Raw genomic sequence first — 49954 nt, forward strand, 5'->3', positions numbered from 1 at the left:
GGTGTATTTAGGCCCTCTCGTCAGTTTTGGGCCAATTTTGGGCCAATTCGACTCGGGGCGGCAGCTTCTCCAGCTCCCTCCAATCCGAGGAGGAGCTGATCCATTTCGCGTAGGTAGAAAGCAACATCTCGACGCTGTGGCCAAGCTGGTTCGCAATGAACGCAGGGTTCATCCCAGACATGAGGCACATGGTTGCGTAGGTGTGGCGGGTGTCGTACTGACGGCGTTCACGGATGTTCAGCGCCTCGAGCGCTGATTTGAAGTGGCGGATTGTAACACTTGGCTCGTTGATCCACAGCCCACCTTTGCTCGGTTGGAACACAAAAGGGCTTACTGGATGGGCCGATTTGGACGCCATGCGTCGAAGAGTCGCCATTCGCTGGGCCTGGGTGATGGCGTTAAGCGCGCGCTCGTTGAGCAGCACCACCCGGTGGTGCTTGGTCTTCGTGCGCTCTTCAGGCACTCGGTTGACGATGATCCGGCGAATCGTTGCCGATCGCTGATCCAAGTCGACATCCTCCCACTTCAGGCCCATGGCTTCGCCAGGCCGAACCCCGGTGAAGAAGCAGAACTCGAAGAACGCCGCGTAGATCTGGGAGTATTTGCGGAGGGTCGCATAGAGGTGCGAGATAATTGTCTCGGCCTCCGTGCGGGTGTAGGGGTCTACGACCTTCTTCACCGGCCTCGGCTTATCGAGTGAGGCGGTCGGGTTCTTGGTGATCAATCCGTCGAACACAGCCGTCTTGAATACGCTCGACAGCTTGATGATCGCGTTGCGTTTCACCCCAGCGGATGTCCATTGAATCTGCGAAATCACCCCGCGCAGCATGGTAGGGGTGATCATATCCAGCCGGCGCAATCCGAGGTATGGCATCCAGTAGATGTTGAAGATGCTCTTGTAGTTGTTCCGGGTGCCCTGAACGATGTCCCGGCTGTCCAGCCACATCTGGGTGTAGTCGCCCAGGCTGGGCATTGCGTCTGCAACTTGTCGCGCTGCCTCCGAGCCCGGGAAGAGCTCCGCGTATTTCTCGTCATCGAGCAGGTTGTGTCGGATCAGGTTGACTACTTGATCACGTAAACGGCTGGCAGCTTTGATCCCCTGCGCTGTCGGGGGATGTGCGACGGTTTCCCCGCGACGCTCACCGTTCCAAGTGAAACGGATTCGGAGCGAGTCTCCTCGGATTTCAATTCCAGGGGGCAGACCCACAGGCTTTCTAGCCATTCCTCATATCTCCATCTGCTGTACATGATGTTGCGACCGTTCTTGTTCCAGACGCCCTCGGGAATCTTTCCGCGCTGGCGCCTGGTTTGAAGGGCGCGCAGCGTAATGCCCAGCAGGTCGGCCATCTTCTCTTCCGTCACCTTGTCCATCTCTTGGGCAACGGCTTGTTCTTGCCCGGCGTGTTCATCGCCTGGCTTTTTCCTTTTTGAATGCATAGGGTCTCCAAGCCGCCGGTGGCGGCAGGGTGTGATTAAATAGGCCCTCTTTCAGGAGGATCGTTATGGGCAAGACAGCCAAGCCTTTCTACTTAGCAGCGGCTCCACTGATTGCAGTTGGAGCTGCGTTCGCCGCTGTCGGAGCATCTGGCCAGGTTGCTTTCGGCTACACGGCGGTTGGCCTTGTGGTGCCAGGAATCATGCTGCTGGTCGTCGGTTATCGTCGGCGCGCTTAAGTAGCAAGGGGAGGGGTCAGCAGGGATCCCAGCACTTTGGGGTGCTTGGCTGAACTTGTTGCATAATTTACTTGTCATCGAAAAGGTGAGGCAGTGCTTGAACTGCACAGAAGTCTTTGAATGCCTGATAAATCGTGACGAGCAATCAGATGCCCCTTAAACAACAAAAGGCAAATAAAGTAAGAGCCACAATCATCTGCTTACGTAGTGGCAAGGTGTTGCTGGTGCGAAGGAAGGGTGGAAAATGGAACTTTCCGGGCGGCGCAATCGAATCAGGTGAAACACCGCAGCAAGCTGCTGCTCGTGAACTTGAGGAAGAGACTGGATTGCGTGGCAACAGCTTGTTAGCACTCTGCAGTCTAGAGGCCGGCTGTACGTTCCATCATGTGTTCACGGCGTGTTTGGGTGATTTTGATAAGCCAGCCCCGCGCAATGAAATTGCCGCCTGTAAATGGGTATCACGTTGCGATTTAAACCGCACTTTGTTGAGCCCAGGCGCTACTGCCTTTCTGTCTAAAGAGCTTCCAGCACTTTCGGCTTAGATCGCCTCCAACCAGCCATTTAGATTAGTTCGATGTACATCAGAGGCAGAGCCAGTGGCAGAGCTCCTTCGGCACCTGGACGGTATCGCCAAGCATGTGGTGCACGAAGCCGCGGCAAAACGCGACCAGTGCTGTGGGGCCATAGAGCCAGATCCCAGCACCGGCTGGGCCGCCGCTGTAGCAGGCCTCCTCGGCCAGGCCCGGAGCGTGCTGAGTGCTGCCGCAGTGCTTGTCGATCAGCGGGCCGCCTTGCTCCCAGTTGGCGGATGGGCGATAGCCGAAGCCTTCGGCGGCACCACGGATGCTGACGCTGGTCGGGTCGTCCTCGGCGCGCCAGATTGTCGTGCGCTGGCCTGGGTCTGAGCTGAAGCCCTCGGCCATGGCCACCGCCCAGTCCAGCGACGCGCCGATCAGCCTGGCCGTCTTCACTTCGATCAGGTCGGTCATGCACGCTGCTCCTTCCGACGCTCCACATCGATCTGCTCGTAAAGAGCATCCACTCGCTTCTGCTTGCGGTTAATCGCCTCGGATCGGCTGAGATGGTCCCTCATGGCCTTGTCATACGGTTCGATCTTCTCGATCAGCCGAAGGCGCTCATTAGGGTCTTTCGAGGCGTTGAACTGCTTGGCCAGGCGATCACGCTCGCTGAAGTCGAGGTGATCAAGTGCGCGGTTTTCCTTCTCCATCTCATCGATAACGGAGGCCGATTGCCGATTCCAGCGCAGGTAGAGAACATCACTCTTCTTGGGCTTGATGAAAAAGTGCTGCGACCTGATCCAGTCCACCAAGTCTTCCTTGGTCATTTCGTCGAGCACGTCTTTGCGGGCGGCTTTACTCACAGCTCATACCTCTCATCAACCGAGCGCCCAGGCGCCAGTGCGGGTGTAGGTTCGGGTTGGGTTTCGTGCGGGGAGAGCTGGCGCTGGTTGCTGGCTTGCAGCTGATTGTCGGGGATGCAGCTGATACCTACCCCATTGAACAGGTAGCAGGTGACGCCGCGTTGGCTGTCGTGCTGCACGTCGATGACGTTCTCGGTTGCGCTGGCGCCGGTGGCCAGCAGCAGGAGGCAGAGGGCGAGGGGGGTCATCAGCAGTCCAACCAGTTGAGCTGTCTGATGTAATCGCCGCCGGCACACAGGTGCTCGTCATTAATTGCCTCAAGGTCTTTCACGTCGGCCAGCGCTGCCTTCGCGCGCTCCATGGCCAGCTCGGCATGGCTCATCTGAAGGCTCTTGCGGGCCTTGTAGCTGCGCAGCGCCTCTTCTTTGTCGGGGTAGGCGAACCGGCGCCAGGAGTCTTTCGAGACACGTTTCGCAAAGCGCCAGACTCTGCCCGTCGCGGCCTCTGAATGCTTTGCCATTTCTACATTAGCTTCTGGTACGAGCCAGTAGCAGTGCTCGCTTTCACGGATCACCACGTAACGCCGACAGACGATCGTTACGCCTTCCGGGCCAATGGAGTCGATGTAGCGGAAGTGATCTGGCCAGGCTTGCTGCTTTTCTTCAGGCATGACTTCGTCCTTGGCCGCCATATCGCGGCAAAAAGTTGTACATGGGAAAGGGGTGGGTACAGGTTTAGAGGCCAATTGTCCGATTCAGCTCACATGCCGACTAATTGCGGTTGCGACCCGTTTGGCTTTGGCTATGGTGGCAGATACACATGAAACTAAAGTCGTAGGAGATCGCCATGAGAATTCGCGGAGATGTGTTTTGGGAATGGGCAGACGCCACGCTGCACCATCGCACTCATGACGAAACGCTAAGCAATGGCACATTCATTGATGTTCAGGTGCGGCTGTCGCGAACGGGTAACACTCAGATGTTCATCGGCATATACGCCCCAAGCGGCATGGCTATTCACGAAGAGGCTTTTGACTCACGACCCGGGGAATCAATGACCAGAGCGCTGGCTTGGGGAGTGGGACGCGCTCGGCATCTGGCGGGGGAGGCTGTCGTTGCTTCTGGCACGATCACATCCATTCAGGTGATTCAGCAAATGTAAAAAAATGTAACGCTCACTTTCTGAAGTAGATTCGCTCAATCAGCTGTGTATGCTGGCTATCCGGTCAAGAATTTGAGATGAAAGGTCCGTTCCATGCGTAATCGAGGTAAGGTTTATTGGGAGTGGGCCAATCCTGAATTGCACTTTCGCAACTACGATGAACGACTCTCATGTGGCACGCTGATAAACATCCAGGCAAGGCTCTCGCTGGATAACGTCACTCAGGTGTTCCTCGGCATCTATGGGAGTAAGGGGGTGCTCCTCCTAGAGGAGCAGCATCCAGAGTGTGTTGGGCAGAAGCTCTCCGTGGCGATGTCTTGGGCGCTGGAGCGTGCTCGCGACTGGGTGGCAAAAGCTTTTCCCCCGCCAAGTGCCGCCATCCTAGAGCCGCTTCCCCGCAAAGGTTCGCGTCTTTATAAGTGATGAAGCTTGTCAACGGAACGCCCATCTTGGCGCACCGGTCGTATCTGCAGCAGAGGTGAAAATTTAGCCGCTTAGTTGGAGAGAGTGATGAGCCTTCAGTCCTCAAGTCATGACCTACACCTGCACTCGTATCTCGGATACCAGGCATCTATCTACGTTCTCTGGGAGCCAGACTTCGATTGCCCTACTGGCATGCTTGTGGAAGTAGGTCGCCCTGGTGGCATTACGCGCGCGCTGAGGGTGCGCAGTGGATTCGCCTCTTCGGAGGAAGCTGTTCTAGCCGGCAAGGCGCTGGCTCAGCAGTTCGTAGAAACCGAGGCCACCCGGTCCTAACTAGCATTGGTCCGCGGGGCAGAGGGAAGCTTTAAGCTCTCTCTTCGCGGGCGAAACCGTCATCAGGTACGCAGGCACTAACGGAATTTTCAAAAAGCCTACGCTGTCCATTCCACACTTATTCGTGGAGAAACACTGATGAAAGGTCCACAGCTTTACGTGGTGGAGTACCGCCTGCATAACATCTATAAGACCTTCATCATTCGGCTAGAGCGAATGGACAACACTGAGGCTTGGCATTGGGCGAGTTGCGATGCTGGGCTTGGCGTGATTCCTCGATTTGGGCAACAAAAAATCAAGAAGGTCAGCAGGCCCACAGCAGAACGTCACGGTATAACCGATGTTCGCTGGTGGGTTTCAGGGCAGGGTGATGAGTTCCAACCGATGCCGATTGATCCCAAAAGCTTCAGTGGGGAGTGACTGAGGTGGCAGTGCTGCTGCCTTGGGAAAGGCCCGCAAGAATGCGGGCCCGTCTGCATCAAATTTGATGGCTGTAAAACAGGGAGTAGGATTCGATCCCATCATTCGGCTGCTTGATCCCGGCATTAGAGTAGTGCATTGCACGAATGCCGATCCTCTGTGAGTTCCCGATCTTCAGTCCTGCCCCGATGCGATCTTCAAAGTTGAACGCGGAGCCTAACTCTTGATCCCCGGCTGATGTTCCGGAGAACACCGCTAGGCCGATTCCGGCCTCAATGAATGGTTTGACGTTGCCGCTGCCAAACTCGTACACGAATACCGGAGCGAACGAAAGGGAGTGCGCGCCACCGGAGGCATCGCCCGCTTCCCAATACGTGTATCCCGCATCCCAATAGCCAGTAAGGCGGCCGGTGGTCGACTCGAACCAGGTTTTATCCCAGGCAAATCCTACGCCCGCTCGGGCAGTAAGCCCTCCTTGTGAGGTTGCGCCCACTGCACCTGATAGCTCAGTTGCCCCTGCAGAAAATGCTGCCAAGGAAAGCACCGACGCTGCGATGATTTTCTTCATGATCACGGTAGTCCTAAAAACCTGGTTTTGTTTGTTAGCAAGCTATCTGAATCATTGTGATATCAAATCGTTCCGTCTCGAAGGAAATTTTCTGGATCTCAGTAGTAGAGATGCGGTTGGCCAACCAGCATTGTCCTCGGTTTGCAGGAGTACTCACTGCGTTGCTGCGATATAGTGGAAATGGAATAGAAATAGCTAACATCCATCGGACTGCCTAAATCTAGGAATGCGGACATGGTTCCGGGCGATCACCAGTTGATGCTTCTCCTAATCGCAGTCGTGATGGCGGTGGATGCGGTGGCTCTTGCCTTCTACTTGAGACACAAGCCGTGACACCCAACTACGGTCGAGCCTCTGGCGGGTGAGCGTTTTTCTGTGGGCAAGAGAGCGCCTTGGCCGCCATATCGCGGCATTGAATAATGGGGAGAGGGGTTGCAGCTGAGGAGTACAAATGTTCTCTTGCGGGGCGGAGTCTTCCGCGCGCATGAAGGCCGCCATGTCGCCCATCTGCTCGACGATGAAACGCTCTTCGGCTGCGCCAGCTGCGATGATCTTTGCCTTGTGATTTTGGCAGAGCAGGCAATCGACTCTGGCCCAGTCGCCCGATAGCTCACTGGCCTCGCCTAGCCAGGTGCCGCACGGGGCTTGCTCGAGGTCTTCCAGGTCGGTGAATGGTGCGAAATGTGTCTTCACGATTTCGCCTCTGGCTCTGCGCTGGCGGACAGGGTCGCGTCAATCCGACCAATCAGGGCTATCGTGGCGCCGCGAAAACCGATTTCAGCCTTGATGGCGAGGAGCTCTGCGTAGGCCTCTCGCAGCAGCGCATCCCGCCCGGCCAGCTTCTCATTGGCGCCGTGCAGGTCGATGTGCAGCTGGGAGAATGCAGCCTCGACCTTGCTGGATACTAGGCCGGTACCGACATGCTCTGCCCATTCGCGCTCAGCAACCATCGCGGCCATGGCTTCGCACTGGGCCAGGTCGGCGCGCAGCCGCTCAACCTCGCAATGATCGGCGTGGGTGTAGAGCGGCCCCAGCTTGGAGATCTCGTCGAGGCAGGCCCTCCAGCCCCCGCGATAGCCTTGGTCCCAGTCGTGGGAATCGCTCAGCTTGGCATTGCAGGAGGGAAGCGCCACCGGCTTGACCTGGTGCTCCTCGGCTGGATGGGCTAGGAGGGCAGCAGCAAAGCGGACATGGGGTGGATCCTCGCTCCGCAGAGAGCTGTCTTGGATCTCGCGCCAGAGCGCATCAAGTCGCTCGCGCTGCACGCTGACCATCTCGGTGTTGCTGGATCGGTTTTCTGTGGGCATGGGGATACCTCAGGCCATATGAGCTAGAGTCAATTGGCCACTACTAAAGGGAGGGCGCAGTTATGGATTGCTTCGTTTGCAAGGCCAAGGCGGAATCGGTTACGCCTACTACTGGCGATTTCGAGGAGAGAAAGTGTGGTGAATGCGGCCGATATCGGTTGTCTCGTTCACTTCTTGCGGAGATAGATGCGCAAAAGCTGGTGTTCGATGTTGCGGCCACGCGGAAATGGATCGCGGTGAACAGCGTTACCAATCCAGCCCCGGTCCTATCGACTTTCGAAGCCAAGCAGCACCAACTTTTGCACTCCTAGGATTAAGCAGCAGCGGCACTCTGCTGTAGGACCTTCCACGGGTCATTTGCTCGGGCAAGTGCTGCCATCGGTGGAGGGCTGACGCTGTTGCCGCACATGTGTACCTGCTCGGTCTTGGTGAACGGCCTGCCGTCTGCGCCCATGTCGATGATGTAGTTCGCTGGGAAGCCCTGGGCCCGGTAGAGCTCATGGGGTTGCAGCATCCGCAGGCAGATATCAACGATGACGTATGGCGTCCCCTTCACATACACGGTCACCAGGGCCAGGCGGTCCTTGGTCGTGATGGTCGAAAGAGGCTCATCGCAGGGGCTCATGTTCTCAGTGCCGTAGTAACGGATCAGGAACGCAGCGACCTGCAGGGCGCCCTTCTCGTGCTCTGGTGACAACGTGTATTGCACCAGGCCGTGATGCTCGGCACCTGCGGTTATGGTACCAACGGGGGAGCCAAGATCGCTGCCGATGCAGTTGTTGCGCAGCGTGGTCATGTGCGCGGTTGCCACGCCTTGCGGAGACTTCACGGTAACCGTGGACATGGGCTCGCTCAAGGCCCGGCCAGTAGACGGAACGGTGCCGCGATGGTTGTTGTTTTGCACCATGAATGCTGTTGTTTTGCCGGCGTCGATCATCACCGGACGCGCCAGCATCAGTTCGCCACGGTTGGCTGCTGTAACCGTTGGCAGGGGCTCTGCTGGGTCGTTCACCCGATCGGAACCCTGGTGGGTGGCCGGAAGAATTACCGCGCTGGTAAGGGCGTGTTTCACGCCGCCAGCGACGATAGTGCCCAGCGGTTGCCCCAGGCCAAGGACGCGTGGCAGCTGCCCCTCACGCTCACCGTAACCGGTTTGCACCAGGGTTGGGCTGGACATGGCGAAGGTGCCGCCCCGTGGCCACGCGGTGACGGTACGAAGAGGCTCGGCCAGGGGCTGTACGCTCTCCCCCGACCAATTGGCGATCGGCACAATGAAAGGCTGCGGGTTGTCCAGGACAAACTTTTTCATGCCCTTGGCCACCCGGCGCAGGGTGGCTTCTGCCAAAGCCTTCTTGCGGTCGAAAATGCTCTTGCTCGGCACGGTCCAGTCGATGCACTCCGCGGCCGTGCGCCACTTCTGCTGGCGTTTGCCAGGGTTCTTGGCGTGGGTGGGCTCAGGCCACACGATAGGCTGGCCATCGCAGCGGGCGATCATGAACAGGCGTTCCCGGCTGGTTGGCGCACCGAAGTCGCAGGCCTTGATGATCCGCCATTCCACCTGGTAGCCCATGCCTTCCAGCAACTGAACAAACCGCTTCCAGGTAATACCGCGGCGCTTGGGGTTCGGTACCAGGAACTGGTTGGATACAGGTACCTGCTCGCCAGGCTCCGCTACCCGGTTGATCATCGCCTTTGGCTTGGTTGGGTGCGACACCCGGTCGAGCGTGATCACTCGGCCTGTCACCTTGTCGCGCTTGGCGATCAGCGGGCCCCACTGCAGGATTTGCTTCACGTTCTCCAGGCTGATAACCCGGGGCTTCTTCTTGCCGGCCCACTTCAGGCCGATCCACGACAGGTTGCGGATCTCGCGCTTGCGCGGCTGCCCACCAGCGGCCTGGCTGTGGTGCGTGCAGTCGGGGCTCATGTGGAACCATCCCACACGGCGGCCCTGGCACTCCTCGTCGGGGTCACCCTCGAACACGTCGGTAGTGAAGTGCTTGGCGTGCGGGTGGTTGGCGGTGTGCATGCTGATCGCTGCCGGGCTGTGGTTCTTGGCCACAGTCACCGGTCGGCCCAGGCCCATCTCCAGCCCGGTACCGGCGCCGCCGCCACCGCAGAAGAAGTCGACCACGATCTCATCGTCCTGAGGGTCGAAGCCAAGGCCGTACTGGGTTTTGAAATCGAGGTGGTTCTTTTTCTGGAATGCAGACATGGGCGATCCTCGCCGGGGAGGCGTTATCGTTGAATGGGGGAAGGGGGTCTATACTTTCGAGTTCATCACTTGGAGGAATGGCTCATGACTACCTGCAAGAAATGCAATGCGGAGTTCAAGGCTGATTTGCATGATGACCCGGACACTGGCCACTTGAAGCTGTCCTGTCCTAAGTGCGGGGCAAAGCACACGGCTCGCAAGCTACCCACGCCTCATGGCGCCCCTGCAAAATATGAGGTAACGCTTTGCGAGGGGGGAGGGGGTTACGATCACGGAAACGGCTGAGGCGATCGCGGGCAGCGCCGGAAGCTCAGGCCCGCTCTGCAAGCAGGATCAGGCCGGTATCGTCCGGGTCGTCGCCAAGCATGAGGTCCGGCGCGCGCAATTCGCGACTCAGGCGAAACTGGTCGAGTTTGCGCACCACTGAACTTGAAAGCTTGATTTCGTGGCGCGGCGCACTGAGGAAGTGACGGGCCGCTACAGGCCCTAATTCATGGATGCGGTGGATCAGCAGGGTCATGGCCTCGCCATTTTCTTCGACACTGGCCCAGTCCTTGATCTCTGTCAGGGCCTGCTTGGTGCCAGGCCTCACCTTGAGGCGCAGATCCTCGACCTGGGCCTTGGCCTCACGGTCCCGGCGATCGTCGTCACGCTGCTTCTGAGTCTTGGCCATCGTCCTCTCCATTGCGCACGAACGCGGTGCCCGGGGCGTACTCCAGCAGGTCGCACACCCGATTGATGATCTTGAGCGCGGCGTCGAACACCTTGGCGTCGTCTGGCTCGCGGGCCAGGCGCTTCATGTTCGGCTGGTGCTCCAGGCAGACCTTGTCGACCAGGCGCCGGGCAAGCTTGCGCAGGTGGTCAGCACTGTTGTGGAGGCGCAGGCTCAGCGCAAAAGCCAGGGCCACATCATCAGGCCGGTACTGGCCGCCGCTGCGGGTGTTGTACAGCTTCTTGACCGGCCGATTCATCCAGGCCGGTAGGGTCACGACTCCAGAGGGTGCTTTCTGCATTTCGGTGCTCCTTGAGGCCGCTGGGCGGCAGGTGGAACTGTTCTTGTCGCCGGCGCTGGCGGACCTGAAACTTCAAATTGGTCCGTCGCATCGCTTGCCCCCAACCTTGGGGTAGTCGACGCCGAACAGGTGGATGACGCGGCAGAACTTGCGGTCGGAAATTCCCAGCTTGGTCTTGGCTTCGTGCCTGTTCAGGCCAGCATCGCGCAACTGGGTGATCTCGGCGGCCAGGGCCTTGTCTACTTCCGGGTCGGCGTAGACCCTGTTCTTCTCGCCGCGGCCACGTTTCGGGTCAGGCCGGAAGCAGAAACATCCTTCCATCGCTGCACGGTACAGCGTGGTCTGAGCCAAACCTGTGTGCTCCATGGCTTCGGCATAGGTCATGGTCTTGGCCAGCTTGCGCAGCTCGGCCAGTTGCTCTTGGCGCTTCTGTGCCTTCTGGCTGATCGGCTTTGGCTGCACGGCGCGAACCCGCTCAATGTCGCGGTGCGGCCGGTGCGGAACGTACTGGAAACCATCGAGCACGATGATGCTGCCTCCAGAGGCAAGGAAGGCCGCTACTTCTGCCTCCAGGCTGATTGATGGGTTCATGCTTGCCTCACTTGATGCGGATCGAGCTCTCACCGCGCTCTAGGTGCGCCCAGGCAGGCTCGGGGATCAGTTCGTGTTCGCAGTCTTCGCCGGCGGTCATGCGCTTGCGGACGGCTTCGTTGTGCTCACGGTTGGCCTTGAGCTTGGCGGCGATGGCGTTCTTGTCAGGTGCGATCTTGGTCACTACCGAAGTGAGCTCATCCGGTACCGCCTGTTCGTTGTCGACGATCACCTTTTCCTTGCCGGTGACCAGGCTGATTGTGAACAGCGGGCGCTTGATCGACTTGATGTTGGCGGCGTCCATGTTGCGGCGCAGGTAGTCGGTGATCGCCGTGACGCTGTTGGTTTTGATGCGCTTGAGCTCGTTTAACCGGTCGATCTCCGCTTCGATGGCCCCGATGTCGCCCTCAATGTTCCGGCGCAGCATGACGATGTTGTCGGCCTTCACTTCGAACTCGCCCTGGATGCCGGCCATGGTGTCCTGAATGGCTTGCTTAAGGCCTTCGTCGTCGGTGTCGCACATGGAGGCCAGATCGGCCATCTTGCCGGTGAGTGCGTAGAGCTGGGTCATGCTGCGGCCTCCTGCGGCTTACCGGCTTCAAGGTTCTTCAGTTCAAGGGAGATCCGCGCAGCGCCTTTCTCATCTTTGCGGCCAATGAGCTTGCGGACTGCGTGGTCGTGGATTTTCTTGCGCTCATGCGGCGTGACCGCCTTCTGCATGGTCGTGATCGTGTCCTTGATGAAGTCGAGTCGCTCCTGCTGCTGCCGGTCGATCTCGGCCTGACGGTCTTCGGCCTGCTCGATTGCCTGCTCGGCCTGCAACTGCTGGACGTAGTTCACGTCGTCGAACATGCCCAGGAACACGTCTGCGCTGAAGCCCAGCATCGACAGGGCTTTCTTGATGGCATCGGTCAGCGACTTCTTCGGCGCCTCGCCATCGGTGGTCATGCCGTAGTTGGTCTTGTACTGGTAGCGCGTGCAGCCGTACTGCTCGATCTCGCCGCGCTGGCCGTCCTGCATGAACCACAGGCAGATCTTGACGGTGTGGCCGATCTCGCGGCCGATGCAGGCGCGCTTGTCGCCTTCACCGGCGTAGATCTCGTGGCCATCATCGAAGCGCTCTTCGATGATCTTCCAGCCCCAGCCAATGCCGACCGGGCCGAACAGCTCGGTGGCTTTCATGACCATGGCGGTGCCGTTGAGGCTGGTGATCTGCTGGCCGCCGACCTTGGCGTCCTTGGTGAATCGGGTGTCGGTCGTTTGGACCTTCTCCCAGATGCTCATGTTGGCGGTAGACATTGGAAAACCTCGCGCCTGGCCGGCGCCGTCAGTTGAAAAGGGAAATGCCAGGTCACCCAGGCACGGAGGTACGCTCCAGGCCCTGGCTTCGGTGGATGGTTGCGCGCTCTCGCCGCTTACGCTCCCGACGGGTTCGGTTATCCCGAAGGCCCGTCGTGCGCCGGGTGTGTATTCAGGAAGTGATGGTGCCGGCCAGGGCGCTGAGGATGAGCCAGCCGGTGCAGAAGGTGAGGGTGAGGAAGGAGCCGCGCCAGGTGGCGATTCGGCGTGCACGCTGGTAGCTGGTCATGGCTGAAGGTTCCTCAGCTTTTCCTCCCGCGCCTTGATTGCGCAGTCGGCATGCTGGGTTCTCCAACTGCCTTGATGGCGCTCGAAGTGGCCGGCGCCTTTGGCAACATGGCCGCCGCATCGGTAGCAGGTGCCAGGGAACCGGTTCCTCATGCCCGGACCTCATACCCGACTGTCCACTCGCCGCAGATGCATGCCCGGCAGTTCCAGGCCTGCGGGTTTTCGATGCTGGCCAGTTCGGCCTGGTGCACCGCGGCGGCAAAGGTCGGCCCTTTGAAGAGCATCAGCACCCGGTCGCCCGGCATGGCCAGCGCCTCTGGCAACTCTGCAACCTGTTCGTCGATGAGCGTTTGAACGATTGGCGTGGTCATGCAGCCTCCTTGCGCCCATCAACGATCTTGTTGAGACGCCCGCAGTAGTGGTTGAACTCTTCGATGGTGAGGCGCTGGTCGGCCAGCATTTCGGTGAGGAGCTTGAGGACCATGGATTGCCAGGATAGGGGTGTCACTGGGTCGGCCATGGCGTCGAGCTCTTCATCGATTAGGACGTGAGGACTTCTCATCGCGAGTCCTCGGCCTGGGCCAGCACTCCCTCTTTCGCGAATGGCGTGAGCAGCGTTCGGGCGATCTCCTGCAGCATGGCGTCAGGGTTGGGGACGCACATGATCTCGTCGGCCGCGGCGGCGGCGTCACCGGTGATCTTGCAGCGCGCCGCAAGGACCAGCCGGCCGAGCACCGATTTGCTGATGCCCGAAAGGCCAAGCTGGCCCATCACGAACTCATCCACCGCCTGGGCGAAGCGATCGTAGGTCACGCCCCGCTGCCGGAAGTTGCGCTGGAACACGAAGTCGCGGCGCGCCATCAGCTCGGCAATTCCGTCGTCGATCCAGCGCGCCTCAGCTTCCTCAACCGAGCTTTCGCTCACCGCCGGTGGCAACTGGTTGTCGTAGTTCCATTGTGCTGCTCGAAGTGCGCCCATGGTCGCCTCCAGGTGGTGAGTTATTCGGGAATGACGCGGTACCAGACGCGCCGACTGCGGTCGAACGCGATCTTGCTGGCTTTGCGCAGCGCTTGAAGGCGCGCGTCCGGAACGCGCCAAGGGTCGCGACTACCACAGAGCTGTGCGTTTTCTTTGGTGGTGCGGCGGCAGATGCTATCGAAGTCTCTGCAGCCGCCATCAATGAGGGTCAGCAGTTGCTGGTCATACTCTGTGTACTTGCTCATCTGAACCTCGGTAGCCAACCACATTGGCCAGGAGCCAGGCGCGGGTGACCAAACCCACCGTGAAAGGTGGCCTGGCGCCTGCCAATGCGGTCGAAGTGAAGGGAAGGGGATGTTTATGTTGGGAATTGCAGGAGTTGACGCTGAAGGGGGCCGGCGGTGGGGTCTTAGCCCGAGCCGCCGGCAAGGAGGATTGCTACTCTACGATGCAAGTCCAGCGGTGGTTTCGCCGGTATGGCGCTCTGGTAAATGCAACGTCTGTTACGAGTTTCATGCCGCGCTCTTGGAGAGCTTTGGTCAGTTGAGCGAGTGTCTCTGCCTGGATAGTCATTGCTGTTACCTCGTCAGATTTACCACGTTCATAATTCCTGACCGAGCAGGCAGCTCGCTGATTCAATTTTATTGACTGCTTCGAAGATGCATCGGGGTGTAATCTGGTGTTGAGCGCCCCGTTTCCGCGTTTCGGCGCATCCGTCTAGGCGCTTGGGTTTCAGCGGCCACGTCTCACAGATCACACTACGATGCAGCCTGCGATGGGGAGCAGGGCATCGGGCCGTCTTTCCGGCTGTCATGGTTCAGCTATGTGTCAGCGAGAGGCTGCTGATTATGCAGATCGATCCATCCTCGGCAGGGGTGGAGTTGCTGTAATCAATCTGGTTGTAGACCCCACCGTGGAACTCGAAGAGGTGAGAGTCCCAGGTGTCGTCGAGTTGCAGGGCGCCGGACGAGCCTGATACTCCGTTGCACTGAGCTGCAACGGTGACCAGCCCTTTCGCAGTGACGTGGATGCTTACGGTGAACTTCTCCCCGAGTGGCACTCCTTTCAGCACAGTCGAGTTCACTGGCGTGGCCTGGTTGTACGTGGTGCGGAAACCCATGGTGATATTCCCCTTGTTCCAGAACACCTTCACCGGTGGGCTGTCATCACCTCGGACATGCATTTGCGAGATCACCACCTTCTGCGCCGAGTTGACCTTGGTGAGCGTCATCTGCTGACGATTCCAGTGATTCGGAGTACTGGCCAGGGTCCAGTCGGTGGACTCGGACCACTCGCAACGGGTCCGATGTGTGCTTTTGCTCGAGGCGCCCTTGGTTGGTGCCGAGAGCTTGATTGAGCCGTCGCTCAAAACCTGTACGACGCTCGGGTATTGGGCGATCGCCACCGCGCCGCTCACTTCGAGAGCGACAGGGTTTGTTGAAGATACCGGCACGGGGGTGGTGATCGTTAGATTGTTGATGTTTACCGTCATGGGACTGTCTCCTTGCGATGCGTGCTCGCATTCCCCAGCCAACTCTCCAAGCGGGCTTAGGCGATGCGGGCAAATGCCGCCTCATTGAAGCGGCATGAAGGAAAGATCAGGCTGCGCGCACCTTGCTCGCTCGCGCCTTCAGCTGTTTGCCATCGACATCGACGACCAGGTACTCACCACCGCCACGGCGGTGGCCGAGGTTAGTGGTTTCCACGAATTTTCCTGATTTCTCGGTACCGCGCGGGTTTGTGAGGATTACGGCCTGGCCTTTGGTGAATCCGCTCATGAAGAGCTCCTTTCTCTGGGTTGATTTCCCTGATACCCCTCGCGAGAAGGGCATCGAGGAAATCTGCCGCGACCCGCTACTGGCGTCGGTCGCTGGCTCTAATCTCGTTGTTCCTCCAGCCGCGGGCCTTTCGGCTTGTTCTCCCGCTGGATAACTGAACTCGGCGCTTTACGCTGCACGCCCGGGGCAGTTGCCACCCCTCTGGACTGTTGAGGCCTGTCCATCGCTGCCTTGAATCTGGGCCGGTGTCGATCCGGCAAGGTATGTCGCTAAAGAGCGGCGGCCGGGGAGGGCCTCGGCAGTCCCTGTTTGGTGACTGCTTGAGGTGAAATTTAGCCAAGAGCTAAAGCATCGTCAATAGCTCGGCGCTAAATTATTTTCGCCGAGCGACAAAATGCCTCCATGGCTGGGCTTCTTGAGCAGGGCCTTTACCTGAGATTTAGCACTGCGCTATGATTCTGAAATCACTGTACGAATATACAGTTTCGGAGATGGAACTATGTCCAAGCAGAACAATGCGGCGCCGAAGCAGCGTCAGGAAATGACCGGGTTAGAGAAGCTGAGCCTGAGGGTGTCGTCCATGCTCAATCACCCGATCGCACAGACGCAGCGCTGGGTGACGATCCATCGCCTGGACACGGACGGGGAGGCAGAGTGGGAGGAGGTGATCGGGCTGATCGCTGAAGTGCCCGAGCTGGATCTGACGTTCAATGACGATGGCACGGTGACCGTGAGGTGGGAACGAAGCGCGCTTCAGGAGCGGGACGACTTCATCATCGAGGAGGACAGCGAGGTTGAGGGGGCCGAAGAGGCTCCATTCTAATGCGAAAGCCCGCCCGCCAGTCAGGCGGGCTTCCTTGCTACTGGAGACTCAAAGCGAACCAGTTGTTCGCTGATTTTCTTCAGCTTCGCATGTCGGTTCGTTAGAAAATGAGTATTGAGCCACTATGTAGCCTTTATCAGTGTTTTGAGCGCGGGCAACCATGGTGATGTTTTTCACATCGCTTTTGAGAGGGACCGACTGAGTCGACTTCCATTCTGCAATCAGCGAACGGTCCTTCTTTCGCAATGCCATCATCCAGTCTCGAGAGTCCTTCCAGATACTTCCTGGCATAAGAGCATCTAGCACCTGGGGTTTTCCATAGACGGTAGTAAATGCCGATTGCAGGCCATTGAACGCATCACGCAGCTGGTGCCCGTAATCGTTGGTACTGATTGTTTTACCAATGGCGCGGATCTGACACAGCCCGACCGTTGGAGAAATGATAAGACCATATTGTTCAAAGGCATCGTTGGGTTTAGGTGGAGACTCGAGCATGTAGAGGCTCTGAGCTTCGTCTTCTACAGTAAGCAGCTGCCCGGTCATCCTCTCAATCAGGTCTTTACTTAATCCGGCCTCTAGACCGAAAGGTCCACTGCCTGCAGGTAATTCACGGGCTTGCTTCCCTGCCGCTGGAAGCGGCGAGTTGACCTGAGCTTTGGGCGCGACCTCAGCAGTAGCAGGCACTGCCTGCACGGGAGGTAATGGCAGACTCAGACCGTACTTCGCAACTAAGTACCTCTGCTGGAGCATCGCAAGCGTTTGCTCTTTGGTGGCCACGCCTGCCGCTTTCATCACGCCGACCAATCCTCCGGTGACGGCGGCATCAGCTCGAGATTTAGCTAGATCTTCATTCGCGACGGAGATCTCTGCCTCAAGTTTTTTAGCCAGCTCCGGTTCAGCTTTGCTGACCTGTGTGACTTGTTTAATGGGAGATCCGGATTCGAGAGCATTGAGGCGCTGTTCCAGCAAGCCCACATTGGCCCCGAGTATTTCGACACGAATGCCAACTAGGGCCTTCATCAGTCCACCCGACAGCGTTGCATCCTTTGCTTTCGCGTCATTGAGTTCTGACTGCGTGGCTTTGAGCTCTGTGCGAAGGCTGTCAACGAGCGCCTTCTCTTCAGGGCTTAATTCATTCTTGAAACAACCTGATGTGAGGCCTATAGCGACAAGCAGTAATGCGGTACTTACCCTACGCATGACAATCTCCATGTAAAAAAAGAATTCTACCATTATGGCCAAAGGCTATCACTAGGCAGAAAAGAGCCCGCTTTAGCGGGCTCGTTCTTTACATGGTTCAAACCAGATGAGCATTCCATACGAGAAGCACCCGAGCCTGGATGTAGGTCTCTTCCCTGCGAATCATCCGATCCTTGTGCTTAGGATTGTCCGAGATCATCTCAAAGTACTCGTCGTCCGCTATTTGTAGCCGCTTGATGTACTCATGACCACCCCATGAGAAGTAGTAGATCCCATCGCCGGCGAAATCGCGAATGCTGACATCGACGATCAGCGGATCGCGGTTCTTGATCGTCGGCGCCATTGACTGACCCCAGCCGGTGACGAGCTTCAGGTGGTAGTGCTCCTTGAACTCAACACCCAGCTCACGCAGGTGCCGGGGGCTGACGCGCACGTCCTGTAGCATCTCGGGGAAATCATGGGTTTGTTCGCCGCCGCCCATGGCGCCGCGCACGTCGTAATGTGCGATCCACACCTCATCGCCGACCAGGCCGGGGCGGTTGAAATCTGCCTTGACTACTCCGCTGTCGGCTGGAGCGACCGCAGGAGCTGGTTCCTCGGCCGCAGCCAGTAGCCTCTGGCGAGTTTCTTCAGGAATGCCTCTCCCGCTCTTCGCGAGCATCTGCTTTACCAGGTCAGCAGCCGACAGTTTGCTGTCCAGAGCTTCAGCCAGTGGCTGCCCGTCGTCGCCCGACGGGATCGAGTCGAACCAGCCTCGCGGCAGCCCCTCAACCTCCTCGATCCGGCGCGCTACGTCGTCGCCCAGGTTCTTCGCCGTCTTGTCGGAGAGGATCTGGCTCAGGTGCGCAGGAGCCATCCCCCAGCGCTCCGCGCAGGACCCTTTTCTCTGGCTGCCGATCAGCTTGACCAGGTTGTGCTTGCGAATTTCGTAGATATCCATGGCGCGAAGAATGCCAGTGTTTAGCCCTGTGCTAAATGTGCGCAAAGCTAAATTCCCCTTGCTCGAAAATTAGCCATGAGCTAAATTTCGCCATATGTGTAAGGAGAACCCACATGAATGATCACCTCCGTGAATGGTTGGCTACCGCCACCAATGAGCGCCGGCGGGATGTAGCAGCTGCAGCGAAGACCACTGTCGGCCATCTCTGGCAGCTCGCAGGTGGTCATCGGAAGGCTTCCGTCGATCTTGCTGAGCGCTTGCAAGACGCATCGGACGGCGAAATCACGATCGCTGGCCTGCGCCCGGACCTTATCCCCTTTGCACGCAAAGCGCTCAAGGGCGCCGCGTAACTCAATTTCCATAGCAAGGAGCAATCCCCGCATGTACGCCAATCCCAAGCACCTGCATGACCGCGAGATCAAGGTCCGGGTCGATGAGGACACGTTCGAACTGATTCAGGCGCTGGCCAAGTTTCATCGTACTCAGCGCGCTGTGCTCTGCCGTGAGCTGCTTGAGGCTCAGCTGGCCGCCCTGGCTTCGGAGAATACCGGCGATCAGCACGTGGCCTGAAGGCCCGTAGGAGGCCCCATGCCGATTGAAGAGATCGGATTGGACCAGGGACTGATGGAGCAGCTGGAGCGAGAGGCGATGAGGCGGGGCGTTAGTCCCGAAGCTCTCGCGTCCGAGCTGATCCGTCGTGAACTGGCCAACCGAACGAAGCCCCGCAGCCCGCGGGGAGCAGTAACGCCGTTTCATCGAAAGGCCTGAATAGGCCCTGGCCCGTAACTAATAAGCCCGAACGATTTGAACAGCGCGCAGGGGATAACCCGATGGCCTACGACGACAAAGCTCACCGCCACGACCACCAGGTCAAGGTCCGCTTGGATGACGAGGACTTCAACGAGCTGAAGGGGTACGCCCTGGAGCAAAAGGCCCAGCACAGCGTGCTGGCCCGGGAAATCATCCTGGCCGCGCTGGCGTTCAAGAAAGAGCACGGCCACCTGCCGCTGATCAACGAGAAGAAAGCCAGGGCCTGAATAGGGTATTGGGAGGACAGATGTCGCCTGCAAATGAAGCAGTCCAGCAGCACGACGTGGAGGTCGCCCGCTTCCGCAGGGATGACTTTGCGGACCTGGAAGCCTGGGCGGAGGAGGTCGGTGTCAGCACCGACGAGCTGGCCGCGCAGATCCTGAAAAGGACCACGCACTTCCTCGGCCAGCGGGGCAAGCCCAAGAGCAACAACGTGGTGCCATTCGCGGCGCCAAGGTAACCGCCTGATCCCTAATTAGGGACCCGGGCGCCAGTCCCTCATGAGGGACACCAAATCGCAGAGACAAAAAAGCCGGGTTCGCGGCCCGGCTCTCTGCAATACAAAACTCTGAAGGGGAATTATGCATATGCAGACCCAAAGTGTACAGGCCCTCCCCAGGGGCGCGCCACAAAACGCAACCCACGATTCTGTGGCGCGCACGATGTCATCCCGCGAGATCGCCAACCTTACCGGCAAGCGGCACGACAACGTAAAACGAGATGTCGTTGCCATGCTCAAGGACCTGAAGGTCGATCCCCTCAGTTTTGAGGACATCTACCTGGATGGTCGGAACCGCGAGCAGGTGCAGTACCAGCTCGATCGCGAGCACACCGACTGCCTGCTAACCGGCTACAGCCCGGCGCTGCGCATGAGGGTGATCCGGCGCTGGCGGGAGCTGGAAGAACAGTCCGAGGCTCGCCAGGCGGTGATGGCCAACGGCACCAAGGTCATCGGCGAAATCGCCATTATGGAATGCTTCACGCGCCTGCTGAAGCCTGCTGCGTCGTGCCAGATGCAGATGCTGACAAAGATCGCCATGAATAACTGCCTCGACCCGAAATTCCTGCCCGGCTATGCCGTGGATGCGCCCCCTGACGCAGCAGGAGGGAGTTCGCTGCCTACCAAAGCGCTGACCTCGCTGCTGAAGGACAACGGCATCCGCATGTCCCCAGCATCGTTCAACAAGGCCCTGCAACAGGCAGGCCTAATCAAGGTCATGCAGCGCAAGAACTCCAAGCAGGAAATGGTGACCTTCTGGGCAATCACCGACAAAGGGCTGCGCTTCGGCAAGAACCTGACCAGCCCTCAATCCCCGCGCGAGACGCAGCCTCACTGGTACGTGGATCGCTTCCCTGAGCTCGCCGGCCTGGTCGGCGTAGGACGTTCGTAATGGCCGGAGACTGGATCAAAATGCGCGTGGATCTTCAGACCCATCCGAAAGTTTTCCGCATGGTGTCCGCATTGCGTGCGGACAGGTTGCGGGTGATTGGCGGACTGCATGTCGCCTGGAGCATCTTTGACACCCATTCTGCTGACGGTGTGCTGCACGGCTACACCACGGACGCGATGGATGCGGTGATCGGTTGGCCGGGCTTCACCCAGGCCATGGTTGATGTCGAATGGGCGGATATCGATGAGGCTGGAAGCCTTGTCATGCCTCGCTTTGATGAGCACAACGGGGCCAGCGCCAAGCGCCGTGCAAATGATAGCGAGCGCAAGCGCGAGTCGCGCAAAGCGAATGCTGTCCGCAATTCGTCCGCAGGTGATGCGGACAAAACGCGGACCAGAGAAGAGAAGAGAAGAGAAGATAAAGAACAAGATCAAAAGACTTCGTCATCTGGCGATGACGCCGACCTGTTCACTCGATTCTGGAAGCTCTACCCGCGCAAGGTGGGCAAGGCAAACGCCGAGAAGGCCTGGGAAAAACTCAAGGTCGACGCCGACCTGTTCGACCGCATGGCCACCGCACTGGCCGCCTGGGCTGTGTCTGCTGACTGGACCAAGGATGGCGGCCAGTTCATCCCGCATCCGGCCACTTGGATGAACGGCAAGCGCTGGGACGACGAGCTGCCGGCGCCCGGCAATGTCCACCCGTTCCCACCCCGGCGACAGGGCAATGGTCCAGATTTCAACGACACCACATGGGCTGATGACCTGGGGGCGCTATGAGCACGCCGATCGCTCCCAAGAGCGTAACGCAGATCATGGCCACGGCCCGCAACCTGCCTGCTGACGCGCAAGCTCCGGCCAAGCAGCTGGACCCAGGCACCACCGAAGTGGTCAACGCCCTGTTCAAGGAACTGCAGGCCATCTTCCCGGCGTGGAAGCAGGCCTGGCCGGATGACGAGGCGCTGAAGGCTGCCAAGCGCAGCTGGATCAAGTCCTTCGTCGCCGCTGGCATCAACACGCTCGAGCAGATTCGCTTCGGCATCCAGAAGTGCCGGGTGCTGGGCACCGACTTCGCCCCGAGCAGCGGCAAGTTCATCAAGCTGTGCCATCCGACGCCGGAAGAGATGGGCATACCGCCGCTTGCGCGGGCCCTGGCAGAGGCGCTGGAGAACTTCCACCCCAGCAGGGCAGGTTCCCGCAGCTGGTCGCACGCAGCGGTGCGCCACGCGGCCCTGCAGTGCGAGCCGCAGAACTTGGGTTCGATGGAGGTGGAGCGGGCCGAGAAGGTATTCGCCCGGGCCTATGACATCACCATCCGCATGCTGGTGGCCGGCGAGCCATTGGGCGACATCGCCACCGGCATCGGCCACGACAGCCAGAAAAGCCAAGCACAGCTGGCAGACGAGTACGCCAGCCAACGGCAGGCCCGGCTGCTGGACCTCCAGCAGATCCCATCGAGCGCCGCCGCGTGCCGTGCACACCTGCTGACCAAGTTGAACATCAAGCGCGCCGAGCAGCCGGCCGGGGAAGGGGTATGAAGAATGAAGTCTTGATCAGGAAAACTGATCGGCCTCTCACCCGCGATGACACTTTTCCGCAAGGTTTCAACGGGCTCGAGGCCGGTGCACAAGATTTTATAAATCCAAAAAGAGTTGATCAAGGGGACTGCATGGCTGAGTTAACCGTTCGCTTGGAAGGAGGCCGTCCATGACCATCGACAAGCAAAAGCTCCAGCCCCTGCTGTGGTCGGTAGTCGCCTCCTGGCGCGCTGGCAGTGATGCCCTCGAGCGCCACACGGAAGCCTTGGACGAGTTCTTGGGCGAGACGACAGTGGAGGAGGTAGCCCTGGGCATGCTCGACGAGATCAGCCAGCTGACCGCACGAGTGCGTGCCGCGGAGAAGCAACTGCAGGAGGTGGCGGCATGACGGAGAAAATCAGCGTCAACTGCCAGGCCAAACTGTCCGAGGCCGTAACAATGCTCACCGGCATGTTCCGCGAGAAGAGGTTCGTTGTGGTAAGCATGCGCCCGGGCAAGGACCGCACCCTGGATCAAAACGCATTGTGGTTCGCGTTCTACAAGCGCATCTCCGAGATGACCCAGATCGGTGACGCATCGGAGGCCCGCAAGTACTGCAAGCTGCACCACGGCGTGCAGATCCTGCTGAACGAAGACCAGGACTTCCAAGCGGCCTGGTACCGCGTGATGCGCCACCTCTCCTACGAGGAGAAGCTGGACATGATGGGCGACTGCACGCTGTTCGGCCCGGATGGCATGCCGGTGACCAGCCTGTTCAACCGCGCCCAGGGCATCGCCTACACCGACCGCATCGTGGCGGATTTCTCGGCACGTGGGGTGGTGTTCAGCGATCTGCTGAGCGAGGAGGCGGCATGAGCCTTACCAAGAAGATCAAACCGAAGAAGTGCAAGGCACCAGGTTGCGGCCAGCGCTTCAAGCCGGCCATGTCCACGCAGAAGGTGTGTTCCATCGCCTGTGCGCTGGCCATGTCGAAGGATTCGAAGGTGCAAAAGGTGGCGGCTAAGGCCATCACCAAGCAGGCCCGCCAGGACCTGCAGGCGCGCCGGGAGAAGCTGAAGTCGAAGGGGGACCACCTGCGGGAGGCCCAGCAAGCGTTCAACGCGTACATCCGCGAGCGGGACCGCCTGGCGGGGTATCGCTGCATCTCCAGCGGCCGAGCGCTCGATTGGAACGGCAACGCGGTCGACGCCGGCCATTACCGCAGCACCGGTGCTGCGCCACACCTGCGCTTCGACGAGAACAACTGCCACGCCCAGTCGAAGCACGACAACCGGTACCTGTCCGGCAACGTGGCGGACTACCGGATCGGACTCATCGAGCGCATTGGCCTGGAGGCTGTAGAGGCCCTCGAAAGGGACCACTCAGTCCGGCGCTACACCATCGCAGATCTGCAGGCCATCAAGGCCCTGTACAGGCAAAAACTCAAAGACCTACGGAGGGCAGCAGCATGACCTGGACCATTCAAGACACTGCCGGCGTCATTTTGCTGGCCTTGGCTATCACTTCCACCTGGTACGCAGTCTGCGGCCAGTTGACCGTGAACCGCCGTCAGAAGGAGCAAGCACGATGAGATACCAGAGCGTTTTGGCAGCAGTGGTTCGCGCCCTTGCAGCAGACACCATGAGCGGCGTCGGGGGAGGCGACTTCGAGCCCAAGGTCCAGGCTTCGAAGCTGAAGGGGGAGATCACCGGGAAGGATGCAGCGATGCTTGTGGACTGCTGGGTCCATGCCCGCTTGCACAGCAAGCTGATCCCGCGGCACTGGAACGCGCTGACGGCCAGGTTTTCCACCCACAAGGCCAAGAAGGTGGAGGCGATCGGCAAGCTGGTGCCGCTGATTGCCACGCAGGCGCCGAACCTGTTCCGGTACAAGTCGGTTACAGCCTGGGCAATTCCGCCGGTGAAGGGTGTGCAGGCGCAGTCGGGCAACGAGATCGCGAGCCGGTCTGCCCGTGAGCGTGCGGAGTGGGAGTCGCTGAACGCCGGCGTGATCAAGCACCTGGCTGGCGGCGAAATGCCAGAGGAAGCCGGTCAGGCGCGCCGTGAGCAGTACGTGAAGCGCTCCACCGACATGATCGTACTGCCGGCCGAGTTCTACGACATCAACACCTGGGATGGCCAGGGCCTGAACCGGACCACGTACTGGCGGTGGAAGAAGGGCATCGAAAAAGTGCTGGACGAGATGGTTGCCGAGGCCTTGGTCGCGTCTAGCAAGATACTTCAGGGGGAAGGCGTTTTGATGGCAGATGCCGCTTGACACCCGTGCAACGATGCAACATTATTTGTTCATCCTGTCATTCCTACGTGTTTTGAGGATTGAAGAGCAGAGCCCGGCCATCGTGTCGGGCTTTTTGTTGCCTCGAGAGGGCCTGGATAGGCCCTCCCGCTGCGCCAGATAATTAAGTGTTCACTTCCCTGAATAGTTGCTCCATCAACTCTTCCACTCCAGAAGGCTCATCTGCTTTCGGCCTAGTAGACAGCTTTGCTGTCACGTCAGACCAATCCTCAAGTCGGAAGATGTGGATACGATTTGCATACTTGCAAAAATTCGGGGCGTTTTCTTGAAGCACACCCTTGAGATCGATCAGGATCGAAATCTGATCTTGCTCACTTTCGGTGTGGTAAATCGAACCCTGCAAATGGCCGTCGAACCCTGCTTTTTTGAAAGCAGTAGGGATCTCACGCTGGTAGACACTGACGATATTGGACTTTGTCAGTCCATCGGCCTCCATCTGCTTGTTATCTAGATCGAACGCAATAGCGTATTTGGCCAAGGTGGTCTCCCTTAGGGTAGTCGCAGTTCATTCTGCTCCAGTGATCTTACCCCCCTGCCAAAGGCAATCCAATCGATAAGGGTCAATCAAGAGAGTGGCCTTACGCTGACGTACCCGAAGGAATACTGAATGGACCCGACCGACCTCGGCCCAGGCACAGCCACCTGGCTGGGCGGAACGGGCACTGTATTGCTGGGCGGCTTTCTCTGGCTGCGCAAGTGGCTGTCTAGGGATGCGACGGACCGGGCAATGGACACCGCCGACATTGGCGTCGTCCGGCGCCTGAATGAGCTGCTCGACATCGAGCGCGAGGCCCGGAAAGAAGCCGAGGCTCGCGCCGATCAGTTCGCCAAGGAGCGGAACGACCTCGTGGCCACGGTAGGGCGCTTGGAGGGCAAAATCGAAGCCCTGACCAGCCAGGTCGGCCAGCTCAATGAGCGCGTAGCTGCGCAGAGCGATGAGATCGCCCGCCTGCGCGGAAAGCTGGGAGGTGCTTCTTGATGGACAGATGCGCACTTGAATTCATAGCCCGCCGCTGGTGGCGCCGGGCGGAGGTCTGGATCATCGCTGCACTGCTGGTCACCGGCGGGGCGGTCCTGGGCTGGCAGTCGGCCTTCTGGTCGATGGCCACGACCCAGGCCAACCAGGTGGCCGAGATCAGGGCCGCCTACGATGCTGCTATGGCAGAGCGCGACAAGCGCCTGGATGAGCTGACCAGTAAGGCCGAGAGCGCCGCGACCAAAGCGTCGAAGGCTGCGACCACTGCCACCCAGGCCGCTGACAAGGCTGATGAGGCCCTCAATCGGGTGACTCCTTAGGAGTGGCGCAAGGCCATCTTTACGCCATAATCCTCGCTCCTACAACATTGGAGGTAGCGGGATGACAAAGCGTTTGACGCAGGACCAACACTCAGGATTGATGCGGAGCCAGCGGGCCCTTTTGAAAGCAACGGAATGGGCTGCGGAGGTTCAGGCCGTGTTTGCGCAATATTTTGCCGATCCGAGGACAAAAGCGAACCTAGCGGTATCGTTTGAGCCTGTCGAAGCTGGCTTAGGCGCAAGGTTCAGTACGCCTTTCGGCGAGGGCAGGGTGGTTTCTGTGCCATCGCTCTTAGACGATCGAGTGCAAATTCGCTACATATTCGAGAAGGCCTTTACCTACGAAGACGGTCGAATTGGATATGCAAATTTTGCCGAGATCAGGATTGACGCTGACGGTGTTGTGACCGCCATCGATGGCGAACGGTTAGCTGCGATGAACAGCTTGTACGATAGTAAAACATCGCAAGCAGTGGTTGAGATTGCGATGTCGGTGATTTACGCGCTTGGCAGTAACACTCAGTATTTTGTTGCCACCGAGTAATCTGAATGGTTGCTCGGCCTCATTCGCTACGTGGCTGGGCAACTTCTCGCAGCAACTCTCCCCTAGGTGATCGATGATCAGACCAATGCCGCCGGCTGACCTGCTCGAATCCCTATGGCTCACGCTGCACCCGGCCACCGGTGTGTGGGACTGGGTACAAAGCGAGATCCTCGCCGACACCGGCAGCATCCATAACCCGGAGCATGCCCATCTCATCGACGCCAACACCGGGAGCCGCGGGCATCTAACTGGCTAAAAAGCAGGCTGGCAAGGGGCCTAGATGCAGGTTTACTGCTAATTACCAGCTTCCTCATTGTTCAGGCGATCGCAGTGGCGTTGAGCCGCCTCCTCTGAGTCATACGAGATAACAAGCGTTGACGATTGCAGCCCCTGAGTATCGTGGACCTCATAAACGAGCTTGCCAGTCCACTTGCCATTTTCGATTCCTTTCTCTGGAAGAACAACGAAGCGGGGTTTCATTGGAATGCCTCCATTCAAATTTGCCAGAGTTGCTCAATTAGCCGCGTTAGACAAGGATTACTGAGGTCATGACAGCAAAGCAACCTGACTGGGAGGCGATCGAACGAGCCTTCCGGGCCGGGGCGCTTTCCATCCGCACCATCGCTGACCGCAACGGGGTGAGCGACACTGCGATCAGGAAGAAGGCCAAGGCGTTGGGCTGGGAGCGGGACCTTTCCGAGCAGGTCCGCAAAGAGGTTCGCAACAAGCTGGTTCGCGGCGAGGTTCGCGAAGACCAATGCGCGAACCCCGAGCGGGACGCCGAGATCATCGAGGAGGCGGCAGAAGAGGGCGCGACGGTTGTTCGCAGCCACCGCCGCGACATTCGCAAAGCCGCGAACCTTGCGAACCTGCTGATGGATGATCTGCTCACCACCATCAAGCGCCGCGAGGACATCGAGGACGAGATAGAGCGTGAGACCGCCGACGACGAGAGCGGTTTTCGCCGTAGCTCGATGCTCGCCGCGGTTGCCCTGCCCAGCAACGCCAAGACCCTTTTCCAGCTGTCCTCGGCCATGAAGAACCTGCAGGTGCTTGAGCGCACCGCATTCGGCCTGGACGACAAGGAGCAGTCGAAAGACGCCGACGAGCTGTCGCAGCTGATGGATGAACTATCGAAGGATGCCTGACCATGAAGTCCGAGCACATGAAACTGCTCCGGGACCGGTTCTGGCGGCTGAACAACCTGTACTTCATCACGGACAAGCAGGGCAAGAAGGTCCGCTTCCGCATGACGCAGGAGCAGGTCGATTACTTCCAGGGGATGCACACCCGCAACATCATCCTCAAGGCCCGGCAGCTGGGATTCACCACGCTGGTCTGCATCGTCCAGCTTGATGCCGCGTTGTTAGAGGCCGCCAAGTGCGCCCTGATCGCCCACACCCTGAACGACGCCAAGCGACTGTTCCGGGAGAAGGTGAAGTACGCCTACGACAACCTGCCGAAAGAGATCAAGGCAGCCAACCCGGCGAGGAACGACGCGGCCGGCGAGCTGGTGTTCAGCAAGGGCGGTTCGCTCTACGTGTCCACGTCCTTCCGGGGCGGCACGCTGCGCTACCTGCACGTTTCCGAGTTCGGGAAGATCTGCGCCAAGTTCCCGCACAAGGCGCGAGAGATCGTCACCGGCGCGTTTGAAGCCGTGGCCGCTGAGTGCTTCGTCACCATCGAGTCGACGGCAGAGGGCCGGGCCGGTTACTTCTTCGACTACAGCCAGTCTGCCGAGAAGCAGCAGCTGTCGGGCGTGCCCCTGGGCCTGCTGGACTGGAAGTTCTTCTTCTTCAGTTGGTGGCGCAACCCGCTGTACTGGCTGGACCCGACCGACGTCCTGATCCCGGACCGCCTAACCAAGTATTTCGACGACCTGAGCGCGAAGCACGGGATTGCGACCAACCCAGGCCAGCGCGCCTGGTACACCGCCAAGGAAAAGACCCTCGGCGACGACATGAAACGCGAGTACCCGTCGGTCCCTGCCGAGGCATTCCAGCAGACGATCGAGGGCGCCTACTACGCGAAGCAGTTCACCAAGCTCTACGCCGCACAGCGCATCGGCAAGCTGCCAGATAACAGCCACCTGCCGGTGCACACGTTCTGGGACATCGGTGTGGGCGACTCCACGGCCATCTGGTTCGTCCGGATCGTCGGCGAAGAATTCCACGTCATCGACTTCTACCAGAACAGCGGCGAGGGTCTGCGGCACTACATGAAGGTGCTCAAGGATCGCGGATACACCTACGGCGAGCACTGGGGCCCCCACGACATCGACAACCGCGAGTTTGGTAGCGACGGCAAGACCCGGCGCGAACTCGCCCGCGAGGGCTACGAGATCGACGGCGAGAAGTATCGGATGACCTTCCAGGTTGTCCCGAAGCTCGGCATTGACGAAGGCATCGAGCAAGCGCGGGAGATCCTCCCGAACTGCGCCTTCGACGAGGCCAAGTGCAGCGAGGGCATCACCGCCCTGGAGAGCTATCGCAAGGAGTGGGACGACAAGCGCGGGTGCTGGAAGGACAAGCCGCTTCATGACTGGTCCTCGCACCCGGCTGACGGGTTCCGCTATTTCGCCGTTGCCATGGCGCGACGCAAACGCACAGGCGGTGTCCGCCGCATCGGAGGTTTGGCGTAATGCCTGTTCAATCCACCAACCCAGACTACGACGCTCACATCGAAGAGTGGCGGATGATGGACGACGCTCTGGAGGGCGAGGGCGCCATCAAGCGCAGCCCGCGCAACCTGCCCAAGCCCAGCGGCATGACCGAGGCCGAGAAACTGGACGGCGCCGGCAATGCCTACCTGTACCAGAACTACACCGCCCGTGCCCAGTATGAGCACTGGGTGCGGGACTCACTGCGCTCGATGATGGGCCTGGTCTCTCGGTTGATACCCGAGGTGAAGCTGCCTGCGGGCCTGAAAGGGCTGGAGGAAAACGCCACGGCTGATGGCTTCGGTCTGACCCAGCTGTTCCTGCGGATCGTGCGCCAGGCCGTTTCTCATGGCCGGGTGCCGCTGGTGGTCAACATCGATGAAGCTGGCCAGCCGTACTTTGCCACCTACACGGTGCGCAACGCCATCAACTGGGACACCGCCGACCAAGGTGGTCGCCAGGACCTAGTGCTGTCGGTGTTCCGCGAGTTCAGGCGCAAGGAGCAGGACCGCTACAGCCACGAGTGCGAGACGGTGTACCGCGAGTTCTACATGGACGGTGCGGTTTGCCGCACAGGCGTGCGCAACGAGGCTGGCGAGCTGATCGAGGACGACCGCCCGCTGGGTACCGTCGATGGCAGCAACAACCTGGTGCGCGGCCTGGACTACATCCCGGTCATCTACTGCGGCTCCACCGACAACTCGCCGGACGTGGATGAGATCCCGCTGCTGACCATGGCGCGGGCCGCGCTGAAGTCCTACCAGCTCAGCGCCGACTACTTCACAGCGCTGCACCAGACCAGCCACCCGCAGCCATGGGTGTCTGGCCTGGATGAAAGCGTCGAGCTGAGTGTCACCGGCCCATCAGCGGCTTGGGACCTTGGGCCCAGCGGATCGTGCGGCTACCTCGAGTTCCAGGGCGCCGGCATCCAGGCCGTCCGCACGGCGATGGAAGACCAGAAGAACGCAGCCCTTGAGGCTGGCGCCAAGGTCATGGACGTGTCCGGCACGGAGTCGGGCGAGGCCCGCAAGACGCGCCAAAACGACCAGCACGCCACGCTGCACAGCATCGTCATCACCGCAGCAGCCGCCATCGAGCAGGCACTGCGCTACGCGGCTGAGTGGACTGGCTACAACCCGGACGAGGTCGTCTTCACGGTCAAGCCCGAGTTCGTGATCCCAGAGGTCAACGCCCAGGTCCTGGCCGAGCTGCAGAAGAGTGTCATGGCCGGCACCATCAGCGCTGAGACCTACTGGCAGTACCTCACCACGGGGAAGCTTCCCGAGCGCCCCTACGACGAAGAAGCCGAGCTGATCGGCGACGAGCACGGCGCGGGCGGCGTCAACCTGGACAAAGACGATGGCGACGAAACCGGAGCAAACGGCGGACGAGAAACTGCTGGAGCAGGTCAGCCGCCACTCGGTACTGCTTGAGCGGCTCAAGGCTGGCGAGGTCAAGAAGTTCGAGACCTACCTGCGCCGCGCCGATACCCATGTTCGCGACCAGCTCACCCGCAAGGAACTGACCACCTACGGCCGGAGCCGGTTGGAGGAGTTTCTTGGGCGGGTGGGCGGCAAGCTGCTGGAGATCTACAAGGCCTTCAGCGATCGGATGCAGTTCGACTTGGTGGACATCGCGCAGTACGAGGCAGCGTTCGAGGGACGCAGCCTGGCCAAGGCACTGCTGATCGACGCGGTACTGCCGGCGGATTCGCTGCTCAGGGCGGCGATCAGCACGCAGCCCCTGCAGGTGGCCGGGGTGGACGGCGGCAAGCTGCTCAAGCCCTTCCTGAACGGATGGACCCGCACGGAAGCGGACAGGGTAACCAATGCCATCCGAATGGGGGTAGTGCAGGGGCAGACCAACGCCGAGATCACCCAGGCCGTGCGCGGTACAGCGGCGCAGAACTTCACGGACGGCGTACTGGCGGTCACGAACCGGAGCGCCCGGGCAGTCGTCCAGACCGCAGTCCAGCATGTGGCCACTACCGCGCGCATGGAAACGCTCAAGGCGAATGCCGAGGTGGTACCTGGCTATCGGATCGTCGCCACCCTGGACCGGAAGACCAGCGTGCAGTGTCGGAGCCTCGATGGTCGCGAGTTCGAGATGGGCAAGGGGCCGGTGCCTCCGCTCCACATCCATTGCCGGACCACCATCACGCCGATCACCAGGTTGTCGGCGCTGTTCGGGCAAGGCGCTACGCGGGCAGCCGTCGGTGCAGGTGGTGGCGGGCAGGTCTCGGCAAGCCTCAGCTACTACCAGTGGCTCAAAACGCAGCCTGCGGCGTTCCAGGACGCTGCGCTGGGGCCGGTGCGGGGCAAGCTGTTCCGAGATGGCGGCCTGACTGCCGAGCGCTTCGCCGCGCTGCAACTGGACAAGAACTTCAAGCCGCTGACGCTGGACCAGCTCAAGGAGTTGGAGCCGTTGGCGTTCGAGCGGGCCGACATCAACTAGCCCGCACCACAAAACGAATGGCCACGGTTTCGTGGCGCGCACCACAAGCCTCGCAGTTGCGGGGCTTTTTCATGCCCGCCAGGCGGGCCAATCAATCCCCAGGGGATAGCCACATGCCTTTTGACTTCGACCCGGCCGCCCACGGCCTCACCCTCGACGATGCCCAAACCGCCGCGCTGAAGGCAGCGCTCGGCGGCGAGGTTCAGAAATTCCTGGACGGCGAGGTCTCGGGCCTTAAGTCCAAAAACACCGAGCTGATCGGCTCCAACAAGACCTTCAAGGCCGAGCTGGACAAGCTGAAGGGCCAGTTCGACGGCTTGGACATCGAGGCGGTAAAGGGCCTGCTGGACAAGGCCGGCCAGGACGAAGAGACCAAGCTGATCGCCGAGGGCAAGCTGGACGAGGTCATCAGCCGTCGCACCGAGCGCCTGCGCACCGACCTGGACAAGCAGGTCAAGGCCGCCAACGAGCGTGCCGACAAGGCAGAGGCCTTCGCTGCCAAGTACAGCGACAAGGTGCTGGCTGACTCCATCCGCGCTGCTGCCATCAAGGCCGGCGCGCTGCCCGAGGCTGCCGAGGACATCATCCTTCGCGCCCGCGGCACCTTCAAATTGAGCGAGGACGGCGAACCCGTTGCCACCGACCGTGCCGGCGAAGTTGTGTACGGGAAGGACGGCAAGACCCCGCTGTCTCCCCTCGAATGGGCGGAGTCGCTGCGCGAAACCGCTACCCATCTGTGGCCAAGGGCTCAGGGTGCCGGGCAGACCGGCGACAACGGTGGCAAGGCCACGAAGAAATGGGGCGAGTACACCGAGGCCGAGCGCGCTGCGATCGCCCGTGACAACCCCGACGCGTACAAAAAACTCCAAGCCACCCGAGGAACCTAACCCATGGCATCTACCCAACTGTCGGACATCTTCGTTGCCGACTACTACGGCACTCTGGAGCCGGTGAATTCTCCAGAGAAGACCGCCGTTTATGAGTCGGGCATCATCACCCGCTCGGCCACCCTGGACAACATTGCCAAGAACGGCCAAGGCACTTCCGAGATCAGCTACTGGCAGGATCTCGATGCCGATGAGGCGCCGAACATCTCCAACGATGACCCTGACGACCTGGGCGCCGTCGGCAAGGCCGAGCAGGGCAGCATGCGCGCCCGAACCCTGTACCTCAACAAGGGTTACGGCGTTTCCGATCTGACTGCTGAGCTAGCCAACTCCGAGCCCATGCAGCACATCCGCAACCGCTTCGGCACCTACTGGACCCGCCAGTGGCAGCGTTATCTGATGGGCGCAGGTCGCGGCATCATCGCAGCCAACATCGCCCAGAACGGTGGCGACATGGTCAAGGACGCGGGCGCCTCGATCAGCGCCAACGCCTTCCAAGATGCCGCCTTCACCGCCGGCGATGCTGCTGACATGTTCGGCGCCATCGGCGTGCACTCGGTCGTCATGAATCAGATGGTCAAGCAGGACATGATTGAGTACCTGCGTGACTCGCAGGGCAAGATCATCCTGGCTACCTACCTGGGTAAGCCCGTGTTCATGGATGACGCCCTGACCTACGCCCCGGGCCAGTTCCTCTCGCTGTTCTTCGGCCAAGGTGCCTTCGGTTACGGTGAGGGCGACCCGCATATGCCGGTCGAGATGCAGCGCAACGCCGCCGGCGGCAACGGCGGTGGTGCCGAGGTGCTGTGGGAGCGCAAAACCTACATTCTGCAGCCGGCCGGCTTCAGCTGGCAGGGCAGCGAGAACCGCAACCTGAGCCCGACCGCCGCCCAGTACGCCGCAGCAGCGAACTGGAAGCGCGTCTTCGACCGCAAGCAGGTTCCGTTCGCCGCAGTCATCAGCGGTACCGCCACCCCTTGACCCCATGATGCGGGGCGCCGGCCTGGCGCCCTGCGCAGGAGATCTGCATGAAAGTCATCTACACCAACACCCCGGGTAGCGAGCGCGGCACCTGCTATCGCCGCCTGGACCAGTTCTTCGGCGTGATCGACGGTGCTACCTCGGTGTCCGTTCAAGGCGACGCCCCGCACATCGGCGAGGCTTACCAGCGCCAGGGCATCAGCGTGAGTGAGATCGAGGAAGGCCTGCGCCTGGACGGCCCTACCGTAGCCCAGTGGGTGGCAGAAGGTTACAAGGCGTCGACCTACCCACCGAACGGCTACGCCCCGGTCAGCAGCCAGGCCGAGATCGACAAGGCAATCGAGGAGGAGGGCGGCGACGAGACCGACCCTCACAAGATGAAGGTGCCGGAGCTCAAGGAGTGGCTGACGGCCCAGGGCATCACCTTCGATCCAACCCTCAACAAGCCCGATCTGCAGGCCCTCATCCCGTCGAAGGAATAAGCCATGACCGACTTCATCACCGTTGGTGACGTCGACCAGGCGCTCGGGCAGGGCTGGGCAGGCGACGGTGATGCAGTACTTGCCGTTGCCATGGCCAATGCCTGGCTCACGGCCAAGATCAAGCGCCCGGTGCCAGTCCCGGGACCAGATGCCATCGTGGCTGCCGGCGCGCAGGTGGCCAAGCTGGCAGCGGCCGGCAAGCTCTACAAGGACACCCAGCGCGAGGTGCAGAGCAAGACCGTTTCGGCCCAGGCCGGCACCTCGACCAGCAAGACCTATGTCGCGGGGTCTGTAGATCGCTCCGCTGGTGAGAACTTCGCCCTGGACCTTATCGCCCCGTGGATCCGGCGCCCTGGCACCGTTATGCTGAAACGGGTGTAACTGCCTTCAGTTTCGCCAGGTCTGTTTCAGTTCCTGATCAAACCATTGCTCAGCTACATCGTTCGCGGGCATCACGCTCTTGAACTCAAGGTAGTGCCCATAACCTTGGGCCCGAAGCCAGTCTTTGAACTCTCCGAAACTCGGATGCCAGCCTGGCGGTTGCTCCTTAGTTCCCGCCCAGGTGTGAGCCAGTTGGCGTATCGCCATTTCGCATTCAGCTTTTTTTGTCATGTCCGATCTCTGTCATGGGATTGGCTGGAGTTTATTTGAAATGGGCATGCGAGAAGAAATCCAGGCCGACCTGGCGGAAGCGTTCGATGATCCTGATGGCCTGGCCGACGCAGTGAAGCTTGTGGCTGGATCCCGCAAGGTGAAGGGTGGTTACGACCCCGAGATCGGCGGCACCGTCCCGGCCTCCACCGTCCATTACACCGGGCGCGGCGTGTTCGGCAGCTACCTGGCCAAGGAGATCGACGGGACCCGCATCCAGACCGAGGATGTGAAGCTGCTGGTGCTTCAGAGCGAACTGTTCGAGGGGCAGGCCGGCGCTGTCAGCGATGTCACCGCAGCGCCCAAGATCGGCGACCAGGTGAGCGGCTCCCGCGTGCTCAACGTTTCCGAGGATCCGGCCCAGGCGACCTGGACCATTCAGTTGAGGAAGTGACATGGCGCGCGGCTCACACATGGCCCAGCGGTACGGCGGACAGCAGGGTGGATTCGCCGAGGCCATACGGGCGTTCGCCGAGCAGGCGGAGCAAGCCCTGGACGCCACCTTCCGCGAGATTGTGATCGAGATCGGCAGCAGCGTGATCCGCATGTCGCCGGTCGGCAACCCGGAGCTGTGGGCGGCCAACGTGGCCCACCGGACCAAGGCCAACAAGGCTGCCGATGACTACGACTTCAAGGTCGCGGTGCGCAACACCCTAATCAATCTGAACCAGGAAAACTTCACCAACGCCGGCAAGCTGCGCAAGGGCGTGAAGTACGCCAAGCCTCTGACGAAGACGGAGCGCGAGCAGAACTTCGCCACCAATGGATTGGTAGCTGGCCAGGGATACGTCGGCGGACGGTTCCGTGGCAACTGGCAGTTCTCCATGGATTCGCCGGCGACTGAGGAGCTCGACCGAATCGACCCGTCGGGCAGCGAAGCCATCACCGCGCTCATCACCCAGGTGCAGGCGCTAACCATCGGCCAGACGGCGTACATCGTTAACAACCTGCCGTATGCCATCCCGCTCGAGTACGGGCATTCCACACAGGCGCCTGTCGGCATGGTCAGGGTGACCCTGGCCAACTTCCAACGCATCGTCGACGAAGCCATCAGGAACAACAGCGTATGAGCCAAGCACGAGCCAGGCAGGCCATCGAGATCAAGCTGATGGCCTGGGCCACGGCGCGCCCGATCCGGGTCGCGAACTTCGAGCAGGGTTTCGAGGCCGGGCCCGACGAAACCTACCTGCAGGCTTTCCAGCTGCCGGCGGGCACCACCTGCCGCTACCTGGGCAGCGATGCCTACGAGTACACCGGCGTCTACCAGGTGAGCATCGTTTGCCCGGCGGGCCGGCCCCTGGCAACCGCTGAGAATCTGGTTGATGAGCTTTCGAGCCTGTTCCGAGTGGACTCGGCGCTCAGCCGCAACGGCTTCGAGGGCTTGGTCACTGAACCAGTTGACCAGGGCCCAACCATCACCGAGTCGGCGACCTACACGGTCCCGACCAGCTTCACCTACCGCGGTGTCGCGGACCAACCGCCCGCTGGGGCATAACCAACCGCCGCCCGGCGGGCTATCAAGAGGAACTACACCATGGCCGCACGCTTCCCGCTGCCGAACGGCGCCGTGCTGGAGATCGCACGCGTCATCGGCGCTGCCGTCCCAATCACCGCGCTGACCAACGCAAAACCTCCTGTTGCGACTTCAGCCGATCACACCATCCAAAACGGCGATGTTCTCTTGGTCAACTCCGGTTGGGCCCTGATCAACGATCGTGCCGTGAAGGCGGCCAACGTCGCAGCCAGCGCCTTCTCCCTGACCGGCCTGGACACCAGCGATGCGGAACGCTTCACCGCTGGCGCCGGCGTAGGCTCCGTTCTCCCTGTTTCCGACTGGGTGCAAATCTCCAAGGTCACATCGTTCAACTCGTCTGGCGGCGAGCAGCAGTATGCGACCGTCGGATACCTGGAGGACGACGATGACAAGCAGTTCCCTACGAACCGGAACCCTACCAGCCTGTCGATCGTAGTGGAGGACCAGCCGACTGCCGCCTACGTCGAGGCCGTGGAAGGCTACGACGCTTCGAAGGAGCTGGCCGTGATCCGCATGAAGCTCCGTAACGGCGACCAGATCCTGTACCCCGGCTACGTCAGCATCACTCCCGACCCGACCATGGAGCGGAACAACGTGATGACCCGAACCATCAGCGTCGGGCTGTCGGCTCGCTCGCTTCGTTACCTGGCCGGCGCGTAAGGAACCCTCATGGCGAAGATCAAGATCGCACAGAACCCAACGTTCACCGCCGAGGTGAAAATCCCTCGCGTAGGTGGCGAGCCGGTACCGGTAGAGTTCACCTTCCGCTACATGGATCGTGCAGCCCTGGCCAAGCTGTACGACGGCTGGAATCAGGCCTTCGACGCGCATGCCGAGAAATGCAAGGCTGAAGGCGCAAGCCTCGAGCAGTTCACTGCCGGCCAGGTACAGCTGCAGGCCGATCAGATCAAGGCCGTCACCGCCGGCTGGGGCTTCGACGACAAGTTCACCGATCAGGCCATTCTCGACCTGGTGACCACCTGCGTCGGTGCACCCCAAGCCGTTCTGGATGCCTATCAGGAAGCCTACAACCCGGCCCGCTTGGGAAACTGAAGGCGGCGGCGCGGGCCTTGTACGAACAGGGCCCGTCCGCCGAGCAACTGGCGTTTCTGGGGCTGACCCTGGACGACATCGAAACCGAGGACGTGGAGGTGTGGCCAGATGCGTGGCCCGCCTTCTGCCTGTTCGAGGCCCTAGGCACTCAATGGCGCCTGGGGCCTGGAGGGCCCTCAGGGCTCGACTACACGGCCATTCTTGGCACCGCCAAGATGATTGGCTTGAAACGCGGCGAGCTCTCCGAAGCCTTCAACGACCTACGTACCATGGAAAACGAAGCACTGGCCGTGATGGCCGAGGCGGCAGAGTAGGGTAGCGATTAATGCGGCTAGACCGCAGGAGGTGGGAATGAAACAGTGCACCGATGGAAGCCATGATCCATTCGTGATGATTTCGGCTCATGGCATGCGAATCGACCTGCGGAAAGGAACTATCACGTTCCCTGAATTCACTGGCCTCGGAAGAACGATCGAGCCTCCTGCTGATCATTCAGAAGAAACCGAAGCGGGGCCGAAAACGCCGTCTCCGTAACCTCGTTATCGGGGATCCCAGGCATGGGCCATCCGTGCTTCAGCGTGTGGGTGAGCATCTGCTCCATGACCTGTGGCGAGTAGCCAGGAATCTCACGCAAAGCAGCGGATATGGCTCCCAGAGCGGCCGCATTACCAGCCTTTAAAGCTTGGAGCTCATTCCTCAGGCTGCTTAGCTCTGCACTGAGCTGGGTGATTAGCTCATTCTGATCTGACATTTGATCTCCTATCCATGGGCTATCAATCAATGGGCCGGGGAGTATTTTTTTCTCGTTCTAGGCTCAAGCGGGCATTTTGAATTTCGATGAAAGTGCCCTCCACTTCATCAAAAACGCGGTTGTATGCCTCCTCCGCCACGGGTGACAAATTCTTTGCACAGCCGTTGTGCCGATGGAGGCTAATGATCTGGCTGAGTCCAGTAAGCATCTCAGGCGGTAGGCGATGGGCTATGTCTCCAACCAGCATCTGCAGGATGGCGACAGATGCGGAGTTGATACCCTTCTGGTGCTCCCGATGTTGCTCAAATTCTTCCTCAAGCGTCATGTGTGCCTTCCAATTTGGTTGCGAGGGCACAACGCTACTACGCCGACACCCTGGCCGGTTACTGGGTTTCCGTCCAGGGTGGATGGGCGGACAGGAATTGAGAGCGAAACGGCGGCATGGCACGATGAATGGCTTTATAGGGCTAGGAAGGAGCTGGGCGTGATCACTGCTGCGGAAAAGAGGAATTTATGCATCACAGTCATGGGCGCGAAGCTCGGTGCGATGTACTGCGACCTCAACGATCACCTACTCGATATGCTCCTGCTATGGAAGCAATATGAACAGCTCTTCGGTGTTGACGAGGATACTGTACAGATCCTGAACCGCTCGGCGCCTACGTTTTTTGGAGTCGTGCAAGCGCAGCTATGGGATGCAGTGATGCTCGGGATATCAAGGCTTACTGACTCGCCCGAGAACAAATCACAGCAAAACCTCTCCATTCGAGCTATTGCTCCGTGCATCAGTGATCCGAAAATACGTGCCCAGGTGGAAGGCGCGGTAATTTCAGCTCTAGCAGACACGAAATTTGCACGCGATCATCGCAACAAGCGTATTGCGCACACTGACCTCTTGCATGTTCAGGGGCGTGCCGCTAAACCACTCCCACCTGCGAGCCGTGAAAAGATCAAAGCGGGACTGGATTCGATCTGTGCTGTGCTGGAAATTCTCAATGGCCATTACCGGCAGTCCGTAATGCTATACGACGATCTGATCTATGATGGGGGCGCCGGTAGCGTGGTTCGCCTCTTGAAGGATGGTCTGAAGCATCAAGACTGCGAATTGATAGAGTAGTTTGTGAGCCTATCAACGTTCAAGGCAGGGCCAATAATGGACTACCGTGCAACTCGCTACGCCCTATTTGCCATTCCCTTATTCGTAATGTGCCAGCCAGTACTAGCATCGACGTGGCAAATTTGCCGTATGGAGCTACGTGTAACTGATGTATTGAAGCTTCCCTATCCAAAGCTACAGGCCCAGGTCGTGAAGGTAGGCCAGGCATCGACCACGGCAGAATGTCAGGAAAAGGGGGCGACTATCACATTCGTACCGGAAACTGCTGATTACCAAAGCACGCTCCTACGCAGGCAGTGGCCCAAAAAAGGCCAGTTGATGCACATCAACTACCGATATCTGGATGGGACGTGTAAACGCGATGGCCACCCCATGAGTGCCGAATTGAACACTATCCCTTAGCGGGTACTTGGTAAGCGTCCGACGAACACATGTTCGCCACATGCAGGTCGAAGAACTTACGGCGAGGATGGGACATGCAGCCGATTTCGGTGATAGCCATCCGATAGTCCTTTGGGATACGAAAGCCCAGCGCTTGGCTGGGCTTATGCTTACTCGTAGACAGACTCGAGGGTGTTCATTTCACCTTGTGGCGGGTTCAAGGGCTCCCAAGGACCGGTTGGCTTCACTGCATCTAAGCGGTGCATGGTAAGAACGCCTGCATCGTAGCTTCCTGATACGCCTGCGAAGCCTACCTTATCGCCGTCTTTGAATCGTCCATCATAAATTTTCCTGACGTTACCGCTCTGTGGCGCCAGTGATACAGAGACTCTTCCCGACGGTCGACAGTGAATACTCATAATCGTGTTTGTGCGGTGTCCGTTTGGTGACTCATCAAAGGCCCTAACGATATCGTGGCCGCCAGGCTTCCGGCAGCTCCTTGAAGGGATGGTCGCAGATACCCCCTCGGCCCATGACTCGTCGCCTGATGCAGAGGGCATGAAGAACATCAGATTGAGGCCAATGACTGCCTCCCGCGGCAGAGGCGATGCCCAGTCCTCTAGCGTGTTTCTGGTGCTTACTAAGGCCGATTCGAAGTTCTTCTTGATAAGGTCCGTCGAGGCTTCGAGGAGAGCACCGCCGATTGCGGCTGATACCATGAGTAAGCCGCTTGAAAAGGATTTCTTAAGTGAAGGCATCGTTCGCGTCCTTGCGAGCTGAGGCGAATGAACCCGTGAAAATCACGGGTGAAATATGAGCTGCGCTTGGCCGGGCTTAGCTGCGAGAGTCCCAGCCAACCACCAGGCCGTTCTCCAGTGTTACGCGAAGTAGATAACGATTGCTGACTTCATGATCATACTTCCAAACTTCGCGTGATTTGTCCTTCATGTACTTTTGGTCAATCGCCTCGGGCTCTCCGGCGGAGTCGAATAGCTGAGCGGCAGTCATCCCTTCCCAGATTTTCCCCTTTAGGATGGCCCGGACGATTGATTGGTCGTCGTACTTTTCAACGAGGTACGCGGTACGAAGAGCTAGCTCTTCTTGCTTTCGCTGCTGTTCGATTACGGCTTTGGAAGGCAGTAGCCGTGCGGCGCTCCGCTGCTGGAGGGTGAGTAGGTGGCGACTGCCTTCTGCATCAGGTGCCGAAATAACGCAGTCGTCCTCAAGCGCTTCGATCAGGCGCGCTGCACGGTTGTAGCCGATTCTCAGTTGGCGCTGAACAGCCGATACACTGCAGCGGCGGCTCGACACAACAAAGCGTGCGGCCTCCAGATACAGCGAATCGTCATTGGGTGTCAGATTTGAAATCTCGATCTGCGGATGCGGATGCGGCTGTGGGTTAGGCGACTCCGCAATCGATCCGCCGAAGAACTTCTTCCACCAGGACATCCATGGCTCCTTAACGGCCGGTGCTTGGCCGGCTTGGGGTTACTTCTTCGGTTTGTGCTGCGGGGGGTGTTCCGCTGCCAAAGCTGCAAGGTGGAACTTGCTATCGATCCCGATGGGCATCGACCCCCTCTTGCTCCGAGCAGGCCGATCCTCTGGCGGCATTGATGCTCGTGCGGCCGCTTGGCGGAGATACTTCGCAGTAGCCTCTTCGTGCAGCAGCTCGACCTGCTCCATTGGGCTCAGGCGAGATCGCGACTTCAGCTCATAAATGTTATCGAGGGTTTCTTGGTACATCTGGGCCAAGACCTGCATAGCAGCTTCGTGCTCTGACATAGGCTGAGCGGATGCGCCCTTGGAGTAACTTTCCTCCAGGCGCGCAACTATCTCAGCGTTCAGTGAACGCTTGGACTCTTGGGCTGCTTGCTCAATTTGCTCACGCAGAGCGGCGGGCAACCGTAACTTGAATTGCGAATCTTCTCTGCTCATGGCGCGGATAATGGACCACGGTGGTGTTGACAGCAATGGGACCACCGTGGTTCTATTTCTTGGGATCACGGTGGTCCTTTGAGGATGCAGGTATGCGTACAGACCCACAACTGAAAATGAGATTGCCAGAGGAGCTCAAGCAATGGGTGGAAACCGAGGCGAAGAGGAACTACCGCTCGCAGACTGCGGAGATAGTGTTCGCTTTGATGGAAGAGAAAAAGCGGCGGGAGCAGGCGGCAGCCTGAAACGAAGAAGCCCCGACGAGGTGAGAGTCGTCAGGGCTTCGGGAAACGAGATCAACTTCGGAGAAGAAATCGTCATGGCAAATAGTAGCACAGCTGTATCCAGTGTCATCCCGTTCCGTTCGGCAAAACTTCTGCTCATCGAGCGCGATGGCCAACCTTTCATCCCAATGAAGCCTGTTGTAGAAGGGATGGGACTGGACTGGAAAAGCCAGCACGCGAAGCTTCAAGGGGGGCGATTCAATTCAGTTATGGTGATGATCACCACAACTGGATCCGATGGAAAACGGTACGAAATGGCATGCCTCCCCCTGCGCAAGATCGCGGGTTGGTTGATGTCGATTCACGCCAGTAAGGTTCGGCCCGAGCTTCGTGATGGTGTGATTGACTACCAGAACGAATGCGACGACGCACTATGGTCATACTGGAATGAAGGGCGCGCATTAAATCATCGCGAGACGAACCAGTCGATGACGCTGCTCGGTCAGACCATTGGTACCGATGGATTCCACATGCTTGGCGCGATTGTTAAGGGCAAGGTGGCAGCTTTACCTGTGCCAATTCAACGCCGGGCTACGGCTAAGATTTGGTCTCAAGTTCATGCGGCTTTCGGAGTTCGATCAGCCGCAGACATTCCAACCGAGCACCTAGATGGCGCTCGAAATTTTATTGCCTCCTACTCGGTGGTCGAGGGCGAGTTTCTACCAAAGCGCGACCAGGCTAAGATCGAGGGCAGTCCGCATAAGCGCTACTTGGTAGCTTTCAACCACGAAGGCGAGCAGAGCATCGAAGAGGTCCCGGACGATGCCTACGTAATGTCCCAGCAGGAGCTGATGGCTGGAATGGTCTGTACGCCTGGCGACATTCCTGTTTCGCACATGGACATGTTCCGCTTCGTGGAGGCGGGCCTGGCCAACCTTAAATCGCGTGCGATGGCGCTTACCCTAAAATCGGGTCTCTAGCCCCGCGATCCTTCGAGCCCGGGGTTTTTGGCGCTTCCTGCTGATGGTGTAGATTGCCCTCATCAACCAGGAGGGTGCGCATGAAGCGTTTGGCATTGGTGGCGCTGGTGGGGATGACCCTGGCAGGCTGCGGGAAGAACGATATCGACCGGGCGCGAGAGGCGGTTGCTGCGCAACTCACAGACCCGTCGTCAGCTCAGTTCAGGAATGAGCGGAGCAAGAAGGATGGCTGGGTGTGTGGCGAGGTGAACTCGAAGAACGCCATGGGCGGTTACGTCGGCTTCAAACGTTACACCGTGATCTGGAAAGATGGCGGTGGTCAAACCGTCTCCCTCGAAGGTGAAGGCGAAACATCATTGGACCGCGCGCTGTGCGAGGCCAAAGACGAGGGTTAAACCTCGTAAGAAAAATCAACCCGCTTCGGCGGGTTTTTTGTTGTCTGGAGAAACGTATGAGCCAGGGTGATATCGCTGTTCTAGGCATCAAAGTTGAGTCAGGTGAAGCAGTCTCGGCTGCGGACGATCTCGATAAGCTGACTAAAGCAGGAGAACGTGCTGAGGCCGCTACAGGCACCGTTGGTCTCCAGGCAAAAAGCTCCGGCGTGTTCATCAAGGATCTCGCGGCAAGCACTCAATCGGCAGAGCAGGCCGTAGACAGGTATGCCCGACAGGCGCAGGCGGCTGGTATGTCGACCAAGGCATATACCGCAGCCCTGCGCGGTGTCCCTGCTCAGTTCACCGACATCGTAGTCTCCCTACAGGGCGGGATGAACCCGTTTACCGTTCTGCTCCAGCAGGGCGGACAGCTGAAAGATATGTTTGGCGGGATCGGGCCAGCGATGCGGGCGCTGGGTGGATACGCTGTTGGTTTGGTCAACCCATTTACTGTCGCAGGCGCGGCGGCAGCTGGCTTGGGCATTGCCTATTACAAAGGCTCGCAAGAAGCGGACGAGTTTCGGAAGGCGCTGGTGCTTAGCGGAAATGCTGCAGGCAGCAATGTCGGGGCGATGGCTGATCTTGCGAGGCAGATCAGCACTACGGTGGGTACGACAGGTGCAGCCGCGGATGCTCTGGCTCAGGTAGCGAACAGCGGAAAAATTGCTGGTGACAGCTTCGGGGTCGTCACTACCGCCGCTTTGCAGATGAAAGATGCAACTGGTCGTGCGGTAGAGGAAACGATTGCCGATTTTGTGAAGATCGGCAAGGACCCAGTTGCAGCGGCGCGAGAGCTGAACGATCAATACAATTTCCTCACGGCCAGCACATACGCCCAGATCCAGGCTCTCAAGGATCAGGGGGACACCGTCGGCGCAGCCAAGCTGTTGACTGACACCTACGCCCAGACCATCAATACAAGATCGAAAGAGATTGTTGAGAATCTTGGATGGATCGAGAAGGCCTGGCGTGGGGTTTGGGGTGCAACGAAGGCTGCCGGCGATGCTGCGGTTAATTTCGGACGTTCTCAAGGTATCGCCCAGCAACTGGCCGAGGCGCAGTCGGCGCTGGCCAGCCTGGAAAAAAGAGCAAGCGAGAACAAGGTCGTTGCCGGTAGCGCTCAGCTGAAGTCCGAGCGCACCCTTCTTGAAAGCCGAGTAAAGGCTCTGGGAGATCAGCTCAGAACGCAGCAAGCCATCGACCAGGCTCAGGAAAACTACCGGCAGAGACAGCGCGACTCGATCATCGCCATGCATGAGGTCGACACTCTTGAAAAGTCAGCTTGGACCAATGCAGAGAAGCGCGCCGATGCTTTGCAAAAGTACGAACGCGCTCTGGAAAAGATCCGCAAGACTGATCCAAATGATGCGCGGCTCAAGCCAGAGGCTATTGCGCGCGTTCGCGCCGACATCGAAGAGCAGTACAAAGACCCTGCAACCAAAAAGACTCCTGCTTACCGGGAGGACGCCGGCACCAAGGCGCTCGACCAGGCCCGCCAGCAGTACTCAGTACTCCAGCAACAGAACATCCTCATCGGCGCCCAGCGAGGCGAAGTGCAGAAACTCGGTGAGGCTGGCCAAGCCTTGGTCAAGTGGGAGCAGCAGCTGGCCGACATCAAGGACAAGAAAACCTTGACCGCCGACCAGAAGTCGCTGGTCGCCAATCAGGACCTGATCACTGCTCAGTTGAAGCGCAACGCTGCGCTCGAGCGCGAAATGCAGCTGCGTAAGGTGGCCACTGAAGAGGCGCAGAAGCTTGCTGCCTTCGAAGCAAACCTGAACAGCCAACTGCAGAGGTCCGCGATAGGTCTGAACAGCAACCTGGCCGGCGCAGGCCTCGGTGACCAGGCACAGCAGCGTCTCCAAGAGCGCTTCAGCATCGAACAGCAGTATCAGCAGCAGATGGACAACCTGCTGCAGCAGCGCAACGAGGGCAGGATCAGCGAAGAGCTTTACCAAAAGGAGAATGCCGCGCTGCAGAACGCTCTCGACCAGCGCCTTGCCATGCAGGAGCAGTACTACCTCCGGGTAGATGAGCAACAATCCAGCTGGTCGCTCGGCGCGAAGGCTGCCTTCAACACTTACCTCGAGCAGGCCCAGAACGTAGCTGGTCAGACACGAACGTTGTTCACCAATGCCTTCAGCAACATGGAAGACGCTGTGGCCACCTTCGTGAAGACTGGCAAGTTATCGTTCAAGGACTTTGCTGATGACGTGATCGAGGACCTGATCCGCATCCAGGTGCGACAGGCTGCGGCGGGCTTCTTGGGCTCGGCATTCGGTTTCATCACTGGCGGTAGCCAGTCGCTGGGGCAGGGCACCATGACTCGATTCAGCGAAACGATCGCGTCGTCCGGGTTCTCTGGCGGCGGCTACACCGGCGACGGTGGTAAGTTCGAGCCGAAAGGCGTTGTGCACGGTGGTGAGTTCGTCCTTCGCAAGGAGGTGGTGGCCCAGCCCGGCATGCGCAACTACCTGGAGGGCCTCAACGTCAAGGGCTATGCCTCCGGTGGCTTCGTGACGCCGCGCGTTGCGTCGAACGCCTCGTCCTATGCCAGCGGCCAGTCGGATGCTTCGATTGGCTCTATGCCTGCGATCAAGCAGGAAATCACCGTTCAGGGTACGGCTGACGACGCAACCCTGGCCCGCATCCAGCAGGCTGCCCAAAAGGGCGCACAGGACGGCTACAACCTGGTGCTGCGCGACTTCAAGATGAACGGGCCGGCGCGGCAGCTGATCGCCCGCAACCGATAGCAAGAAGGAGTACTGCATGGCTATCCAATGGCCGGCATCACTGCGCCCGTCAGAAATGACGTGGGGCCTAGTCAACAACAGCCGCGCCTTCACCTCGACGCTCTCCAATGCCCAGCAAATTGTTGGGCAGCCTGGCGCGTATTGGCAGTGCACCATCACGTTCGGGTTGCTCACGCGTGAGCAGGAGCGGCAGCTGTCGTCGTTCCTGGGCGAACTGGACGGGATGTTCGGCACGGTCAACGTGCCGGCATTCACGCGTCGTCGTGGTAACAGCGTCGGTGCACTGAAGGTCGTCAGCGGGCCGTCGCAGTCGCGATCCATTCAGGTCGGCGGCGCAACGCCGAACGCCCAGATGTTCGCGATCGGCGACTACATGACCATCGCTGGTGAGATGTTCGAAGTGGTTAAGCCGGCAGTCGCCAATGCCCAAGGACAAGCGGTCGTGCAGGTGAACAAGCGCGTTCGCCGCACCCTTGGGGTTGGTGCCGCCATTGAGTACCTCAACCCTTACTCCGAGATGCGGATGACCCAGGACACCTGGAGCATGACCGTGCGCCAGGCCGTTTCCAACGGCAGCTACCAGTTCCGGGAGGCCTTCTGATGCCCTCTACGTTTCCATTCAGCCAGAGCGTGGTCGATATCATCGCCACGGGCAGATTCCTGAGTGTGTACGCCTGCCAGCTCGACTTCGAGGATGGCCCGGTATACGCGCACACCGGTACCGGCGACCTGGTGATCGATGGCATCACGTATCTGGGGGTAGGGCAGTTCGGTGAGGTTGGCCAGTCGCAGGAGAGCGACAACTCAAACTCGCCGATGTCGATCGACCTGTCGCTGACCGGCCTGGACAGCTACATCATCACCGAAACCAACATCCGCGGCTGCCGCGGGCGGTCCGGCAAGCTCTTGTTCGTCGTGTTCGACGAGCAGGGCAATTACGCCGCCGACATCCTCTTCTCTGGCCGCATGGACGCAGCCACCTTTTCCTACGCCGGCAATGGCGAGGACGGCAACAAGATCACCGTCCCTATCGTTGACCGAATGGCCGAGTGGAGCCGCACCGGCACCGAGCGCTTCACCGACGAAAACCACCGGGCTCGCCACCAGGGCGACCGATTCTTCTACGCAGTCGCCCAAATGTCCGAATGGCCCATCTACTGGGGTTCCAAGAAGGACGCGCCGACGTTTACCTACGAGAAATAGGCATGCGCTACCGAGACTGGACCACACGCCTCAGCGAAGTGATCAAGGCCGCCTTAGAGCGGCCTTTTTCATGGGGCGAATTCGACTGTTGCCTGTTCGCCGCGGACTGCGCGGTGGCGGTGTGCGGCACTGATCCGGCCGAGGCCTATCGCGGCACCTACAAAACCGAGGCGGGTGCCAAGCGGGCGCTGAAGAAGCGCCACGGCAGCCTCGAGGCGGCTTGGGATGCCTGCTTCGCCAGGGTTGCGCCGGCGTTTATCCAGCGCGGTGACATCGCGATGTATGAGGCGCCAGGCGGCAAGGCCATGGCGGTCTTCTGGGCCAATGAATTCTGGGCAACCACTGACGACGGGGTGGCCCGCGTGGTGTGTGAGCCGCTTGCAGTCTGGAGAGTTGAATAATGTCCGGTGGTGTCAGGAAGATTGCTCAGGTCGCCGTCGGCGCGGTCATTGGCTTCGTGCAGGGCGGCCCGGTTGGCGCGGCTATCGGTGCCGGCTTGGCCTTCTATATGGCCGAGCAGCAGGAGAAACTCAACACCAAGTCGCCGCTGCGCGACAACGAGCCTTCGACACAGACCGTGCGCTCCTCTAAGGCGCCTGCGCGCTTCATCTTGGGCCGCGTCAGCACCGGTGGTGTGTTGGTGTGGGCGCAGGAGCAGGCCGGAGATCAAGCTGATGGCGAGATGCTGCACCTTGTGTACGTGCTGTGCGAAGGGCCGGTCGACGCCTTGGAGAACATCTACTTGGGCGAGGAGGAGATCGCTACCTACGGCGAGCACGCCTCCTATGAGCTGATCGTCAATCCAACCCAAGTAAACGCCTTCCTCAAGGTCAATTGCCCGGATTGGAAAGACGAGCAGATCGGCCGTGGCCTGTCATTCGTTCGCCTGTCGCTCAAGTACAGCAGCGAGAAGTTTCCGTCGGGCATTCCTGACGCGCGCTTCATCGTGCGCGGGCGCAACGATATCTACGACCCGCGCACCGGCATGGCCGTGTACACGGAAAACACCGCGCTGCACATCCTCTGGTTCCTGCGTAACCGCTGCGGCGTGCCGGACGACGAGATAGTGTTCGAGACCTTCGCCAGCGGCGCTAACGTCTGCGACGAATCAGTCGGCAACCCTGCCGACACCACCAGCCCTCGCTACCGCAGCAGCTGCGTGATCGGCGCCGACGAGCAGCGCACCAGCGTTCTGCAGAAGCTCGAGGCTGCGTGCGGCGGCCGAACCATCCGTGTCGGTGGGCGCTGGATGTTCCAGGCCGGGGCCTATTACGGCCCCTTCGACTTCGAAGTCACCGAGGACATGGTGATCGGCACTATCACCGGCAGCACCGAGCCTACCAACGACGCAGCCATCAACACCGTACGCGGTACGTTCATCGACACCGCCCAGTCGTGGACCGAAACCGACTACCCCGAGGTGAGCATTGCTCAATGGGTTGTCGAGGACGGCGGCGAGGCGGCGGAAACCCTGTCATTCTCCTACGTGACCGACGCCTATCAGGCCCAGCGCCTGGCCAACATTGAGCTGCGCCGGCGGCGCGCGGGCGGCACCATCAGCGTGCCGATGAACTTCCTCGGCTACAACTGCCGCCCTGGCCGCGCCGTTCGCGTGAATCTGCCGTCGCTGAACATCTTGGGCGAGTTCATCGTCACCAACTGGAGCATGGGGGCGGACCAAGGGTGCACCGCGCAGCTGCAGCAGTATGAAGCAGCCCAGTTCGATGATGCGGTGGGGCAGCCGTACAACCCTATCGGCTTCATCAGCATGCCGGCCGGGGGGCTGGGCAGCCCTACCAATGTTGCGTGGACGCCTGCAGAAACGGCAGAGGTGAGCCAGGGTGTGCTGAGCTGGGTGCAGCCTACCGGGATCGTCACCGGCTACGCCGTAACCGTCCGCCAGGGTGGTACCGCAGTGCAGGCCCAGCAGGTGCCCGAGACCACACTGCAGCTGCCTATCGCTGGCTTGCCGTCCGGCAATTACACCATGAGCGTGGCCGCCCTGGGCCCGCTGACCCGCTCCGGCGAGGCCAGCATTACGGTCAGCATCGACGGCCCGCCGATCCCGGAGTCGTGCGTGGTGCAAGCCACCATCGACACCATCACGCTAATCCCGGGCAACGCGCTGCATGGGTTGAACGGAGGCACCTACGAGTATTTCTTCTCGACAAATCCGCAGGCCACGCAGGGGGATTATCTGGGCCAAGGCCTGACCCTGACCCATACCGGGTTGTCTTTCGCTACCAACTACGCCTACTTCGTGCGCTCGAAGAACGCTTACGGGGTGAGCGCTTTCCTGAAGGTTGTGGCCTCCACATCGACGGACGTGAGCAACATGCTCGACGCCCTGAAGGACAAGATCGAGAACGGCCAGCTGGCGCCGGCGATGCGGGAAAAAATCGCGCTGATCGACGGGCCGCCAGATCTGCCAGGCTCGGTCAATGACCGGCTTCAGCAGTTGGATGAGCAGGTGCGCGAGGTCGCCGACAATCTGCAAGAGCAGATCGAGGGTATTGCCGACCTGGCCGACTCGATGCCGTACAAGCCTGCTCAGGCCTATACCGTTGGCCAGGGCGTGCTGGGCGACGACGGCAAGCTGTACCAGGCCAAGCAGGCCGTGCCGGCCGGCAATCCGCCGCCCAACGTCACCTACTGGACCGATATCGGCCAAGCAGTGCAGACGGCGAATGGCCTGGCCGCGCGCATGGGCACTGTCGAAACCACGGTCACCGACATCGGTGGCAAGGTGGAGGCCCAGGCCGAGCAAATCAACGGCCTGCAGACCAGCATTGCCGGCAAAGCCGATTCTGCGGTTGTTGACAGCCTATCGAGCCGAGTCGCGCAGAACGAGCAGGGGTTGTCGAGCCAGGGCCAGGCCCTCACCGGCCTGACCAACAGCCTGACCACGACCAACCAGAACGTGACGGCGGCCCAGCAGGCGGCCCAGGCTGCTGCTGATGCCGCTGGGGCCAAAGGCAAGGTGCTTTACCAGCCGACGGCGCCGGCAGTGGCGGATCGGCTGCCGCAGAACCTGTGGATCGACACCACGGGTAGCGCGAACACACCGAAGCGCTGGAACGGCAGCACCTGGATGGCGGTGACGGACAAGGTTGCCACGGATGCAGCAGCGGCAGCTGCCAGCGCGCTGACCCAGGTGGCCAGTAAAGCAGATGCCTCAACCGTTTCGGCCCTGAGCAACACCGTTACTCAGCAG

General features: G+C 59.9%; 75 protein-coding genes and 1 pseudogene (1 of these 76 cut by a window edge). 46 read left to right on the forward strand and 30 right to left on the reverse strand.

Features of this window, described 5'->3' with window-relative positions; genetic code table 11:
- Window positions 1–7 precede the first annotated feature (7 nt).
- Window positions 8–1162 (reverse strand): tyrosine-type recombinase/integrase, encoded by a 1155-nt coding sequence (locus B3E94_RS09365; RefSeq protein ID WP_286913343.1) that lies wholly within the window; start codon window positions 1160–1162, stop codon window positions 8–10.
- On the reverse strand, window positions 1063–1437 hold the full coding sequence (locus B3E94_RS09370) for a hypothetical protein (protein WP_286913211.1): 375 nt from the start codon (window positions 1435–1437) through the stop codon (window positions 1063–1065). The genes B3E94_RS09365 and B3E94_RS09370 overlap by 100 nt, the downstream gene beginning before the upstream one ends.
- A 65-nt stretch (window positions 1438–1502) precedes the next feature.
- On the opposite strand from B3E94_RS09370, the gene B3E94_RS09375 reads away from it, so the two are divergent.
- Window positions 1503–1673, forward strand: a complete 171-nt coding sequence (locus tag B3E94_RS09375) for a hypothetical protein (RefSeq protein WP_286913212.1) — start codon at window positions 1503–1505, stop codon at window positions 1671–1673.
- A 149-nt stretch (window positions 1674–1822) separates the two neighbouring features.
- Window positions 1823–2215 carry an NUDIX hydrolase gene (locus B3E94_RS09380; RefSeq protein WP_286913214.1) on the forward strand — a complete coding sequence of 131 codons (393 nt, stop codon included), beginning with the start codon at window positions 1823–1825 and terminating at the stop codon, window positions 2213–2215.
- Window positions 2216–2254: 39 nt separating this feature from the next.
- Here B3E94_RS09380 and B3E94_RS09385 read toward each other — a convergent pair whose 3' ends face one another.
- The 4 genes from B3E94_RS09385 to B3E94_RS09400 are packed head-to-tail and all read right to left on the reverse strand — an operon-like array spanning window position 2255 to window position 3724.
- Window positions 2255–2662: a phage protein NinX family protein gene (locus B3E94_RS09385; RefSeq protein WP_286913215.1), complete on the reverse strand. Its 408-nt coding sequence runs from the start codon at window positions 2660–2662 to the stop codon at window positions 2255–2257.
- Window positions 2659–3054 (reverse strand): hypothetical protein, encoded by a 396-nt coding sequence (locus tag B3E94_RS09390; protein WP_286913217.1) that lies wholly within the window; start codon window positions 3052–3054, stop codon window positions 2659–2661. The genes B3E94_RS09385 and B3E94_RS09390 overlap by 4 nt, the downstream gene beginning before the upstream one ends.
- Window positions 3051–3302, reverse strand: a complete 252-nt coding sequence (locus B3E94_RS09395) for a hypothetical protein (protein ID WP_286913219.1) — start codon at window positions 3300–3302, stop codon at window positions 3051–3053. Before B3E94_RS09395 ends, B3E94_RS09390 begins: the two co-directional genes overlap by 4 nt.
- Window positions 3302–3724 (reverse strand): hypothetical protein, encoded by a 423-nt coding sequence (locus B3E94_RS09400; protein ID WP_286913220.1) that lies wholly within the window; start codon window positions 3722–3724, stop codon window positions 3302–3304. The genes B3E94_RS09395 and B3E94_RS09400 overlap by 1 nt, the downstream gene beginning before the upstream one ends.
- A gap of 176 nt (window positions 3725–3900) precedes the next feature.
- On the opposite strand from B3E94_RS09400, the gene B3E94_RS09405 reads away from it, so the two are divergent.
- From B3E94_RS09405 to B3E94_RS09415, 3 genes are all read left to right on the forward strand, one after another.
- Window positions 3901–4215, forward strand: a complete 315-nt coding sequence (locus B3E94_RS09405) for a hypothetical protein (RefSeq protein ID WP_286913221.1) — start codon at window positions 3901–3903, stop codon at window positions 4213–4215.
- A 93-nt stretch (window positions 4216–4308) separates the two neighbouring features.
- Window positions 4309–4638, forward strand: coding sequence for a hypothetical protein (locus B3E94_RS09410; protein WP_286913222.1), 330 nt, complete (start codon window positions 4309–4311; stop codon window positions 4636–4638).
- A 471-nt stretch (window positions 4639–5109) separates the two neighbouring features.
- Window positions 5110–5391, forward strand: a complete 282-nt coding sequence (locus tag B3E94_RS09415; RefSeq protein ID WP_286913223.1) for a DUF6555 family protein — start codon at window positions 5110–5112, stop codon at window positions 5389–5391.
- 58 nt (window positions 5392–5449) lie between these two features.
- Here B3E94_RS09415 and B3E94_RS09420 read toward each other — a convergent pair whose 3' ends face one another.
- The 15 genes from B3E94_RS09420 to B3E94_RS09490 all read right to left on the reverse strand — a co-directional run bounded on the left by B3E94_RS09420 (window position 5450) and on the right by B3E94_RS09490 (window position 15425).
- Window positions 5450–5959: an acyloxyacyl hydrolase gene (locus B3E94_RS09420; protein WP_286913224.1), complete on the reverse strand. Its 510-nt coding sequence runs from the start codon at window positions 5957–5959 to the stop codon at window positions 5450–5452.
- A 267-nt stretch (window positions 5960–6226) separates the two neighbouring features.
- Window positions 6227–6652, reverse strand: coding sequence for a hypothetical protein (locus B3E94_RS09425; protein ID WP_286913225.1), 426 nt, complete (start codon window positions 6650–6652; stop codon window positions 6227–6229).
- On the reverse strand, window positions 6649–7266 hold the full coding sequence (locus tag B3E94_RS09430) for a hypothetical protein (protein ID WP_286913227.1): 618 nt from the start codon (window positions 7264–7266) through the stop codon (window positions 6649–6651). Before B3E94_RS09430 ends, B3E94_RS09425 begins: the two co-directional genes overlap by 4 nt.
- A 313-nt stretch (window positions 7267–7579) precedes the next feature.
- Entirely contained in the window at window positions 7580–9478 is a 1899-nt protein-coding gene (locus B3E94_RS09435) for a DNA cytosine methyltransferase (protein WP_286913228.1), read from the reverse strand.
- 310 nt (window positions 9479–9788) lie between these two features.
- Window positions 9789–10151 (reverse strand): hypothetical protein, encoded by a 363-nt coding sequence (locus B3E94_RS09440; RefSeq protein WP_286913229.1) that lies wholly within the window; start codon window positions 10149–10151, stop codon window positions 9789–9791.
- Window positions 10126–10491 (reverse strand): hypothetical protein, encoded by a 366-nt coding sequence (locus B3E94_RS09445; protein WP_286913230.1) that lies wholly within the window; start codon window positions 10489–10491, stop codon window positions 10126–10128. Before B3E94_RS09445 ends, B3E94_RS09440 begins: the two co-directional genes overlap by 26 nt.
- 72 nt (window positions 10492–10563) lie before the next feature.
- Entirely contained in the window at window positions 10564–11082 is a 519-nt protein-coding gene (locus B3E94_RS09450; RefSeq protein ID WP_286913231.1) for a hypothetical protein, read from the reverse strand.
- A gap of 7 nt (window positions 11083–11089) precedes the next feature.
- Entirely contained in the window at window positions 11090–11653 is a 564-nt protein-coding gene (locus B3E94_RS09455; RefSeq protein ID WP_286913233.1) for a siphovirus Gp157 family protein, read from the reverse strand.
- A complete protein-coding gene (locus B3E94_RS09460) occupies window positions 11650–12381 on the reverse strand; it encodes a hypothetical protein (RefSeq protein WP_286913234.1) in 732 nt (243 codons plus the stop codon). Before B3E94_RS09460 ends, B3E94_RS09455 begins: the two co-directional genes overlap by 4 nt.
- A gap of 437 nt (window positions 12382–12818) precedes the next feature.
- A complete protein-coding gene (locus tag B3E94_RS09465) occupies window positions 12819–13040 on the reverse strand; it encodes a hypothetical protein (protein WP_286913236.1) in 222 nt (73 codons plus the stop codon).
- On the reverse strand, window positions 13037–13231 hold the full coding sequence (locus tag B3E94_RS09470; RefSeq protein WP_286913238.1) for a hypothetical protein: 195 nt from the start codon (window positions 13229–13231) through the stop codon (window positions 13037–13039). Before B3E94_RS09470 ends, B3E94_RS09465 begins: the two co-directional genes overlap by 4 nt.
- Window positions 13228–13647: a hypothetical protein gene (locus B3E94_RS09475; RefSeq protein WP_286913239.1), complete on the reverse strand. Its 420-nt coding sequence runs from the start codon at window positions 13645–13647 to the stop codon at window positions 13228–13230. Before B3E94_RS09475 ends, B3E94_RS09470 begins: the two co-directional genes overlap by 4 nt.
- 20 nt (window positions 13648–13667) lie before the next feature.
- Window positions 13668–13892 carry a hypothetical protein gene (locus B3E94_RS09480; protein ID WP_286913240.1) on the reverse strand — a complete coding sequence of 75 codons (225 nt, stop codon included), beginning with the start codon at window positions 13890–13892 and terminating at the stop codon, window positions 13668–13670.
- 572 nt (window positions 13893–14464) lie between these two features.
- Complete coding sequence (locus B3E94_RS09485) at window positions 14465–15139, reverse strand: polysaccharide lyase family 7 protein (RefSeq protein ID WP_286913241.1); 675 nt, start codon at window positions 15137–15139, stop codon at window positions 14465–14467.
- Window positions 15140–15245: 106 nt separating this feature from the next.
- Window positions 15246–15425 carry a hypothetical protein gene (locus tag B3E94_RS09490; RefSeq protein ID WP_286913242.1) on the reverse strand — a complete coding sequence of 60 codons (180 nt, stop codon included), beginning with the start codon at window positions 15423–15425 and terminating at the stop codon, window positions 15246–15248.
- Window positions 15426–15924: 499 nt separating this feature from the next.
- On the opposite strand from B3E94_RS09490, the gene B3E94_RS09495 reads away from it, so the two are divergent.
- The gene (locus tag B3E94_RS09495; protein WP_286913243.1) at window positions 15925–16248 is read left to right on the forward strand and encodes a DUF1654 domain-containing protein; all 324 of its coding nucleotides are present in this window, start codon (window positions 15925–15927) and stop codon (window positions 16246–16248) included.
- A 48-nt stretch (window positions 16249–16296) separates the two neighbouring features.
- Here the strand turns inward: B3E94_RS09495 and B3E94_RS09500 are convergent, their stop codons facing one another.
- Window positions 16297–17448 (reverse strand): hypothetical protein, encoded by a 1152-nt coding sequence (locus B3E94_RS09500; protein WP_286913244.1) that lies wholly within the window; start codon window positions 17446–17448, stop codon window positions 16297–16299.
- 97 nt (window positions 17449–17545) lie between these two features.
- Window positions 17546–18388, reverse strand: coding sequence for a S24 family peptidase (locus tag B3E94_RS09505; RefSeq protein WP_286913245.1), 843 nt, complete (start codon window positions 18386–18388; stop codon window positions 17546–17548).
- Between the two features lie 113 nt (window positions 18389–18501).
- Here B3E94_RS09505 and B3E94_RS09510 point away from each other — a divergent pair, with 113 nt between their 5' ends.
- The 12 genes from B3E94_RS09510 (at window position 18502) to B3E94_RS09565 (ending at window position 24382) form a co-directional block, all read left to right on the forward strand.
- On the forward strand, window positions 18502–18738 hold the full coding sequence (locus B3E94_RS09510; protein ID WP_027919779.1) for a hypothetical protein: 237 nt from the start codon (window positions 18502–18504) through the stop codon (window positions 18736–18738).
- Between the two features lie 31 nt (window positions 18739–18769).
- Complete coding sequence (locus B3E94_RS09515; RefSeq protein WP_027919780.1) at window positions 18770–18958, forward strand: hypothetical protein; 189 nt, start codon at window positions 18770–18772, stop codon at window positions 18956–18958.
- Between the two features lie 260 nt (window positions 18959–19218).
- Window positions 19219–19425, forward strand: a complete 207-nt coding sequence (locus B3E94_RS09520) for a hypothetical protein (RefSeq protein ID WP_286913249.1) — start codon at window positions 19219–19221, stop codon at window positions 19423–19425.
- A 20-nt stretch (window positions 19426–19445) separates the two neighbouring features.
- Window positions 19446–19658, forward strand: coding sequence for a hypothetical protein (locus B3E94_RS09525; protein WP_286913250.1), 213 nt, complete (start codon window positions 19446–19448; stop codon window positions 19656–19658).
- A gap of 202 nt (window positions 19659–19860) precedes the next feature.
- Window positions 19861–20589 carry a Rha family transcriptional regulator gene (locus tag B3E94_RS09530; RefSeq protein ID WP_286913251.1) on the forward strand — a complete coding sequence of 243 codons (729 nt, stop codon included), beginning with the start codon at window positions 19861–19863 and terminating at the stop codon, window positions 20587–20589.
- Window positions 20589–21368 (forward strand): Pyocin large subunit-like protein, encoded by a 780-nt coding sequence (locus tag B3E94_RS09535; protein WP_286913252.1) that lies wholly within the window; start codon window positions 20589–20591, stop codon window positions 21366–21368. The genes B3E94_RS09530 and B3E94_RS09535 overlap by 1 nt, the downstream gene beginning before the upstream one ends.
- Window positions 21365–22126, forward strand: a complete 762-nt coding sequence (locus B3E94_RS09540; RefSeq protein ID WP_286913253.1) for a replication protein P — start codon at window positions 21365–21367, stop codon at window positions 22124–22126. The genes B3E94_RS09535 and B3E94_RS09540 overlap by 4 nt, the downstream gene beginning before the upstream one ends.
- Window positions 22127–22295: 169 nt before the next feature.
- Window positions 22296–22514 (forward strand): hypothetical protein, encoded by a 219-nt coding sequence (locus tag B3E94_RS09545; RefSeq protein WP_286913254.1) that lies wholly within the window; start codon window positions 22296–22298, stop codon window positions 22512–22514.
- A complete protein-coding gene (locus B3E94_RS09550; RefSeq protein WP_286913255.1) occupies window positions 22511–22981 on the forward strand; it encodes a hypothetical protein in 471 nt (156 codons plus the stop codon). Before B3E94_RS09545 ends, B3E94_RS09550 begins: the two co-directional genes overlap by 4 nt.
- On the forward strand, window positions 22978–23577 hold the full coding sequence (locus B3E94_RS09555; protein ID WP_286913256.1) for a recombination protein NinG: 600 nt from the start codon (window positions 22978–22980) through the stop codon (window positions 23575–23577). Before B3E94_RS09550 ends, B3E94_RS09555 begins: the two co-directional genes overlap by 4 nt.
- Window positions 23574–23696 carry a hypothetical protein gene (locus B3E94_RS09560; protein WP_286913258.1) on the forward strand — a complete coding sequence of 41 codons (123 nt, stop codon included), beginning with the start codon at window positions 23574–23576 and terminating at the stop codon, window positions 23694–23696. Before B3E94_RS09555 ends, B3E94_RS09560 begins: the two co-directional genes overlap by 4 nt.
- The gene (locus tag B3E94_RS09565; RefSeq protein WP_286913259.1) at window positions 23693–24382 is read left to right on the forward strand and encodes a hypothetical protein; all 690 of its coding nucleotides are present in this window, start codon (window positions 23693–23695) and stop codon (window positions 24380–24382) included. The genes B3E94_RS09560 and B3E94_RS09565 overlap by 4 nt, the downstream gene beginning before the upstream one ends.
- A gap of 142 nt (window positions 24383–24524) precedes the next feature.
- On the opposite strand, the gene B3E94_RS09570 is transcribed toward B3E94_RS09565, so the two are convergent.
- A complete protein-coding gene (locus B3E94_RS09570) occupies window positions 24525–24899 on the reverse strand; it encodes a hypothetical protein (RefSeq protein WP_286913260.1) in 375 nt (124 codons plus the stop codon).
- 129 nt (window positions 24900–25028) lie between these two features.
- Between B3E94_RS09570 and B3E94_RS09575 the strand changes: the two genes are divergently transcribed.
- From B3E94_RS09575 to B3E94_RS09590, 4 genes are all read left to right on the forward strand, one after another.
- Entirely contained in the window at window positions 25029–25400 is a 372-nt protein-coding gene (locus B3E94_RS09575; protein ID WP_027919792.1) for a hypothetical protein, read from the forward strand.
- Entirely contained in the window at window positions 25400–25717 is a 318-nt protein-coding gene (locus B3E94_RS09580) for a hypothetical protein (RefSeq protein ID WP_286913261.1), read from the forward strand. The genes B3E94_RS09575 and B3E94_RS09580 overlap by 1 nt, the downstream gene beginning before the upstream one ends.
- 61 nt (window positions 25718–25778) lie before the next feature.
- Window positions 25779–26261 carry a hypothetical protein gene (locus tag B3E94_RS09585; RefSeq protein WP_286913263.1) on the forward strand — a complete coding sequence of 161 codons (483 nt, stop codon included), beginning with the start codon at window positions 25779–25781 and terminating at the stop codon, window positions 26259–26261.
- A gap of 73 nt (window positions 26262–26334) precedes the next feature.
- Complete coding sequence (locus B3E94_RS09590; protein ID WP_286913350.1) at window positions 26335–26517, forward strand: hypothetical protein; 183 nt, start codon at window positions 26335–26337, stop codon at window positions 26515–26517.
- A 38-nt stretch (window positions 26518–26555) separates the two neighbouring features.
- Here the strand turns inward: B3E94_RS09590 and B3E94_RS09595 are convergent, their stop codons facing one another.
- Window positions 26556–26741 carry a hypothetical protein gene (locus tag B3E94_RS09595; RefSeq protein ID WP_286913264.1) on the reverse strand — a complete coding sequence of 62 codons (186 nt, stop codon included), beginning with the start codon at window positions 26739–26741 and terminating at the stop codon, window positions 26556–26558.
- Window positions 26742–26809: 68 nt separating this feature from the next.
- Here B3E94_RS09595 and B3E94_RS09600 point away from each other — a divergent pair, with 68 nt between their 5' ends.
- The 8 genes from B3E94_RS09600 to B3E94_RS09635 all read left to right on the forward strand — a co-directional run bounded on the left by B3E94_RS09600 (window position 26810) and on the right by B3E94_RS09635 (window position 34105).
- Window positions 26810–27409 carry a hypothetical protein gene (locus B3E94_RS09600; protein ID WP_167055728.1) on the forward strand — a complete coding sequence of 200 codons (600 nt, stop codon included), beginning with the start codon at window positions 26810–26812 and terminating at the stop codon, window positions 27407–27409.
- Between the two features lie 2 nt (window positions 27410–27411).
- Window positions 27412–28902: a terminase gene (locus B3E94_RS09605; protein ID WP_286913265.1), complete on the forward strand. Its 1491-nt coding sequence runs from the start codon at window positions 27412–27414 to the stop codon at window positions 28900–28902.
- Window positions 28902–30353 carry a DUF4055 domain-containing protein gene (locus tag B3E94_RS09610; protein WP_286913266.1) on the forward strand — a complete coding sequence of 484 codons (1452 nt, stop codon included), beginning with the start codon at window positions 28902–28904 and terminating at the stop codon, window positions 30351–30353. Before B3E94_RS09605 ends, B3E94_RS09610 begins: the two co-directional genes overlap by 1 nt.
- Window positions 30280–31374: a minor capsid protein gene (locus B3E94_RS09615; protein ID WP_286913268.1), complete on the forward strand. Its 1095-nt coding sequence runs from the start codon at window positions 30280–30282 to the stop codon at window positions 31372–31374. The genes B3E94_RS09610 and B3E94_RS09615 overlap by 74 nt, the downstream gene beginning before the upstream one ends.
- A 113-nt stretch (window positions 31375–31487) precedes the next feature.
- Window positions 31488–32261 (forward strand): hypothetical protein, encoded by a 774-nt coding sequence (locus B3E94_RS09620; RefSeq protein ID WP_286913344.1) that lies wholly within the window; start codon window positions 31488–31490, stop codon window positions 32259–32261.
- A gap of 3 nt (window positions 32262–32264) precedes the next feature.
- Window positions 32265–33242: a major capsid protein gene (locus tag B3E94_RS09625; RefSeq protein ID WP_286913269.1), complete on the forward strand. Its 978-nt coding sequence runs from the start codon at window positions 32265–32267 to the stop codon at window positions 33240–33242.
- A 47-nt stretch (window positions 33243–33289) separates the two neighbouring features.
- On the forward strand, window positions 33290–33724 hold the full coding sequence (locus B3E94_RS09630; protein WP_286913270.1) for a HeH/LEM domain-containing protein: 435 nt from the start codon (window positions 33290–33292) through the stop codon (window positions 33722–33724).
- A 3-nt stretch (window positions 33725–33727) separates the two neighbouring features.
- Window positions 33728–34105, forward strand: coding sequence for a hypothetical protein (locus B3E94_RS09635; RefSeq protein WP_286913271.1), 378 nt, complete (start codon window positions 33728–33730; stop codon window positions 34103–34105).
- A 6-nt stretch (window positions 34106–34111) separates the two neighbouring features.
- On the opposite strand, the gene B3E94_RS09640 is transcribed toward B3E94_RS09635, so the two are convergent.
- Window positions 34112–34336, reverse strand: coding sequence for a hypothetical protein (locus B3E94_RS09640; RefSeq protein WP_286913272.1), 225 nt, complete (start codon window positions 34334–34336; stop codon window positions 34112–34114).
- A 40-nt stretch (window positions 34337–34376) separates the two neighbouring features.
- Between B3E94_RS09640 and B3E94_RS09645 the strand changes: the two genes are divergently transcribed.
- From B3E94_RS09645 to B3E94_RS09675, 7 genes are read left to right on the forward strand one after another with little or no spacing between them, the layout of a single operon-like run.
- Window positions 34377–34769: a hypothetical protein gene (locus tag B3E94_RS09645; protein ID WP_286913346.1), complete on the forward strand. Its 393-nt coding sequence runs from the start codon at window positions 34377–34379 to the stop codon at window positions 34767–34769.
- A 1-nt stretch (window position 34770) separates the two neighbouring features.
- On the forward strand, window positions 34771–35445 hold the full coding sequence (locus tag B3E94_RS09650; protein WP_286913274.1) for a hypothetical protein: 675 nt from the start codon (window positions 34771–34773) through the stop codon (window positions 35443–35445).
- Window positions 35442–35870, forward strand: a complete 429-nt coding sequence (locus B3E94_RS09655; protein ID WP_286913275.1) for a phage tail terminator-like protein — start codon at window positions 35442–35444, stop codon at window positions 35868–35870. Before B3E94_RS09650 ends, B3E94_RS09655 begins: the two co-directional genes overlap by 4 nt.
- A 39-nt stretch (window positions 35871–35909) precedes the next feature.
- Window positions 35910–36569 (forward strand): phage tail protein, encoded by a 660-nt coding sequence (locus B3E94_RS09660; protein ID WP_286913276.1) that lies wholly within the window; start codon window positions 35910–35912, stop codon window positions 36567–36569.
- Window positions 36570–36578: 9 nt separating this feature from the next.
- Window positions 36579–36962 carry a phage tail assembly chaperone gene (locus B3E94_RS09665; protein WP_286913277.1) on the forward strand — a complete coding sequence of 128 codons (384 nt, stop codon included), beginning with the start codon at window positions 36579–36581 and terminating at the stop codon, window positions 36960–36962.
- A 17-nt stretch (window positions 36963–36979) separates the two neighbouring features.
- Window positions 36980–37276: a DUF1799 domain-containing protein gene (locus B3E94_RS09670; protein ID WP_286913278.1), complete on the forward strand. Its 297-nt coding sequence runs from the start codon at window positions 36980–36982 to the stop codon at window positions 37274–37276.
- Window positions 37277–37313: 37 nt separating this feature from the next.
- The gene (locus B3E94_RS09675; protein WP_286913280.1) at window positions 37314–37496 is read left to right on the forward strand and encodes a hypothetical protein; all 183 of its coding nucleotides are present in this window, start codon (window positions 37314–37316) and stop codon (window positions 37494–37496) included.
- A gap of 239 nt (window positions 37497–37735) precedes the next feature.
- Here the strand turns inward: B3E94_RS09675 and B3E94_RS09680 are convergent, their stop codons facing one another.
- Window positions 37736–38038, reverse strand: coding sequence for a hypothetical protein (locus tag B3E94_RS09680; protein ID WP_286913281.1), 303 nt, complete (start codon window positions 38036–38038; stop codon window positions 37736–37738).
- Between the two features lie 159 nt (window positions 38039–38197).
- Between B3E94_RS09680 and B3E94_RS09685 the strand changes: the two genes are divergently transcribed.
- Window positions 38198–38830 carry a hypothetical protein gene (locus tag B3E94_RS09685; RefSeq protein ID WP_286913282.1) on the forward strand — a complete coding sequence of 211 codons (633 nt, stop codon included), beginning with the start codon at window positions 38198–38200 and terminating at the stop codon, window positions 38828–38830.
- Between the two features lie 551 nt (window positions 38831–39381).
- Here B3E94_RS09685 and B3E94_RS09695 read toward each other — a convergent pair.
- From B3E94_RS09695 to B3E94_RS09705, 3 genes are all read right to left on the reverse strand, one after another.
- Window positions 39382–39969 carry a hypothetical protein gene (locus tag B3E94_RS09695; RefSeq protein ID WP_286913283.1) on the reverse strand — a complete coding sequence of 196 codons (588 nt, stop codon included), beginning with the start codon at window positions 39967–39969 and terminating at the stop codon, window positions 39382–39384.
- Window positions 39970–40045: 76 nt separating this feature from the next.
- A complete protein-coding gene (locus B3E94_RS09700) occupies window positions 40046–40660 on the reverse strand; it encodes a DNA translocase FtsK (protein WP_286913284.1) in 615 nt (204 codons plus the stop codon).
- A 39-nt stretch (window positions 40661–40699) separates the two neighbouring features.
- On the reverse strand, window positions 40700–41146 hold the full coding sequence (locus tag B3E94_RS09705; protein WP_286913286.1) for an Arc family DNA-binding protein: 447 nt from the start codon (window positions 41144–41146) through the stop codon (window positions 40700–40702).
- A gap of 142 nt (window positions 41147–41288) precedes the next feature.
- Here B3E94_RS09705 and B3E94_RS09710 point away from each other — a divergent pair, with 142 nt between their 5' ends.
- From B3E94_RS09710 to B3E94_RS25680, 8 genes and pseudogenes are all read left to right on the forward strand, one after another.
- Window positions 41289–42350 carry a phage antirepressor N-terminal domain-containing protein gene (locus B3E94_RS09710; protein WP_286913288.1) on the forward strand — a complete coding sequence of 354 codons (1062 nt, stop codon included), beginning with the start codon at window positions 41289–41291 and terminating at the stop codon, window positions 42348–42350.
- Window positions 42351–42430: 80 nt separating this feature from the next.
- A complete protein-coding gene (locus B3E94_RS09715; protein WP_286913289.1) occupies window positions 42431–42745 on the forward strand; it encodes a hypothetical protein in 315 nt (104 codons plus the stop codon).
- 56 nt (window positions 42746–42801) lie between these two features.
- The gene (locus tag B3E94_RS09720; RefSeq protein ID WP_286913290.1) at window positions 42802–45537 is read left to right on the forward strand and encodes a phage tail tape measure protein; all 2736 of its coding nucleotides are present in this window, start codon (window positions 42802–42804) and stop codon (window positions 45535–45537) included.
- 16 nt (window positions 45538–45553) lie between these two features.
- Window positions 45554–46138, forward strand: a complete 585-nt coding sequence (locus B3E94_RS09725; protein ID WP_286913291.1) for a hypothetical protein — start codon at window positions 45554–45556, stop codon at window positions 46136–46138.
- Window positions 46138–46740, forward strand: a complete 603-nt coding sequence (locus B3E94_RS09730; protein ID WP_286913292.1) for a hypothetical protein — start codon at window positions 46138–46140, stop codon at window positions 46738–46740. Before B3E94_RS09725 ends, B3E94_RS09730 begins: the two co-directional genes overlap by 1 nt.
- A 2-nt stretch (window positions 46741–46742) precedes the next feature.
- Window positions 46743–47141 carry a DUF6950 family protein gene (locus tag B3E94_RS09735; RefSeq protein ID WP_286913293.1) on the forward strand — a complete coding sequence of 133 codons (399 nt, stop codon included), beginning with the start codon at window positions 46743–46745 and terminating at the stop codon, window positions 47139–47141.
- Window positions 47141–49690, forward strand: a pseudogene (locus B3E94_RS25530) (phage tail tip protein J-related protein); the annotation flags it as partial. The gene B3E94_RS09735 and the pseudogene B3E94_RS25530, both read left to right, overlap by 1 nt.
- Before the next feature lie 141 nt (window positions 49691–49831).
- Window positions 49832–49954, forward strand: the start of a protein-coding gene (locus tag B3E94_RS25680) for a phage tail tip fiber protein (RefSeq protein ID WP_409521169.1). Its footprint extends 2121 nt past the window's final position; only the first 123 of its 2244 coding nucleotides appear in the window; the start codon lies at window positions 49832–49834; the stop codon falls past the right edge of the window.

Source organism: Pseudomonas sp. UBA6315 (assembly GCF_002438125.1).
Taxonomy (GTDB): Bacteria; Pseudomonadota; Gammaproteobacteria; order Pseudomonadales; family Pseudomonadaceae; genus Aquipseudomonas; species Aquipseudomonas faucium.

Coding starts and splice junctions, on each gene's coding strand:
- B3E94_RS09370 (WP_286913211.1), bottom strand. CDS start 1,437: ATGCATTCAAAAAGGAAAAAGCCAGGCGATGAACACGCCGGGCAAGAA.
- B3E94_RS09375 (WP_286913212.1), top strand. CDS start 1,503: ATGGGCAAGACAGCCAAGCCTTTCTACTTAGCAGCGGCTCCACTGATT.
- B3E94_RS09380 (WP_286913214.1), top strand. CDS start 1,823: ATGCCCCTTAAACAACAAAAGGCAAATAAAGTAAGAGCCACAATCATC.
- B3E94_RS09385 (WP_286913215.1), bottom strand. CDS start 2,662: ATGACCGACCTGATCGAAGTGAAGACGGCCAGGCTGATCGGCGCGTCG.
- B3E94_RS09395 (WP_286913219.1), bottom strand. CDS start 3,302: ATGACCCCCCTCGCCCTCTGCCTCCTGCTGCTGGCCACCGGCGCCAGC.
- B3E94_RS09400 (WP_286913220.1), bottom strand. CDS start 3,724: ATGCCTGAAGAAAAGCAGCAAGCCTGGCCAGATCACTTCCGCTACATC.
- B3E94_RS09405 (WP_286913221.1), top strand. CDS start 3,901: ATGAGAATTCGCGGAGATGTGTTTTGGGAATGGGCAGACGCCACGCTG.
- B3E94_RS09410 (WP_286913222.1), top strand. CDS start 4,309: ATGCGTAATCGAGGTAAGGTTTATTGGGAGTGGGCCAATCCTGAATTG.
- B3E94_RS09415 (WP_286913223.1), top strand. CDS start 5,110: ATGAAAGGTCCACAGCTTTACGTGGTGGAGTACCGCCTGCATAACATC.
- B3E94_RS09420 (WP_286913224.1), bottom strand. CDS start 5,959: ATGAAGAAAATCATCGCAGCGTCGGTGCTTTCCTTGGCAGCATTTTCT.
- B3E94_RS09430 (WP_286913227.1), bottom strand. CDS start 7,266: ATGCCCACAGAAAACCGATCCAGCAACACCGAGATGGTCAGCGTGCAG.
- B3E94_RS09435 (WP_286913228.1), bottom strand. CDS start 9,478: ATGTCTGCATTCCAGAAAAAGAACCACCTCGATTTCAAAACCCAGTAC.
- B3E94_RS09440 (WP_286913229.1), bottom strand. CDS start 10,151: ATGGCCAAGACTCAGAAGCAGCGTGACGACGATCGCCGGGACCGTGAG.
- B3E94_RS09445 (WP_286913230.1), bottom strand. CDS start 10,491: ATGCAGAAAGCACCCTCTGGAGTCGTGACCCTACCGGCCTGGATGAAT.
- B3E94_RS09450 (WP_286913231.1), bottom strand. CDS start 11,082: ATGAACCCATCAATCAGCCTGGAGGCAGAAGTAGCGGCCTTCCTTGCC.
- B3E94_RS09455 (WP_286913233.1), bottom strand. CDS start 11,653: ATGACCCAGCTCTACGCACTCACCGGCAAGATGGCCGATCTGGCCTCC.
- B3E94_RS09460 (WP_286913234.1), bottom strand. CDS start 12,381: ATGTCTACCGCCAACATGAGCATCTGGGAGAAGGTCCAAACGACCGAC.
- B3E94_RS09465 (WP_286913236.1), bottom strand. CDS start 13,040: ATGACCACGCCAATCGTTCAAACGCTCATCGACGAACAGGTTGCAGAG.
- B3E94_RS09470 (WP_286913238.1), bottom strand. CDS start 13,231: ATGAGAAGTCCTCACGTCCTAATCGATGAAGAGCTCGACGCCATGGCC.
- B3E94_RS09475 (WP_286913239.1), bottom strand. CDS start 13,647: ATGGGCGCACTTCGAGCAGCACAATGGAACTACGACAACCAGTTGCCA.
- B3E94_RS09480 (WP_286913240.1), bottom strand. CDS start 13,892: ATGAGCAAGTACACAGAGTATGACCAGCAACTGCTGACCCTCATTGAT.
- B3E94_RS09485 (WP_286913241.1), bottom strand. CDS start 15,139: ATGACGGTAAACATCAACAATCTAACGATCACCACCCCCGTGCCGGTA.
- B3E94_RS09490 (WP_286913242.1), bottom strand. CDS start 15,425: ATGAGCGGATTCACCAAAGGCCAGGCCGTAATCCTCACAAACCCGCGC.
- B3E94_RS09495 (WP_286913243.1), top strand. CDS start 15,925: ATGTCCAAGCAGAACAATGCGGCGCCGAAGCAGCGTCAGGAAATGACC.
- B3E94_RS09500 (WP_286913244.1), bottom strand. CDS start 17,448: ATGCGTAGGGTAAGTACCGCATTACTGCTTGTCGCTATAGGCCTCACA.
- B3E94_RS09505 (WP_286913245.1), bottom strand. CDS start 18,388: ATGGATATCTACGAAATTCGCAAGCACAACCTGGTCAAGCTGATCGGC.
- B3E94_RS09510 (WP_027919779.1), top strand. CDS start 18,502: ATGAATGATCACCTCCGTGAATGGTTGGCTACCGCCACCAATGAGCGC.
- B3E94_RS09515 (WP_027919780.1), top strand. CDS start 18,770: ATGTACGCCAATCCCAAGCACCTGCATGACCGCGAGATCAAGGTCCGG.
- B3E94_RS09520 (WP_286913249.1), top strand. CDS start 19,219: ATGGCCTACGACGACAAAGCTCACCGCCACGACCACCAGGTCAAGGTC.
- B3E94_RS09525 (WP_286913250.1), top strand. CDS start 19,446: ATGTCGCCTGCAAATGAAGCAGTCCAGCAGCACGACGTGGAGGTCGCC.
- B3E94_RS09530 (WP_286913251.1), top strand. CDS start 19,861: ATGTCATCCCGCGAGATCGCCAACCTTACCGGCAAGCGGCACGACAAC.
- B3E94_RS09535 (WP_286913252.1), top strand. CDS start 20,589: ATGGCCGGAGACTGGATCAAAATGCGCGTGGATCTTCAGACCCATCCG.
- B3E94_RS09540 (WP_286913253.1), top strand. CDS start 21,365: ATGAGCACGCCGATCGCTCCCAAGAGCGTAACGCAGATCATGGCCACG.
- B3E94_RS09545 (WP_286913254.1), top strand. CDS start 22,296: ATGACCATCGACAAGCAAAAGCTCCAGCCCCTGCTGTGGTCGGTAGTC.
- B3E94_RS09550 (WP_286913255.1), top strand. CDS start 22,511: ATGACGGAGAAAATCAGCGTCAACTGCCAGGCCAAACTGTCCGAGGCC.
- B3E94_RS09555 (WP_286913256.1), top strand. CDS start 22,978: ATGAGCCTTACCAAGAAGATCAAACCGAAGAAGTGCAAGGCACCAGGT.
- B3E94_RS09560 (WP_286913258.1), top strand. CDS start 23,574: ATGACCTGGACCATTCAAGACACTGCCGGCGTCATTTTGCTGGCCTTG.
- B3E94_RS09565 (WP_286913259.1), top strand. CDS start 23,693: ATGAGATACCAGAGCGTTTTGGCAGCAGTGGTTCGCGCCCTTGCAGCA.
- B3E94_RS09575 (WP_027919792.1), top strand. CDS start 25,029: ATGGACCCGACCGACCTCGGCCCAGGCACAGCCACCTGGCTGGGCGGA.
- B3E94_RS09580 (WP_286913261.1), top strand. CDS start 25,400: ATGGACAGATGCGCACTTGAATTCATAGCCCGCCGCTGGTGGCGCCGG.
- B3E94_RS09585 (WP_286913263.1), top strand. CDS start 25,779: ATGACAAAGCGTTTGACGCAGGACCAACACTCAGGATTGATGCGGAGC.
- B3E94_RS09590 (WP_286913350.1), top strand. CDS start 26,335: ATGATCAGACCAATGCCGCCGGCTGACCTGCTCGAATCCCTATGGCTC.
- B3E94_RS09595 (WP_286913264.1), bottom strand. CDS start 26,741: ATGAAACCCCGCTTCGTTGTTCTTCCAGAGAAAGGAATCGAAAATGGC.
- B3E94_RS09600 (WP_167055728.1), top strand. CDS start 26,810: ATGACAGCAAAGCAACCTGACTGGGAGGCGATCGAACGAGCCTTCCGG.
- B3E94_RS09605 (WP_286913265.1), top strand. CDS start 27,412: ATGAAGTCCGAGCACATGAAACTGCTCCGGGACCGGTTCTGGCGGCTG.
- B3E94_RS09610 (WP_286913266.1), top strand. CDS start 28,902: ATGCCTGTTCAATCCACCAACCCAGACTACGACGCTCACATCGAAGAG.
- B3E94_RS09615 (WP_286913268.1), top strand. CDS start 30,280: ATGGCGACGAAACCGGAGCAAACGGCGGACGAGAAACTGCTGGAGCAG.
- B3E94_RS09620 (WP_286913344.1), top strand. CDS start 31,488: ATGCCTTTTGACTTCGACCCGGCCGCCCACGGCCTCACCCTCGACGAT.
- B3E94_RS09625 (WP_286913269.1), top strand. CDS start 32,265: ATGGCATCTACCCAACTGTCGGACATCTTCGTTGCCGACTACTACGGC.
- B3E94_RS09630 (WP_286913270.1), top strand. CDS start 33,290: ATGAAAGTCATCTACACCAACACCCCGGGTAGCGAGCGCGGCACCTGC.
- B3E94_RS09635 (WP_286913271.1), top strand. CDS start 33,728: ATGACCGACTTCATCACCGTTGGTGACGTCGACCAGGCGCTCGGGCAG.
- B3E94_RS09640 (WP_286913272.1), bottom strand. CDS start 34,336: ATGACAAAAAAAGCTGAATGCGAAATGGCGATACGCCAACTGGCTCAC.
- B3E94_RS09645 (WP_286913346.1), top strand. CDS start 34,377: ATGGGCATGCGAGAAGAAATCCAGGCCGACCTGGCGGAAGCGTTCGAT.
- B3E94_RS09650 (WP_286913274.1), top strand. CDS start 34,771: ATGGCGCGCGGCTCACACATGGCCCAGCGGTACGGCGGACAGCAGGGT.
- B3E94_RS09655 (WP_286913275.1), top strand. CDS start 35,442: ATGAGCCAAGCACGAGCCAGGCAGGCCATCGAGATCAAGCTGATGGCC.
- B3E94_RS09660 (WP_286913276.1), top strand. CDS start 35,910: ATGGCCGCACGCTTCCCGCTGCCGAACGGCGCCGTGCTGGAGATCGCA.
- B3E94_RS09665 (WP_286913277.1), top strand. CDS start 36,579: ATGGCGAAGATCAAGATCGCACAGAACCCAACGTTCACCGCCGAGGTG.
- B3E94_RS09675 (WP_286913280.1), top strand. CDS start 37,314: ATGAAACAGTGCACCGATGGAAGCCATGATCCATTCGTGATGATTTCG.
- B3E94_RS09680 (WP_286913281.1), bottom strand. CDS start 38,038: ATGACGCTTGAGGAAGAATTTGAGCAACATCGGGAGCACCAGAAGGGT.
- B3E94_RS09695 (WP_286913283.1), bottom strand. CDS start 39,969: ATGCCTTCACTTAAGAAATCCTTTTCAAGCGGCTTACTCATGGTATCA.
- B3E94_RS09700 (WP_286913284.1), bottom strand. CDS start 40,660: ATGTCCTGGTGGAAGAAGTTCTTCGGCGGATCGATTGCGGAGTCGCCT.
- B3E94_RS09705 (WP_286913286.1), bottom strand. CDS start 41,146: ATGAGCAGAGAAGATTCGCAATTCAAGTTACGGTTGCCCGCCGCTCTG.
- B3E94_RS09710 (WP_286913288.1), top strand. CDS start 41,289: ATGGGTGGAAACCGAGGCGAAGAGGAACTACCGCTCGCAGACTGCGGA.
- B3E94_RS09715 (WP_286913289.1), top strand. CDS start 42,431: ATGAAGCGTTTGGCATTGGTGGCGCTGGTGGGGATGACCCTGGCAGGC.
- B3E94_RS09720 (WP_286913290.1), top strand. CDS start 42,802: ATGAGCCAGGGTGATATCGCTGTTCTAGGCATCAAAGTTGAGTCAGGT.
- B3E94_RS09725 (WP_286913291.1), top strand. CDS start 45,554: ATGGCTATCCAATGGCCGGCATCACTGCGCCCGTCAGAAATGACGTGG.
- B3E94_RS09730 (WP_286913292.1), top strand. CDS start 46,138: ATGCCCTCTACGTTTCCATTCAGCCAGAGCGTGGTCGATATCATCGCC.
- B3E94_RS09735 (WP_286913293.1), top strand. CDS start 46,743: ATGCGCTACCGAGACTGGACCACACGCCTCAGCGAAGTGATCAAGGCC.